Raw genomic sequence first — 57,671 nt, 5'->3', positions numbered from 1 at the left:
CGGACGAAGCTTTGTTCTACTAGAAGTAGCCAAGTTCATCCCCCGATTCTGCACGTGTAGGGCGAACCCGTTTATTGGCTGCGGTTTGCCACAGGTCAGGATTGAGCACGGGCGTGGCCACGGAATTTAGACCCAGTGCAAACAGGGCGCCAAGGTAACTGCCCACACCCACACCGGGATCGCCCTTTTCCAGCCGTGCCACTGTAGGCACAGACACCCCAATTCTGGATGCAAGTTGCGCTGCGGTAAGCCGCAGTAGCATGCGCTGCGCCCGAATTGCGTGCCCCCACATTTGAATATGTTCTTGCACAACCACGGGTGTGGCTTCGCTGGGGAAGGATTTTTTTGGCATTTCAAATACCTCATAGATGTTTATTTATATCATATAAAACAATATCTATGAAAATAAAAAAAGCAGCCCGAAGACTGCTTTCTTTTACATCACTGCTTGTAAGTTAAGTGAGAGATCACTCCCAGTTCAACGCACCGCCAGTCTGGTACTCAGTCACACGGCGCTCGAAGAAGTTGGTTTCTTTCTTCAAGTCCATCATTTCGCTCATCCAGGGGAATGGATTGGTTGCGCCTTCGTACAAGGTGCCCAAGCCAATCTGGTTGGAACGGCGGTTGCAAATAAACTTCATGTATTCCATAAACTGGGCTGAATTCAGGCCCAGCACGCCGCGTGGCATGGTGTCTACGGCATACGCGTGTTCAAGTTCAACAGCCTTGCGGAACATGGCCTTGATCTCTTCCTTGAATTCGGGTGTCCACAGGTGTGGGTTTTCCAGTTTCACGGTGTTGATCAAATCGATACCGAATGTGCAGTGTGCCGATTCATCGCGCAAAATGTACTGGAACTGCTCGGCAGCGCCAATCATTTTGTTCTGGCGACCCAGCGCCAGAATTTGCACAAAGCCCACGTAGAAGAACATGCCTTCCATGACGCACGCAAAGGCGATCAGGCTTTTCAGCAGCGTTTGGTCCGCTTCCAGCGTGCCGGTTTTGAATGAAGGGTCCGTCAACACATCAATGAACGGCAGCAGGAAATCGTCTTTGGCCTTGATGCAGGAAATTTCGTTGTACGCGTTGAAGGTTTCCGCTTCAGGAATGCCCAGGCTTTCCACAATGTATTGGTAGGCGTGGGTGTGAATGGCTTCATCAAACGCCTGGCGCAACAAAAACTGGCGGCATTCAGGCGCTGTAATGTGGCGGTAAGTACCCAGCACAATGTTGTTGGCGGCCAGTGAATCGGCCGTGACAAAAAAGCCCAGGTTACGCTTCACGATCAAGCGCTCGTCTTCAGTCAAACCGTTGGGGTCTTTCCAAAGCGCAATGTCGCGATCCATGTTGATTTCTTGCGGCATCCAGTGGTTGGCGCACTGGCTCAGGTACTTTTCCCAAGCCCACTTGTACTTGAAGGGCACCAACTGGTTTACGTCGGTGGTGCCATTAATTACACGCTTGTCGGCTGCGTTCACGCGGCCGGCTTTGGCACCTTCAACAGCAGGCACCGGGCGGGCAGCTTGCTGGTACAAGCCTTGGCTGGCAGCCGGGTTGGCCACTGCTGGCGCTGCAAAGCCAGAAGCCACAGAACCCATGGCTGGGGCCGCGGACTTTGCAGCTGTTGCTGTTTTGCCCATGGCAGTATCAAATTCATCGTCCCAAGACAGCATATGTTTTAACTCCTTAACCAATACACTGTATAAAGTCACAGTGCCATTATGTTCATTTTTATTTATTTGGGCAAGTCTTGGTAACCTGCCCAAATCGCTGGTCTAACTTATTGACATCTCATTGGCACGCTTCGCATTCGTCGAAGCCTGCGTCGCCTGGGCGCATGGTGCACGCCTTGCCTTCAATTTCTTGCTCAGGCAGGTTGGGCACCAAGCCGGTGGCCGGGGCCGAAGTAAACGCAGCGGAAGCACCACCTTCAGCATTCACGGAATTCAGCTCGCCACCAGCCAGGGTTGATTTCTCGGCGTGTGTGGCACCAATGGTGCGCAGGTAGTAGGTTGTTTTCAAACCGCGAATCCAGGCCAGTTTGTACGTGTCGTCCAAACGCTTGCCGCTTACGCCAGACATATAAATGTTCAGGCTTTGGCCTTGGTCAATCCATTTCTGGCGACGGGCTGCGGCTTCAACCAACCAGCGTGGGTCCATCTCGAACGCAGTGGCGTACAGGCGCTTCAGCTCTTCCGGAATGCGGTCAATCTTCATGACCGAACCATCGAAATACTTCAGGTCGGAAATCATCACTTCGTCCCAAATGCCCAGGCGCTTCAAATCGCGTACCAGATGTTCGTTCACGATGGTGAATTCACCGGAAAGGTTCGACTTCACATACAGGTTCTGGAAGGTGGGCTCAATGGAAGCCGCCACACCAATGATGTTGGAAATGGTTGCCGTAGGCGCAATGGCCACGCAGTTGGAGTTGCGCATGCCGTGCTGCTTGATGCGTGCACGCAGTGCGTCCCAGTCCATGCGGCTGGACGTATCTACTTCCACGTAACCACCACGCTCTTCTTCCAGCAGCTTCAGTGAATCCAAAGGCATGATGCCCTTGTCCCACAGCGAACCCTTGAAGGTGCTGTAGGCACCACGCTCGGCTGCCAACTCTGTCGATGCTTCGTAAGCGTAGTAGCAAATGGCTTCCATGCTTTCATCAGCAAATTCAACTGCATCGCGTGAAGCATAGGGCTTGCGCATCATGTGCAATGCATCTTGAAAGCCCATCATGCCCATGCCCACTGGGCGGTGGCGCAGGTTTGAATTGCGTGCCTTGGCCACAGCGTAGTAGTTGATGTCGATCACGTTGTCCAGCATGCGCATGGCCACGCCCACAGTTTTCTGCAGCTTGTCGTGGTCCAGCACCAGCTCGCCGTTGTCGGCGGGTTTCAGGTGGCGCGTCAGGTTCACAGAACCCAGGTTACACACTGCAATTTCGTTCTCGTTGGTGTTCAGTGTAATTTCTGTACACAGGTTCGACGAGTGAACCACGCCCACGTGTTGCTGGGGGCTGCGAATGTTGCAGGGGTCTTTGAACGTAATCCAGGGGTGGCCGGTTTCAAACAGCATGGAAAGAATTTTGCGCCACAGCTTGGCCGCTTCCACGGTTTTGAACAATTTCAAATCGCCACGCGCGGCTTTCTCTTCGTAACCCACATAGGCTTTCTCGAAGGCTTTGCCGTACAGGTCGTGCAGGTCGGGCGCATCAGAAGGGCTGAACAAGGTCCAGTTGCCACCTTCCATCACGCGCTTCATGAACAGGTCGGGAATCCAGTTCGCGGTATTCATGTCGTGCGTGCGGCGGCGGTCGTCGCCGGTGTTCTTGCGCAGCTCCAGGAATTCTTCGATGTCCAGGTGCCATGTTTCCAGGTAGGCACACACCGCGCCTTTGCGTTTGCCACCCTGGTTCACGGCCACGGCCGTGTCGTTCACCACTTTCAAAAATGGCACCACACCTTGTGATTTGCCGTTGGTGCCCTTGATGTGGCTGCCCAGTGCGCGCACGGGGGTCCAGTCGTTGCCCAGGCCACCCGCAAATTTGGAAAGCAATGCGTTTTCCTTGATGCCTTCGTAGATGTCGTCCAGATCGTCGCCAATGGTGGTGAGGTAGCAGGAAGACAACTGCGAACGAATGGTGCCGCTGTTGAACAGGGTTGGTGTAGAGCTCATGAAGTCGAATGTCGACAACACTTCATAGAATTCAATGGCGCGTGCTTCGCGGTCCACTTCATTCAGGGCCAGGCCCATGGCCACGCGCATGTAAAACGCCTGTGGCATTTCAATGCGGGCGCCTTCCACGTGCAGGAAATAACGGTCGTACAAAGTTTGCAGGCCGAGGTAATCAAACTGCAAGTCGCGTTCGTATTTCAGGGCTGCGCCCAACTTCTTCATGTCGAACTGGGCCAGGCGGTTGTCGAGCAAACCAGCGGCAATGCCCTTCTTGATGAACTGGGGGAAATATTCCGGGTACACCTGCGCCATTTCATCTTGCGCAATTTCACGGCCAATAATTTCACGGCGAATGGTGTGCAGCAACAGGCGGGAAGTGACCAGTGTGTAGCTGGGCTCGTTCTCGATCATGGCGCGTGAGGCCAAAACTGCCGACTTGAACACTTCGTCGATTTTCACGCCGTCATACAGGTTCTTCAGGGTTTCTTTCTGAAGGTGAGCAACGTCAATTTCATTCAAGCCAACGGCCGCGCTTTCGATCAGCGCTTTCAGCGCTTCTACATCGAGTGGGCGCTTGATGTCGCCGTCCATCACGTTCAGGGCATGCTGCTCGGCCTGCTCAACTTGTTTGGCAGCGCGTTCTTGTGCGCGGCGCTCGCGATACAACACGTAAGCGCGGGCCACTTCGGCTTCGCCAGAACGCATCAAGGCCAGTTCAACCTGGTCTTGAATGTCTTCAATGTGGAAAATGCCACCGGAGGGCTGGCGACGCACCAGTGCGTTCACTACGCTACCGGTCATCTGCTCAACCAGTTCGCGAATGCGGGCAGAAGCAGCACCTTGGCCACCGTTCACGGCCAGGAATGCCTTTGTCATGGCCACAGCAATTTTGCTGGGCTCGAAACCCACCACGGCACCATTTCGGCGAATAATTTTGTAGTTTGAATACGCGCTGTCGACCACGGGCGCTGCACCGGCAGGCTTGGAAGTGGACAAGGGCGCATCAGTTGCCAAACTGGTCGCCAAATCTGAGGTTCCATGGCTGGTTAGCATGCATCTTTCTCCTGGAATAAGCTTGTTCTTGAGGGTTTGTTTTTGTAGTGGGGTATAACCGGAAACCACTATATCTTGTGTTTTGTATGTGGCTTGGAACTAATTGTAGTGGTCGAAACACGATTTGGCAAACACTTTCTTATCCCGGACTTGTGCACAGGCTTATCCCCTGTGAACAAGTTGTGGACAAGGTTTGTATAACCGCAGCGCACCAAAAAAACGGCGCCTGATTTACTGTTCAAGCGCCGCTGATTTGAAGTTCGTAGGTATTTGATTTGCGTAGACCTTTCCAGTCGAAGAAGGGTCCGGGGTCGGTTTTTCGGGTGGGTGCTATTTCACTGTGCGCCATGGCATATTTCAGTGGATAACGTGCTTGCAACTCCAAAGCCAGACGCTTCAGGCTGGTGTACTGTTCCACCCTGAATGGGGTGTAAACGTCGCCCAACAATTCAATGCCGATTGAAAAATGATTGAAGTTGCAACGGTCCATGGCGGCAGAAATTCCTGCATGCCAGGCGCGTTTTTCGCACGACACAAATTGGGTAACTGAACCATCGCGGTCAATCAGGAAATGGGCGGAAACATGCAGGCCGATCAACTCGGCATAGGCGGGGTGCGAATGGCAATCCAGCCGGTTCAAAAACAGGTCTGTCACCGTTGAAGCACTGCGCCCCCGCTCGGGCAGGCTGATGCAGTGAATCACCAGGGTGTCGACCACCGTGCCCATGGGGCGGGCATCCTGATTGGGGCTTTGCAGGCGATGTACCCAGTCTTCTTCAATCCAGCCTTCATCCAACCACATGGCAACCCCTTCCAGTGCGAATGCACTTATGAATGCACGGATTAATGCACCTTCTCGCCCGCCGATTTGGCATGCTCCATGCCGCAATAAAAACGGCCCTGCATCATCACGCCTTCCGACATCGGGCTGTATGCACCGCAGTGCTGGCAAGGCAGTATCTCTTCCTGCGTTTTACGGCCAATATTGCCTTTTTGTTTAGCGTCAACCGACGGTTTTTCATCCAGTTGCTTGCGCTGCCAGCTTTTGAAAAGAATCCAGCCCACCAGCGCCAGACCCAGAAAAAACAGAATACGACCCATCAACCCGCCCTTTTCAAAATAAATTCCAGCACAAACTGGGTACCAAAATAAGCCAGCACCAACACGGCATAGCTGCCCAGGCACCAACGCAAAGCCACCTTGCCGCGCCAACCAAACACCACACGCCCGCCCAACAACACAGCGAATGAACACCATGAAATGATGGCAAACAGGGTTTTGTGATCAAACCGCCAACTGGTGCCGCTCCATTCTTCAGAAAACAAAAAACCGGTAATCAAGGTAAGCGACAGCAGCACGAAGCCTGCCCACAGCTGCCGAAACAGAATTGTTTCCATGGTGATCAGCGAGGGCAGTTGATCCAGCAGGCATTCCCGCAGCATGCGGTTTTCCTGTGTGCTGGCCACGGGCTGGTGCAGGGCTTTTTCTTGATACGCCATAACGATACCGTGCACCGCCGCAATGCCCAGCAAACTGTATGCAGCCAAGGCAATTAGCAGATGCAGCTGGAACAGATGGTCGCCCGCCATGCGAATGGTGGGATCATCGCCCATCCACAGGGGCAACACGAACACCACCGCGCACAAGGGAAACACAATCAGTTCCAGCAAGGGAACGCGGTTGAAGAAACTTTCCACAAAGGCCATTAGAGAGGCCAGCCAGGCCACACACATCAAGCCAATCACAAAACCGAAGTGCATGCCATCGGCTTGAAACAACAGAGTACCCAGCAGGTAGCCCGACACAATCAAGGCCAAGGCCACCAGCGCACGGTTCCACCCTGCGGGTGCAGACCATTTGCCGAAAACGTTCAGCGCCGCCAATCCACCAGAGGCGGACAGCAGGGGCACTGCGAGCGCGTACAATATTGTGTTGTTCATACCAACCAGTTTACTCGATTCAAAGCACGAGTCAGGGGCACCACACGATGTTTGAAAACCTCTCCGATCGCCTAAGCCGCGTTGTCAAAAATATCAAAGGCGAGGCCCGAATTACCGAGGCCAACACACAGGAAATGCTGCGCGAAGTTCGCCTTGCGCTTCTTGAGGCGGATGTGGCCCTGCCTGTGGTGAAGGAATTCATCAATCAGGTGAAAGAACAGGCGCTGGGCGAGGAAGTGTTGAACAGCCTGACCCCTGGCCAGGCCTTGGTGGGCATTGTTCACAAGCAGCTGATCAAGCTGATTGGCGAGAAAACCGAGGAAATCAACCTGGCGGCCCAGCCCCCGGTGGTGATTTTGATGGCGGGCTTGCAAGGTGCAGGTAAAACAACCACCACCGGTAAATTGGCCAAGTACCTGAAAGACAATCTGAAAAAGAAAGTACTAACGGTTTCTGCCGACGTGTACCGCCCTGCAGCGATCGAGCAGCTGAAAACCGTGAGCGCGCAAGCAGGCGCTGAATTTTTTCCTTCTGACATTACCCAAAAGCCAGTGGACATTGCGCTGGCTGCGCTGAACCACGCCAAACGCCAGTTCTTTGATGTGCTTATTCTGGACACGGCAGGCCGCTTGGGCATTGACGAAGTCATGATGAACGAAATCAAGGCCTTGCATGCGGCAGTGAACCCCACTGAAACCCTGTTCGTGATTGATGCCATGCTGGGCCAGGACGCCGCCAACACAGCGAAGGCGTTTAACGAGGCCCTGCCCCTGACCGGCGTGGTACTGACCAAGATGGACGGCGATGCGCGCGGTGGCGCCGCTCTTTCTGTTCGCCAAATTACGGGCAAACCCATCAAGTTCATGGGTGTGGGCGAAAAGCTGACCGGATTCGAGAAGTTTCACCCCGACCGCGTGGCAGGCCGAATTCTGGGCATGGGCGACATTGTTTCCTTGGTGGAAGAAGCCAAAAAAGGCATTGACCAGCAGGAAGCAGAAAAACTGGCCAAAAAACTGAAAAGCGGCAAAGCATTCGACTTGAACGACTTTCTGGCGCAAATCAGCCAAATGCGCAACATGGGCGGCCTGCAAGGTTTGATGGAAAAACTGCCCAGCCAGTTGATGAAAGGTGCCGGCGATGTAGACGCCACCGCCGCAGAAAAACAGATGAAGCGCACCGAAGCCATTATTTTTTCAATGACAATTCAAGAGCGCACCAAGCCAGATCTGCTGAAAGCATCGCGCAAACGCCGCATTGCCGCGGGTGCGGGTGTGCAGGTTCAGGAAGTGAACCGCTTGCTCAAGCAATTCGAGCAAATGCGCGACATGATGAAGAGCATGCAAAAAGGCGGGCTGGCCAAGATGATGAAAAAAATGGGCAGCATGGGTGGTGCTGGTGGCAAAGGCGGATTTCCGGGCATGTAATCGTTAGCCGGTCGTGGACACCGGCTTAGCCAATTCGGCAGTGGGCTTGCCTGTTTCGCACATTCAAGAAAACCGGCAACACTCCGCCAAACGGATCAAATCACCGTTTCTTCACATTCACATCATTCAACGCCGTGCGCGGCACAGGCTTCGGCGGCTCAGCGTAGCTGTAACCCCAATTGCGGTCCACCCTGTCGTACACCAAATTCGGGTAAGTCATTTTGCCAAGGCTGCCGTTGTAACGACCCAGCGCCCGGTCCAGATTGCCTTTTTCAATGTCCAGGTAATGCCTCAGGATCAGGCAGCCATAACGAATATTCACACGCGGCTCAAATAACTCCCGAGAACTTCCCCTGGACAACACATCGGTCCAGAACGGCATCACCTGCATCAGCCCAATCGCCCCAGCGTGGCTGACCGCATCGGCACGGAAGTTACTTTCCACCTCAATCAACGCGAAAATAATTTGGGGGTCAATGCCAATTCGCTGCGCTTCATAGCGAATAATTTTGATGAGTTCTGTGCGCTCGGCAAAATCGGGCACCCTGCGCGCCAAGCGGCGCGACATTTCCGCCATCCAGTCAATTCGATGCCCAAGCGATTCAAAAATTGGGCGTGGTGCCGCGGGGGCACTTAAGGCTGTGCGAAGCGCCAGGCGAACATGGTCCGCCATGGGTTCATATTGCTGGCTGGCCGAGGCTGGCGCAACAACAACCATCCAAGCCAATGCCATTACAACAGGCGCAATAACCCAGCGGGCACCATGTGCCAACCGGGCAAGGTGATTACAAACTGACTTGCCTGCTTGCAAGCTCAACACGCAACTGCTCAAAAATTTCCCCAACGTCGACATCGCGCTTTTCAACCTTGCCATCGCGAGACTGAAATTCCACTTTGCCCTCTTTCAGGCCACGGTCACCCAAGGTAACCCGCAGCGGCACACCAATCAATTCCCAGTCGGCAAACATCACGCCGGGCCGCTCGTCACGGTCGTCCAGCATCACATCCACACCCGCGTCTTTCAACTGCTGGTACAACTTGTCGGCCTGGAGCTTCACTTCATCGCTTTTCTTGTAGCCGATTGGGCACAACACCACTTCAAACGGCGCAATGCTGAGCGGCCAAACAATGCCGCGATCGTCGAAGTTTTGCTCAATGGCTGCCCCCAGAATACGGGTTACGCCAATGCCGTAACAACCCATTTCAATAACCGCGGGCTTGCCGTTTTCTTCCAGAAACTTTGCTTGCAACGCTTCTGAATACTTGGTGCCCAAATAAAACACATGCCCCACCTCAATACCCCGGCACAGGGCCAAAACGCCTTTGCCATCGGGCGAAGCATCGCCTTCCACCACGTTGCGAATGTCGGCCACTTCCGGCTCAGCCAAGTCGCGGCCCCAGTTCACGCCAGCATAGTGATAGTCTGCAATGTTTGCGCCACACACAAAATCACCCATGGCGGCTACGCTGCGGTCGCCCACCACACGCACATTCGCATTCGCATTCAAGCCCACAGGTCCCAGATAACCGGGCTTGGTACCAAAAGCGGCAACAATTTCCGCCTCGGTGGCCAAACGCAATTCCTGAACCCCCGCCAGTTTGCCCAGCTTGATGTCGTTTACTTCATGATCGCCGCGCACCAGCGCCAATATAATGTGTACCTTCTTGACCGGCTTGGTTTCATCTTTCTCAATGAACTCGTTGGCAAACACCACACTTTTCACGGTTGTAGCCAGTGGCAAGCCCAACTGGGCAGCCACAGCTTCGCACGTGGAATTGCCGGGCGTGTGAACCCTCTCCATGGTTTTGCTGGCGGCTGGGCGCTGGGCGGCGCACACGGCTTCAGCCAGCTCCACATTCGCGGCGTAATCGGAATCTGGACAATATGCAATGGCATCTTCGCCCGTGTCGGCGATTACATGGAATTCATGACTGCGGTTGCCGCCAATCGACCCCGTGTCGGCATTCACAGCACGGAAATTCAAACCCAGGCGGGTAAAAATTCGACGGTATGCGTCGTACATCACGTCGTAAGTTTTCAGCGCAGATTCCTGATTGCGATCGAAGGAATACGCATCTTTCATGACAAATTCACGGCCACGCATCACGCCAAATCGCGGGCGAATTTCATCGCGAAATTTGGTCTGAATCTGGTACAGGTTCAGCGGCAGTTGGCGATAGCTTTTCACTTCCTTGCGCACAACGTCGGTAATCACTTCCTCGTGCGTGGGGCCAATCACGTAATCGCGGTCGTGACGGTCTTTCATGCGCAGCAATTCAGGGCCGTACTTTTCCCAGCGGCCGCTTTCCTGCCACAACTCGGCTGGCTGCACAGCCGGCATCAGCAATTCCAAAGCACCCGCACGGTTCATTTCCTCGCGCACAATGTTTTCCACTTTGCGAATTGAGCGCAAACCCACGGGCATGTAGGTGTAAATGCCGCCAGCCAAACGCTTGATCATGCCGGCCCGCATCATCAGTTGATGGCTGATGACTTCCGCATCGGCTGGGGCTTCTTTCAGGGTATTCAAAAAAAACTGGGTGGCGCGCATTTGGAAAAAACTCGTGAGTAATGAATTGGTTAGAAATGAGATTGTACTTTTATCCGCCCGCAGCGCGGATACCCTAGGTGTACAAACGCAGGCTGGTGCTTATAATGACTGTGAATTGTAAAGAAATCTGCGGGGCGCGTATGCTTGATAAAGAAGGCTACCGTCCCAACGTCGGCATTATTTTGACCAATTCCCGAAAGCAGGTCTTTTGGGGTAAGCGAATTCGTGAACATTCCTGGCAATTTCCGCAGGGCGGAATTAAACATGGTGAATCGCCAGAACAAGCCATGTACCGGGAATTGCACGAAGAAGTTGGCTTGTTGCCAGAACATGTTGAAATTATAGGAAGAACCAGGAATTGGCTGCGGTACACTGTGCCCGATCACTGGATTCGACGGGAATGGCGGGGAAGCTACAAGGGCCAGAAACAAATCTGGTTTTTGCTGAAATTGGTTGGAAGGGATTGTGATGTCAGCCTGCGGGCCACTGAGCACCCTGAATTTGATGCCTGGCGTTGGAACGAGTATTGGGTTCCACTTGAAAACGTAATTGATTTCAAACGGGAAGTGTACAAACAAGCATTGGGAGAGTTGGCCAAGCTGCTGTTTTCCAGAAATGACCCCAGGCGAATGCCAAAGGGCGATAACTGGGAACCTGCAGTAAAAACCGAGGAAGCCCAAGAAAAACCTGAGTCGACATAAAAAAACGCGAACCAACCGGTTCGCGTTTTTTTATTTGCTGGCAACCCACATGCCTTTGGTTTCATCAAAAGTAAACCAAACAGGTGCATATGAACGGTAAGTCGCGTCCAATATTTCATCGGTAACCCAAACCCAAAGCTTCTGCGGCTCTTCCTCTTCCTTAACGCGTAAAACCGCGTTGAGCACAAAGTTTCGCCCTTCTCCCTGGAAGGTACACGTGTTCACGCCGTCAACCGCTTCCACACCAAACAACTGGGTCAGCGTGGCGTTCTCGGTATCAACTCGGGGTCTTAGAGAATGTTTGAAGCTGGTCAAATTCACTTTTGAACACAGCGACAAATCGCCATCAAACTTTCTAGCACTAGACTTAGGCGGCCATGCCTTAGCCACCCTCAATGCGTCGCAAATTAAATAATGCGAACGTGCTGAATAATTTGCGGAATTTTCTGCAATATCGCCTTCTTTGTGAAAATATTGCTCACAGTTGAACACCGTGCCTCCATTGGAAAACTCGAGCTTAGGCCTTGAAAGAGTCAACTCCGAAGACGTGTTTTGCAATTTCTCCACTACCCGATTGTCCAACCACAAGTAATTGCTTTGGGAATTCAAGCAGCCTGCGAGAATAATAGATGTCAATAACAGGAGAACTCTCAAAGCACCTTCTCCATCAAATCAGCTTCTTTATTTCTTCTCGTGGGGTATTCGTCCTCAAAATTGCGAAGAATTTTTACAGCGAGCTTCCAGTCTTGAGCCACGATTGACGCCCAAAACTTTGGCGCAGATCGTGCCAACTCCAGTCCGTGTTGAAACGACACCGAAGTAATTACTGTTTGAAATTCCGGTGTTAAATTCTCAAATCTCGTAGCGCCACTTGAAATCGCATCGTTGTATCGCTTGGCGAGTTGAGTCAGATAGTGGGTTTTAACCGCTTTATCAATCTGTAAGCATTCCGATATAGAAATACTCAAAGGGCTTTTCCCGAGCTTCTTGGCTGCGTCATGTTTCTTCAAACCAAGGTAAGGCGCCAGTTTATTGAGCAAAGTGCTTTGAATGCCAAGTTGACGTAGATCGTACTCATTTCTAGCCCCCAAATCGAAGCCTGTTGCAATCGTTACCCCACTTTTGCTTCTTTCCAGATCAGGAATATAACCGCCAGTTTTACAACCGCCTTCCAGTTTGGAAAGAAACGAATAATCAACTTCAAACGACATTAAAACGCTCCGGAAAAACATAGAGAGTAACGACGATCGAAAAGCGGAGCAAAAACAACTCTTTTGGGTTAATCACAGACAGGCTAGTACGCAAGAAGCGGCTTCAACACCCCCAGCACTTTTGCCGCGTCTTCCAAATGTGGATAGTGCCCCAAACCAGCCAAACGAATGGTTTGTTTGCCCGGCACCAATGCTTCAAAACGCTGCACCATGTGTTCGCCAGAAATGGGGTCTTCAACACCGTCAATCAGCGTGAACGGCATGTCAGCTTTCTGCAAAGCTTGCACCCAGCGGTCGCGGTTTTCTTGCCTTTCGCGCATGTACTGAATCAACAGGTGCATACACAGGTTGCCCTTTTTGTGCGCCATCAGCGTCCAAGCCGCATCAATGTCGGCATCGCTTAAACCAGCAGAGCAAACACTGCGCAGGCTGGCGGCCAGCTTTTCTTTTTTCATAAAACGGGCAAACAAAAAACCCAGCGGGCTTAGCAGCAATTTTTGAACCAGAATGGCGCGGTGGGTTTCGGGAAACAAGCCGCCATTGAACATCACCACACGCTTCAAGCGAAAACCCGACTTTCCTTCGGCGTGGCGCGCCAGCAGCTCTTGCCCCACGGTGTCCCCCACATCGTGGGTGATCATGGTGCATTCATCAATGCCTTTGCTTTTCAGCAGCGCCTCGGCAATGTCGGCTTGATTAAAAATGGAATGTTGCCAGGTGCGGGGCTTGTCGGAATAGCCATAACCCAGCATGTCGAATGCAATCAGGCGGTGGGTTTCGGTCAGATCGGGCCACAGCAAATGAAAATCGTAACTGGCGGTGGGAAAACCGTGGATCAGCAACAGCACCGGCTTGTTGGGTGCCGCAGTATCTTGAACAAAGATGGAATGACCTTTCCAGTCAAAAAACTGCCCGCTGCTTTTCCACATCGACAGTTCCATCCGCGCTCTCCAATTCGTGTTAAGCCAATACCACCATGTTGTCGCGGTGAATCAGCTCGGGTTCATCCAGATAACCAAGGATGGACTCTATCGCGCTGGTGGGTTGCTTGGCAATTTTTTTAACCTCGGCTGCGGCATAGTTCACCAAGCCGCGCGCCACTTCCTCGCCTTCGGGGCTTACGCAGGCCACTACGTCGCCACGCTGAAAGTTGCCTTGGCAACCTGTCACGCCAATTGGCAACAAGCTACCTTTTCGCTTGCGCAGTGCGTCGGCCGCGCCAGCATCCAGTAACAGTGAGCCTTTCAATTTCAAGTGGTCGGCCATCCACTGCTTGCGCGCTGCCAAACGACCCAAAGGGGCCTTCAGGTAAGTGCCAACCGACTCGCCCTTCATCAGGCGAACCAGCACATTGGGTTCGTGACCACTGGCAATTACAGTTACTGCACCGCTGCGTGCTGCACGCTTGGCCGCCAGAATTTTGGTGATCATGCCGCCAGTGCCCACGCTGCTGCCCGCACCGCCCGCCATTTTTTCAAGTTCCGGGTTGCCTGCCATGTCTTCAACAATGAACTTTGCATCGGGGTTCTTGCGGGGGTCGGCGCTGTACAAGCCCACTTGGTCGGTCAAAATAACCAGCGTGTCAGCTTCAACCAGGTTGGTAACCAGCGCGCCCAAAGTGTCGTTGTCGCCGAAACGAATTTCGTCGGTGACCACGGTGTCGTTTTCATTAATAATTGGCACTACTTTGTGACCCAGCAGTGAATACAGGGTAGAACGGGCATTCAGGTAGCGTTCACGGTCGGCCAAATCTGCGTGGGTCAGCAACACCTGCGCGCACACCAGACCATGTTCGGCAAAGCCGATTTCGTAGGCGTGCACCAGGCCCATTTGCCCCACCGCGGCAGCGGCCTGCAGCTCGTGGATTTCGCGTGGGCGCTTGGCCCACTTCAGGCGCTTCATGCCTTCGGCAATTGCGCCCGATGACACTAGCACCACCTCGCAACCTTGATTTGCCAGCTCGGCAATTTGGGCCGCCCAGGCTCGAATGGACGCCATGTCCACACCCTCGCCATTCTTGGTAACAAGGGAGCTGCCTACTTTGACCACCACACGTTGATTTGCCAGAGATTTCCCTGCCACGGAATTTACTCCTGATCGTCGCCAGTTTCTTGGGGATTGATGAGTGTACCCGTGCTTTCTCGGAAACGCGCATCGGGCTCGGGCGGAAATTCCACCTGCATCTGCTGCACCAGGTTCTCGTACACCGAACGCATCAGGTTGGCGGTGTTCTCGCCAGTCAAGCTTGAAATGGGGTGCACCTGGCCTTGCCAGCCGGTTTTTTCGCGGTAACGGGTCACGAAATCGTCGATTTTTGCCTTGCGGTCTTCTTCGGCAATCATGTCGATCTTGTTCAACACCAGCCAGCGGGGTTTGGCCCACAGGTCTTCATCGTATTTGCGCAGCTCTTCCACAATGGCCGCTGCTTCGTACACCGGGTCTACGTTCTCGTCAAAAGGAGCCAAATCCACCAGATGCAACAACACCCGTGTGCGGCTGAGGTGTTTCAAGAACTGGTGGCCCAGGCCCGCGCCTTCGGCGGCACCTTCAATCAAACCCGGTACGTCGGCAATCACAAAGCTTTGTGCGTGCCCAATACGCACCACACCCAGGTTGGGGTGCAGGGTTGTAAACGGATAATCTGCAATTTTCGGGCGGGCATTCGACACCGCCGCAATCAAGGTTGATTTGCCTGCGTTGGGCATGCCCAGCAAACCGACATCGGCCAACACTTTCAATTCAAGCTTGTAGCGGGCTGAATCGCCGTCTTTGCCCTTGGTGAACTGGCGCGGGGCGCGGTTCACACTGCTTTTGAAGTGAATGTTGCCCAAACCGCCATCACCACCTTGGGCAATCAGCACGCGCTGGCCATGTTCGGTCAAGTCGGCCACAACCAGGCCGGTTTCAGCATTCACAATGGTGGTGCCCACGGGCATTTTCAACACAATGTCGAGGCCAGCCGCACCATAGCAATCCGAGCCACGGCCATTTTCGCCGCCTTTGGCGCGGTGTTGCTTGGAAAAACGGTAATCGATCAGGGTGTTCAGGTTGCGATCGGCCTCGGCGAACACGCTGCCGCCCTTGCCACCATCGCCACCATCGGGGCCACCCTTGGGAATGAATTTTTCGCGACGAAAGCTGCCCGAGCCATTGCCGCCCTTGCCTGCAAACACTTCAATTGTTGCTTCGTCGATGAATTTCATGCTTGATCCTGCTGACTTTGCCTGTTTACTTTTAAAAATGAATGTACCTGGCCAAAAACGAAAATAGCCCTGCAATGCAGGGCTATTGGACCAAGCACGGTGTGCGGTGCAAACGAAGGGGAATTAACCCTCGCTGACCACGCTCACAGTTTTGCGACGCAGTGCGCCTTTCACTGAGAACTGCACCTGACCATCGGTCAGTGCGAACAATGTGTGATCTTTGCCCATGCCGACGTTGTCGCCAGCATGAAAACGTGTGCCGCGTTGGCGAATGATAATGCCGCCGGCGTTGATTGCCTGGCCGCCAAACACCTTCACACCCAGTCGCTTGGCTTCTGAGTCACGTCCGTTGCGCGTAGAGCCGCCGCCTTTCTTACTTGCCATGAGTCATTCTCCTCTATCAAGCGTTGATGGCTTGGATCTGGATTTGAGTGTAGTTCTGGCGATGGCCTTGACGCTTTTGATAGTGCTTGCGACGACGCATCTTGAAGATCTTCACTTTGTCGTGACGACCGTGTGCCAAAACAACTGCCATGACCGAAGCCCCTTGAACCAGTGGAGTACCCACTTTAACCGTGTCACCGCTACCTACGGCAAGCACTTCGTTCAGAGAGATTTCTTGGCCAATGTCAGCAGGTATCTGTTCTACTTTAAGTTTTTCACCAGCAGCAACCTTGTATTGCTTGCCGCCGGTTTTTATGACCGCGTACATAGTTGACCCCTAAACCTTAATCTTACTTTCAATGAAATGAATCCGAAAAAATTCGGATAGCCCGCAATTATGCTCGGAAAGTGCAATGTTGTCAAAGCCTTGTGGGCAAAGTGCGTACATTCTGTAAACCCATTGCGGCTTTTCCCAAACACCCTCAAGTACAATATGCGCAACTTAAATCATCCTCACATCCAGTGAACCCATGCCCAGCCCCGTGCCCAGTGTGAAAAATGTGTTGTCGCCCATTGCCGTCGACATGCAGCAGCTTGATCAAGTTATCCGCGCCAGCCTGCATTCCGAGGTCAGCCTGATCAACCAGATCAGCGATTACATCATCAATGCCGGTGGCAAGCGTTTGCGCCCGGCATTGGTCATTCTCACGGCCCGCGCACTGGGCGCCAAGCCACTGCAATTGCAGCAAGCCATTGAATTGGCAGCAATTGTTGAATTCATCCACACGGCCACTTTGTTGCACGATGATGTGGTCGATGAATCAGACATGCGCCGTGGCCGCCTTACCGCGAATGCGGAATATGGCAATTCCGCAGCCGTGCTGGTGGGCGACTTTCTCTATTCCCGTTCTTTTCAGATGATGGTGAAAATTGGCCTGATGGATGTAATGGATGTGCTGTCCGAGGCCACCAACACCATTGCCGAAGGCGAAGTGCTGCAATTATTGAACTGCAAAGACCCCGACGTCACCGAGGCCCGCTACATGCAGGTGATCGACTTCAAAACGGCCAAGCTGTTCGAAGCATCATGCCGCCTGGCGGGCATTGTGACTGGCCAGAACAGGGACACAATCGCCAACCTGGGCCGCTTCGGCGCAGAAGTGGGCAGTGCGTTCCAATTGATTGACGATGTGCTGGACTACGCCGGTGAAAGTGCTGCATTAGGTAAAAACGTGGGGGACGACCTTCGCGAAGGCAAACCCACCCTGCCCCTGATTCACGCCATGCAGCATGCCGAGCCACAAGTACAAGCTCAAATTCGGGATGCAATTGCAAACGGTGGCACGCAAGATGTAAACGCCATTATGGCCAGCATTGAACAAACGGGTTCACTGAACTACACCCGCACCAAAGCGATCGATTTGGCAGCTTGCGCAAAAAAGCGCTTGCTTGATCTGCGCGACACGCCTTACAAGGACGCACTTGCCACCCTGTGTGATGTCGCCGTGACACGCAACAGCTAAAAGCCCAAACCGGAAAAACATCCGCCTAGGTGATTGATAAGTACATACTGAATACGCATAGTTAGGCAATAGAGCAATTGAGCCAACCGTTCACCTTGAAGGACATGATCTATGAGCATCAGCAGTGTAGTTGTCAAAAGCTCGGGGCTTGTGCGGGCACTGACCGCCAAGGGAATTCTCGACGCCAATCAATTGGACCAGCTCACAGCCGAAGAAGCTCAAGGCCGGTCTGTTGCCGAGTGGATAGTCAACAACGGCATTGTGAGCGCCGACTTGCTGGCCAGCACCGTGGCACAGCATTTTGGCTACCCATTGCTGGATTTAAGCCAGTTCGACGAAGCCCGCGACGGTCTGGACAACGACCTGATTCAGGCCGAAAAAGGTCTGGAAGCCCTTGTGTTATCCCGGCGGCACGGCGCGCTTAGCGTGGCACTGGCCGACCCTACCGACCTGAGCACCATTCAACAATTGAAATTTCGCACCCAACTGCAGGTTGAGCCGGTGGTTGTGGAGTATGACAAGCTGTTGAGCCGCATTGAGAGAAATGACCCATCTCAAGGCATGGACGACGGTCTGCTTACCGAAGTGGCCTCAGAATCCATCGACGGCAACGGCGAGGAAACTTCGCCCGATGTAGACGACGCCCCGATTGTCCGATTCGTACAACGAATTTTGAGCGATGCATTGAAGAAAGGCGCGTCAGACATTCATTTCGAACCCTACGAGAAAAGCTACCGCGTTCGATTTCGCATTGATGGCGTGCTACAGGAAACTTCGCAGCCACCGCTGGCAGCCAGGGCCAAAATTGCAGCCCGCATCAAGATCATGAGCCGCTTGAACACCACTGAAACCCGGATACCTCAGGATGGCCGCATTCGCTTGACGCTGGGTGCTGACGAGCGAAAAATCGATTTCCGCGTCAGCACCCTGCCCACGCTGTTCGGCGAAAAAATCGTGATGCGACTCCTCGATTCAAGCAAATCGCTTCTGAAACTGGAACAACTTGGCTTTGAAAACGCGCAACGCGACGCAGTTGAAAAAGCGCTGGCAAAACCTCACGGCATGATTTTGGTCACCGGCCCCACCGGCAGTGGCAAAACAGTGTCGCTGTACACCTTTTTGCAAATGCTGAACAACGATTCGATCAACATCAGCACAGTAGAAGACCCCGCCGAAATTAACCTGCCCGGCATCAACCAGGTCAACATCAACGAACGCATCGGCTTGACCTTCGCAAAAGCACTGCGTGCTTTGCTGCGCCAGGATCCGGATGTGATCATGGTTGGCGAAATTCGCGATCTGGAAACCGCCGACATCTCCATCAAGGCTTCACAGACGGGCCACAAGGTGCTGTCCACGCTGCACACCAACGATGCTGTGTCGTCTATCATCCGCTTGAAAAACATGGGCGTGGAAACCTTCAACATCGCGTCGTCGGTCAGCCTGATCATTGCGCAACGTTTGGTTCGCAAATTGTGCAACTGCAAATCACCCCACCCGCAAGGCCTGCCTGCTTTGGCCACGGCAGGCCTGATGAACAAGGTCCCCCAAGAGGATTGGACACCCTTCTGTGCGGTGGGCTGCGAGGCATGCAATGGGACAGGATACTCAGGTCGCACAGGAATTTATGAAGTACTGCCAGTATCAGAGGCCATGCAGGAATTGATTGTTTCGGGGGCTTCGGCCCTGGACATGGAACGGCTTGCCCGGCAAGAGGGCATTGCCAGCATGAGTGAATCCGGCCTTGCGAAAATTCGCTTGGGCATTACCAGCATTGAGGAAATTCTGAGCGCGACAAAAGCCGATTAATTCGAGTGACGAGCGCGCGCAATGAATGCAAACCTGAGACAAAAAGCACCAGCCAGTGATCAGTTGTTCCTGTGGACCGAGCGATCCAAAGGGATTGGTCGCAAAGCGCGCTCCGGAGAAATTCGAGCAAAATCAATAGACCATGCCCGCTACCAGCTTAGTCGGCAAGGGGTGAAGGCTGCGTCACTAAAAAAAGCAAAATCTCGTATCGGCGCGAGAATCAATTTGGCTGCGGTCAGCGCTTTTGTGCGTCAATTGGCTGTGATGATCCAGTCTGGCGTGCCCTTGGGCCAAAGCCTTGGTCTGATTGCTGGCGGCATGACCAGTAAGTCCAAACAGCCGATGCAAACCGTGGTTCGAGCCATTCGCGCTGACATTGAAAGTGGTCTGAAATTGAGCGATGCCATGCGCAAACACCCTCGCTGTTTTGACGCCCTGTTCTGCAACACGCTTGCAGCCGGGGAAAGCGCCGGCGAACTGGATACGGCACTGAACCGGCTGGCCATACACCTGGAAAAAACACTGCGCATTCGCCAAAAGGTACGCAAGGCAATGGTCTACCCCTGCATCGTGGTGTTGGTTGCCGTGGCTGTCACTGTGGGCATGCTACTGTTTGTACTGCCCGCATTCAAGTCGATTTACGCGCAGTTTGAAGCCGAGTTACCGATGCTCACCACGATCCTGCTTTCCGCATCCGACTTTCTGCAACAACACGGTTTGATGCTTCTCGGCATGTTGGCCCTCGGGGTCTACTGCCTTGTTCAAACATACCGTCGAAACCAGAAGATCCGAAACGCGCTGGACGTGTTTCTTTTACGCACACCTTTTGTGGGCGACCTGATCAAAACCGCGGTGTATGCGCGGTGGACGCGCACGTTTGCAACACTGAGTTCGTCCGGCGTACCCATCACTTCGGCACTGGAGTCTGTCGCAAGCGTTGCACAAATTCGGAGCTTTCAAGACGCCACGCTGGAAATTCGCCAAGCCGTCGCATCGGGTGCCCGGGTATCGGACAGCATGGAGCAAACCAGAATTTTTCCTCCTGAAGCGGTGCAGATGATACGAATCGGGGAGGAATCTGGACGAATGGACGCTATGCTTGAGCGGTTGGCAAACCAGTATGAAATCAATCTGGATGACAAAGTGGACACATTGTCCACCGTCATGGAACCACTGATCATGTGCATCATTGGTGTGCTGGTGGGTGTGCTAATTGTTGGCATGTACATGCCGATTTTCAACATCGGAGGCATTGTTTGACCACATTGAATTCACTAAACCCCACACAATGGCTTTTGTTTTGTGTTGTGCTGGGGCTTTGCATCGGTTCTTTGCTGAACGTGGTGGCATACCGCCTGCCCATCATGATGCAAAGAAGCTGGGATGCGGACTTGGCCGAAGCCCAGGGGCGTGAGCCAGAGGAACACCCGCGGTTCAATCTGTTCCTACCCGCCTCACACTGCCCAGCCTGCAAAAACCCGCTGAAGCTTTGGCACAACATTCCGGTTCTGTCGTATGCATTGCTGCGCGGCAAATGCGGGCATTGCTCAAGCAAGGTGTCCGTGCGTTACCCGATGGTTGAATTGCTTTGCGCTGGTTTGTTCGCAGCCCTTGCCTGGTTCAATCCGCCCGGTTCCACCGCACTTGCACTGATGGCTTTTGTCGCCAGCCTGCTGGTGTTGGCGCTGATTGACCTCGACACTTACCTGCTGCCAGACAGCATCACCCTGCCCCTGCTGTGGGCTGGCCTGCTGCTCAACCTGTTTGCACAGTACGTGCCGCTGGAAAGTGCGGTGTCAGGCGCAGCCTTGGGTTATCTGGTGTTGTGGCTTATTTACCAGCTTTTCAAGTTGGTCACAGGAAAAGAAGGCATGGGTTACGGCGACTTCAAACTGTTGGCCGCAATTGGCGCATGGTTGGGGGTTACATCACTGTTCAGCATTGTGCTGTTTGCTTCGGTCTCCGGCATTGTATTCGGGCTTGCCATTCAAACAATTCGAGGCAAGAAAAGAACAGATGCGTTCCCCTTCGGCCCCTGTTTGGTAATGGGTGCATTTGCATGGATGGCAGGGTTTGACCTGGCCAAGTGGATGTAACCGCGGTATGCACAGCGCCTTTCGAAAACCCACACAATTGGTTGTCGGCCTGACGGGCGGAATTGGTTCAGGCAAAACAGCGGTGTCCAATCGACTTCAGGAATTGGGGGCCACCGTGATCGACACAGATGAAATTGCCCACAGCCTGACCCACGCTGGTGGCCGGGCCATTCCAAACATACGGCGTGCTTTTGGTGCGGACGCCATTTTGCCCGATGGCAGCATGAATCGCGACCACATGCGTACCTTGGTTTTCAAAGACCCTAAACAACGCATCATTCTTGAAAAGATTCTGCATCCAAAAATTCGTGAGGTGGTCCAGCAACGGCTTGAGCAGGGTGCCCCGCACTACTTTCTGATCGTGGTGCCATTGCTGTTTGAAAAGGGTGGCTGGGGTGAATTGATGGACCAGGTGATTGTGGTGGATTGCCCCGTGGATCAACAGGTGGCCCGGGTGATACAACGCAATGGTTGGCCCGAAGTCCAGGTTCGGGCAGTGATTGGCAATCAGGCCGATCGGGAGGTTCGCCTGGCGGGTGCCGATCACGTGATCGAGAATACGGGCAGCCTGCCCGAACTGATTGAAAAAATAGACTTTCTGCATCAAAAATTGATAAAAAATGCGTAAAAAGGGCCTAGCTATTTGCAAGAAAACCACAGGTGCGCCACAATCACGCATGATGTTCCTTTTAATTGCGATGGATCGGTGACTCAAGTTATAGACGGACAACAGACCACCAGTCAGGTCACTCAAATCACCACTTACGAGTTTCCACTCAACGAGAGAATTCGTACGCTGTTGCGCCTCGAGGACTTGTTCGCCAAGTTCGGCTTTTTCACGTCACAAGATCATCGGCTGGACCATCACACAGCATTGCTCACCTTGTTTGAAATTATCGAAGTGGGGTCGCGCGCCGACCTGAAAAGCGATCTTCTTCAAGAACTGGACAGGCAACGCGCCTCACTGGTCCAGTTTCGCGGACACCCCGGCGTAGACCGCAACATGCTGGAAGAAACACTGGCCAGCATTGATTCCACCGCCACGCAACTGAATCAGTGTAGCGGGCGCTTGGGCTATCACCTGCGCGACAATGAATTCCTGATGATTATTCGCAGCCGTTGCACCATTCCCGGCGGCGTGTGTGAATTTGATTTGCCCGGTTATCACCGGTGGCAGTCACGTCCCCCGCAAGCGCGCCGGGCAGACATTGAGACGTGGTTCGAACCCATGCGCCCATTGGCCAAAGCAATTGGACTGGTTTTGAAAATTTTGCGCCACAGCGGCGAGATGAGCAGGGTTACAGCCGAACAGGGCAACTACACCCAACAAATGAGCGGCAAAACATTTCAGCTGCTTCGGGTTGATTTGCAAAGCGACCTGGAAGTGGTGCCGGAGTTCAGTGCCAACAAATACATGCTGTGGATTCGCTTCAATATTCCCAATGCCAACGGGGTGAGCAAAAACAATCCGTACCTCGAACCCATTGAATTCAAAATCAGGCTTTGTAATCTGTAAAAACAGGTTTCATGCCTTGAACCGGCTCAGCATGGCCACACCATGTGCCCCATGCAACCGGGCTTCCCGAAGGTCATCACAGCCCAACCCACCGATGGCATACACCGGCAAACGTGCTTGCAGCGCCATGCCCTGAAACCTTTCCCAACCCATTGCAGCATGCCCCGGATGTGAAGCGGTGTCCTTGACCGCGCCCAACACCGCGTAATCAAGCCCACGTTCAAACGCCACCGCCAAACTGCTTGCGCTGTGAATGGAAGCACCAACACACAACAATTCCTTGAACTGACCGGACAACAAATGCGCCTCAGTCAAATGCAGAGGGCATGGAAGCTCCTCCAGATGGCCCTGCAAATTCAACCATGTCGATGAATTCAGCAACATGGTTTGCCCGGTCTCCTGGCACAAGGCATAGCAATGCTCAAATGCGCGAAGCAAAGTCTCGCCTTTCAGGTTTTTCTCCCGAAACTGAACATATATCCGGGACTCGATGCGTCTCAAGGCTTGCTCCAGACGATCGGCGCATGCATCGAAACCCGTTTCGTAGTTGCTCAGGGCCATCAAAGCGGGCTGAGCAAGTTTGGGCAACAGGGGCTCGGTGGCAGGCAAGATCGGGGAAAGGTCTGAACTGCCCAGGCTTGCCCAGGTGAAAGCCTGCTGCTCCAGCGGCTTGGGTATGCCTTCAAAGGCCCACACACGGTACAAGTGCAAGCGCACATTGGCATGCTCGTAGTCGTGCTCAATACGGAACCAGGGACCACCTTCGGTGGCGGTAATGTCCAGCTCTTCTTTCAGTTCGCGAACCAGTGCCTGCCACACCGTTTCATCGGGTTCCACCTTGCCGCCTGGAAATTCCCAGTAACCAGCATAGGGCTTTCCCTCGGGGCGACAGCCCCACAGCACCTGCCCCGCGGGGTTGAACACCACGGCAACCGCCACATCAATTCGGGGTTTCAAGCTGGCGCTCACAGACCCATCATTCACAAGTGTTTGGAGCCAGCCCAGTGCTTGGCAAACTGGTAAGCCAAGCGGCCACTTCGGCTGCCCCGCTCAATGGTCCAGCGCAAAGCAATGTGGCGCGCCTCGTCGTTGTAAGGCATGTTGAAATGCTCCAGCCACACCTGCACGGCAGCCAGGTATTCGTCCTGATTGAATGCGTGAAAGGACACCCACACACCAAAGCGGTCGGACAGGGACACTTTTTCTTCAATGCCCTCGGCCGGACGAATTTCGCCGTTGTCCATGTGCTGGGTTTGAAGGTTGTCTTTCATCATTTGCGGCAGCAAGTGGCGGCGATTGGATGTGGCGTAAATCAGTACATTGTCCGACGTTCCAGCAATTGAACCATCGAGTACGCTTTTCAGCGCTTTGTAACCGGGCTCGCCTTCCTCGAATGACAGGTCATCGCAGAACACAATGAAACGTTCAGGCCGACCGTTGACCAAATCGACCACGTCTTGCAAAAACAGTAAATCAGATTTATCCACTTCGATCAGGCGCAAACCCTGTGGCGCATAACGGCTCAACATGGCACGCACAAGGCTGGATTTGCCCGTGCCACGTGCACCGGTCAGCAACACATTGTTGGCAGGCAAACCTTTCACAAACTGGTGAGTGTTCTGGTCTACCTTCTCAAGCTGGGGACCAATGTTCTTGAGCACCGCCGCGTCCAGAGACTCGACAGTTTTTACCGGCTCCAGGCGCAACTGCCCTGCACGGTGATGCAAGCGAAACGCCGTGGACGCATTCCAGTTGGTGGGCGCCTTCATGACACCCTGCTCAAGAGCCTGCGCAATGCGGCCAAGCTGCTCCAGAATTGCTTTGCTTTGATCGTGCTGCGTGCTCATTGAGGAATTGCCCGTGCGTTAGCTGCGGTAGTCCGCATTGATGGTGACGTATTCGTGCGAGAAATCGGTGGTCCACACCGTGGTGCTTGCAGTGCCACGGCCTAGTTGAACGCGCACGGTAATTTCGGCATCGTTCATCACGGCCTGACCTTGTTCTTCGCGGTAATCCGGGTGGCGGCCGCCGTTTTGTGCGACGTACACATCGCCCAGGTACAGTTGAATTTTGGTCTGATCCAGATCATCTATACCTGCGTAACCCACCGCCGCCAGAATACGACCCAGGTTGGGGTCAGACGCAAAAAAAGCGGTTTTCACCAAAGGCGAATGGCCAATGGCGTAGGCCACTTTCAGCGCTTCTTCTTCGGTGCCCGCTTGCTCTACTTTCAGGGTGATGAATTTGGTGGCGCCCTCGCCGTCGCGAACAATCGCTTGCGCCAGCTTGATGGATTCCGCTTTCAAGGCGTCGAACACGGCAGCAGCCTCGGGCTCGTTGCCGGTTTGAATGTTCACAGCATTGCTTTTGCCTGTGGCAATGACCACAAAACTGTCGTTGGTCGATGTATCGCCATCAATCGTGATTCGGTTAAACGAGGCATCGGCTATGGCTGTGGTCCATTTTTCCAGTACGGGCTGGGCAATGGCAGCGTCGGTGGCCAGGTAACCCAGCATGGTCGCCATATTGGGGCGAATCATGCCAGCACCTTTGGAAACCCCGGTGATGGCAATTTCTCCAGCACCCACTTTCAGCTTGCGGCTGCTGGCCTTGGGCAGGGTGTCGGTGGTCATGATTGCGGTGGCGGCATCCAACCAATCGGCTTTGCACAAACCCGCCACGGCTTGGTCAATGCCCAAAAGCAGACGATCCATGGGCAGGTTTTCAAGAATAACGCCCGTTGAAAACACCAGCACCTGCTCGGGCTGCAAGCCCAACAATTCAGCCACTTTTGCAGTGGTGGCGCGCGCATCGGCCAAACCACGTTCGCCAGTGCCCGCATTGGCGCAACCCGTGTTCACCACCAAAGCACGAATGCCCTTGCCCGCCTTCAAATGAGCCTGGCACACCTGCACGGGTGCTGCGCAAAAACGGTTTTTCGTGAACACCCCAGCCACGCTGCTGCCTTCTGCCACACGCACCACCAGTACATCTTTTCGGTTGGGCTTGCGAATCTGGGCCATGGCATAACCCATGTCCAGCCCGGCAACGGGGAACAGTGATTCAGCGGCAGGTACATTCAAATTCACGGGCATGGCGGTCGGCTCCTTGGCGCGTTGATTTCAATACAATCAGGAAATTTTTCCGTGGCACTGCTTGTACTTTCGGCCTGAACCACACGGGCAAGGGTCGTTGCGGCCCACTTTTTCACTGACCCGGCGTGGCACATTCGCAGGCGCGGCAGCGTCCTGTTCGGCGCCAGCCGAAGCTTCATCGTTGCCCATGGCGTCGGGGTGCTGATACTGAACTTTGTCCAAGTGGGACGAGGCTTGTTGCTCCAACTGCTGCTCGGCCTGCTCGACCTGCTCGGCAGATTGAACGCGCACGGTGAGCAGCACCTTGGCCACTTCGTCGCGCACCCTGTTCAGCAAGGCACCAAACAATTCAAACGCCTCGCGCTTGTATTCCTGCTTGGGGTTTTTCTGGGCATAACCGCGCAAGTGAATGCCTTGGCGCAGGTAATCCAGTGCAGCCAGGTGTTCACGCCAATGGGTGTCGATGCTTTGCAGCAGCAGGGTTTTCTCGAACTTGGCAAAGGAATCCGCACCCACCAATTGCACCTTGGCGTTGTAGATCTCGTCTGCAATTTGAAGGATGCGTTTCAGGAAGTCTTCATCCGAGCTTTTGGCGTCTTCTTCCAGCCATTTGCGCAAAGGAGCTTCCAGTTGGTACTCGTTCATCAGAACTGTTTCCAACCCCTCCATGTCCCATTGCTCTTCCACAGACTCTTCGGGAATGTACTCGCGGAACACCGCTTCCAAGGCACCGTGACGCAGGTTGCCAATGGTTTCGCGAATTTCTGCAGATTCCAGAATTTCATTGCGCTGCGCATAGATGATTTTGCGCTGCTCATTAGACACATCGTCGTATTCCAGCAATTGCTTGCGAATGTCGAAGTTGCGGCCTTCCACCTTGCGTTGGGCTGACTCGATTGAGCGGGACACAATGCCGGCTTCAATCGCCTCGCCCTCTGGCAGCTTCAGGCGCTCCATGATGGCGCGCACGCGATCGCCCGCAAAAATGCGCAGCAACTGGTCTTCCATTGACAGGTAGAAGCGCGATGAACCTGCATCGCCCTGGCGACCCGCACGACCGCGCAGCTGGTTATCGATGCGTCTGCTTTCATGGCGCTCGCAACCAATAATGTGCAAACCTCCCGCAGCCAGCACGGTTGCGTTGCGCAACTTCCATTCGGCGCGCGCTTTCTCGATCAAGGCAGGCTTGGCCGCTTCATCAATTTCGGCGTCGTTTTCAATGCCCGCCAGCTCACGTTCCAGGTTGCCGCCCAACACAATGTCGGTACCCCGACCAGCCATATTGGTGGCAATGGTAATTGCCTTTGGTCGCCCGGCCTGGGCCACAATTTCTGCTTCGCGTTCGTGCTGCTTGGCGTTGAGCACATTGTGCGGCAGCTTTTCCTTGTCCAGAAAGCTGGCAATCAGTTCGGAATTCTCGATGGAGGTGGTGCCCACCAACACAGGCTGCCCGCGTTCGTAGCAGTCACGAATGTCTTCAAGAATTGCGTTGTATTTCTCGCGTGCGCTTTTGTAGATTTTGTCTTGTGAGTCTTTGCGCTGAATGGGGCGGTGCGTTGGGATCAGCACTGTCTCCAGACCGTAAATGGACTGGAATTCGAACGCCTCCGTGTCGGCAGTACCCGTCATGCCAGACAACTTCCGGTACATGCGGAAATAGTTCTGGAATGTGATCGAGGCCAGCGTTTGGTTCTCGGCCTGAATACGCACGCCTTCCTTGGCCTCCACGGCCTGATGCAGACCATCGGACCAGCGGCGACCCGGCATCAGGCGGCCCGTGAATTCGTCCACGATGACCACGTCACCGTTTTGAACGACGTAGTGCTGGTCTTTGTGGAACAGGTTGTGGGCGCGCAGGGCTGCCATCACGTGGTGCATCAGGGAAATATTGGCTGCGTCGTACAGGCTGGCACCTTCCGGCAACAAGCCCATGTCGCTTAGAATCTGCTCGGCCTTTTCATGGCCGGCTTCGCTCATCTGGATTTGATGACCTTTTTCGTCCACATAAAAGTCACCGGGAATTTCCTCTTCTCCGGGCTTTTGCTCTTGCTCCATCCGCACCAGTTGCTTGGGCAGGCCATCGAGCTTGCGATACATCTCGGTGTGGTCGTCGGCCTGTCCGGAAATGATCAAGGGCGTACGTGCCTCGTCAATCAAAATCGAATCCACTTCGTCAACAATCGCGTAATTCAGACCGCGCTGAACGCGCTCGCCCACGCTGTAAACCATGTTGTCGCGCAGGTAGTCAAAGCCGAATTCGTTGTTGGTGCCGTAGGTGATGTCGGAAGCGTAAGCCGCCTGCTTCTGGTCATGCGGCATGCGCGAAAGGTTACACCCCACGCTCAAGCCCAGAAAACCGTACAGTTTGCCCATCCAGGCAGCATCCCGGGAAGCCAGGTAATCGTTCACGGTAATCACATGAACGCCTTTGCCTTCCAGCGCGTTCAGGTAGGCTGGCAACGTTGCCACCAAGGTTTTACCCTCACCGGTTCGCATTTCCGAAATTTTGCCTTGGTGCAGGGCCATGCCGCCGATCAGCTGCACATCAAAGTGACGCATGCCAAACACCCGCACACTGACCTCCCGGACCACGGCGAAGGCCTCGGGCAGCAGATCGTCCAGCGCTTCACCCTTGGCAAGGCGCTCTTTGAATTCAACGGTTTTGGCGCGCAAGGCGTCATCAGTCAATGCCTGAATGCTGGGTTCAAGCGCGTTGATCTGGTTTACGGTTTTTCGATAGGTCTTTAGCAGCCGGTCATTGCGGCTGCCAAAAAGCTTTTTCAGAGTGTCTGTGATCATAGTGTCGGCTGGTTCGACCCTTTTGGGGGCCTGAAAGTCAATCGACCGGGGTTTGGGTCCGGTCGATTCCAAAAACAGCCTAGAAGTTTAGCACGCGAAGCCTAGTCCAGCGGGGGCGCAGCGCTTTCCGAGAATAAGCCGTTCAGCGCCGCAACAGTTGAGGGGCCTGGCCGGGGAAGTCCGTTCTTTTCAAGAAACTTGTTGGGGTTCTGGGGCACGCCGTTTACACGAACCTCGAAGTGAAGGTGTGGGCCTGTGGAGCGGCCCGTGCTGCCGACCAGCGCAATTTTCTGACCCAGACGCACAATGTCACCCGGTTTTACCAACAGCTTGGATGCATGCGCGTAGCGGGTGGTGGTTTTGTTGTTGTGCTCAATTTCCACCATATTGCCATAACCGGGGTGCCACTTTGAATCAATCACCACGCCAGCGGCTGCCGACAAAATGGGGGTTCCGTTGGGGGCAATGAAATCGATGCCTTCGTGCGTAGAACGACGCCCGGTGAACGGATCAATCCGCATACCGAAATTGCTGACGGCAATCGTGTCCGTCAGTGGGGATTCATTGGGAATACTGAGAAACTTGACCCGTGCGCTTTGTAAATCGCTGTCAATAATGCTGAACACATCGGCCTGGCGCTCTATTTGGGTAGACACCGAGAAAATCGCATTCTTGACTTCCCTGAAATTCAACGATTTTTCATCTTTTTGCTGCAAACCACCTTGCCCCAGTTGCTCGGTCAAGGTCACTTTTGTGTCCATTCCATTGGACTTGAGCAAGCGCACACTGACTGCATCCAGGCGGGCCAGTTGTGCACGCATTTCCGCGAGACGGATTGCCATGGCGTCCAGTGGGCTGCCGGTTTCGGCGACATTGTGATGTCTGGCCAACTGCTTGGCGTATACAATATCCTGAACGACTGGAATTTCTTCACCGTAGCGCGCGGCCAGGTAAAGACCCGTCGCGGTGAATGAAGCAGCAACCAGAACCAGTAACGCAGCAAATAATGCGATGTGGCTGGCCTTGATACTTAAGACAGTGGTGCGGGAAAAAGGGCCCCGCATAAGAATTAATTGCATGTATAACCTCCTCAATCCGCGTAGCGAACCGAATTCACCCGTTTTTTTACGGGTTTTAGTGAGAACACAAGGTGAAACCCAAGCATTCCGCATTATCTCCCTTGGCTAGCTTGATGCAGGAACCACAAACAAGCTCCTTGATCACCCAAGCTGCGCAATCACGCCGCCTGGAGAAGATCATCCACAGCTGGCCATCCTTACGTGGCGTCACATTCAGCGTGGGACCAATCAAAAAAGACAAACTAAAAATTTTCGTGTCGACCCCGGCGGCGCTGACGCGCCTGAGGCAATCTTTACCCAGCCTGATTCAACATCTGCAGGGGTCGGGCATGAATATAAACGATATTCAGCTACAAATACAAACCAACCCCTTGATTTCAAAACAACTGGAGCGTCGCCCCAAAAAGGCTGTTTTCTCGGATGCAGCAAAAAAAGCCTGGTTGGACCTGGAAAACCGGCTTGAGGATTCGCCCCTGAAAGAAGCCACCCAAGCCTTGAACAAACATCACCAAATCAAGTAGATTCCAGCAAATCCCTGGATCGCTACAGGTTTAATACTATTTTACGATTGCACTGTTACGCAACCGCCCAATCGGCCCGAAATACAGTAGGCGTTTCCCTGACACTTTCAAAAGTAACAATTTCGTACGCAGTTGAATCATTGATTAAAGACCGAATCAACTGGTTATTAAGGCCATGGCCTGACCGGTAGGCCTGATATTCCCCAATGATGGGGTGGCCAATTACGTACAGGTCGCCAATCGCGTCCAGCACCTTGTGTTTTACAAATTCATCGTCATAACGCAAGCCATCTGAATTGAGGATGCGGTATTCATCCATCACGATGGCATTGTCCAGATTCCCCCCCAAAGCCAAACCCAGATTGCGCAAGGTCTCCACGTCTTGGGTGAAACCGAAGGTACGGGCCCGAGCGATGTCGCGGGTAAAGGAAGTATGGGAAAAGTCGATTTCCACCATCTGCCCGGTTTTGTCGATGGCAGGGTGCCCAAAATCAATTTCAAACTTCAGGCGAAAGCCATCAAAAGGTCTCAGGCTGGCGTACTTCAGGCTGACACCCTCACCCTCGCGCACCTCAATCGCTTTCTTGATGCGAATAAATTTCTTCAAGGCGGACTGCTCAACCAAACCAGCCTGCTGGATCAAAAACACAAAAGAAATCGCGCTGCCGTCCATGATGGGCACTTCAACGGCGGTCAAATCGATGTAGGCATTGTCTACGCCCAAACCGCACAGTGCTGACATCAAGTGCTCAATGGTGGACACCTTGGCACCGTCTTTCTCCAGTGTAGAGGCCATGCGCGTGTCACCAATCGCCAACGCGTTTACCGGGAAGTCCACCGGCTCAGGCAAATCGACGCGCCTGAACACAATCCCGGTGTCAGGAGGTGCAGGGCGAAGCGTCATAGTCACTCGCTTGCCGGAATGCAAGCCAATGCCAGTGGCGCTTAACACTTGTTTTAGGGTTCTCTGTTTCAATCAACTTTCCTTGAATTGTCATCGAAGTGTAACCACCCGGACTGTTCAACCCAAGATTTTTCGTGGAGGTCAAACTCCAATAAGGGTCAAAAACGGGTAAAAATGTCGCAAAATTGCAAAATTTACCCGTCTTTTACAGTTAATTCTTAAATCTGGGACAATAATTTCTCAGCCGTGCTGTTCTCAAACACGCCCGGTGCTTCCACATTCAACTGCGTCACAATGCCGTTTTTAACCAGCATTGAATAGCGATTGGAACGCACGCCCATGCCTCGGGCAGTCAGGTCCAGTTCCATACCCATCTTCTTGGTGAATTCGGCAGAGCCGTCGGCCATCATGCGAACCTTGCCTTCGGCACCCAAGGACTTGCCCCACATGCCCATGACAAACGCATCGTTCACGGAAATACACCAGATTTCATCCACGCCCTTGGTTTTGAATTCATTGAAATGATCAATAAAACCAGGCACATGTTTTGCGGAACAGGTCGGGGTATACGCGCCAGGCAGGGCCAGAATTGCAACGGTTTTGCCGGCCAGTTCCTTTTCCACCTCAAACTTGTTGGGGCCCAGTGAACAGCCTTCGGTTTCCTCATGAAAAAACTCGAACAAGGTTGCGTTGGGTAGCTTGTCACCAATCTGAATTGTCATTTTCACTTCTCCGATAAAACCTTAAAAATACACCAACACAAGCGCCCCTGACAGGTCGCGAATTCACAGTCTTCGGCAAAACTGCAAACATCACCCGCAAGCCGCCAAGGGTGTTGATAGGACACTCAGCCCCCGAAATCGTTCTCGGAAGATGAGTCGCTTGTGTCTTGCTTCATGTCAGAAGCAATTAATCCGCTTGACGACGCAAAAACGCGGGAATGTCAAACCGGTCCATGCCACTGTCCTGCAATGCTTGAACGCGTGACGCTGCGTTGTCGCGTGGATTGCGGAATACCGCTGGAATGGCATAGTCCGTTTCACCGTGTTGTCCGCCCACTGCATCGAATGTACCGGTGCGCGCCATGGGTTGATACTGTTCAGCTTGCACCAAGGTGGGTTTGGCGGCCTTGCGGCCCAAGCCTGTGGCCACCACGGTTACCCGCAAGTCGTCGCCCATGGTTTCGTCGTAGGCCGTACCGAAAATCACGGTGGCGTCTTCGGCCGCGTAAGCGCGGATAATGTTCATCACTTCCTTGGTTTCCTTCAGCTTCAGGCTCTTGCTTGAAGTGATGTTGACCAGCACGCCGCGGGCACCTGACAAATCAACACCTTCCAGCAGCGGCGATGCGATCGCTTGCTCGGCCGCTTCGCGCGCGCGCTCGGGGCCGTTGGCTGTGGCTGTGCCCATCATGGCTTTGCCCACTTCCGACATGATTGTTTTCACGTCTTCGAAGTCGACGTTCACATTGCCTTCTACATTGATGATTTCAGCAATACCGGCACAGGCGTTGTGCAACACATCATCGGCTGCAATGAAGCAGTCTTCTTGTGTGGCATCGTCGCCTACCACTTCCAGCAACTTTTCGTTCAACACGATGATCAGCGAATTTACTTTGCTGGACAGTTTCTCCAGGCCTTCTTCAGCCGCCTTACAACGCTTGGTGCCTTCAAATTCGAAAGGCTTGGTTACCACGGCAACGGTCAGAATGCCAAGCTCCTGGGCCACTTCAGCCACCACAGGTGCAGCACCTGTGCCTGTGCCGCCACCCATGCCTGCAGTAATGAACACCATATGCGCGCCACGCAGTGCGTCGCGAATGCGGTCACGGTCTTCTTCAGCAGCCTGACGGCCTGCTTCAGGTTTGGCACCCGCGCCCAAGCCGGTTTTACCCAGTTGAATGAGCACGTTCGCTTTGGTTTTTGCCAAGGCCTGTGCGTCGGTGTTGGCGCAAATGAATTCAACGTTTTGCACGCCTTGCGCAATCATGTGAGCAACCGCGTTACCGCCCGCGCCGCCTACACCTACAACTTTAATGACAGTCCCTTGGGTTTCTGTCTCGAGAATTTCAAATGACATGGTGTTGCCTCCTATCTGGCAAAAAGTTACATCGCCGAAAAAAACTTGATTTAAAAACTACAATTAAAAATTACCCAAAAACCACTCTTTCATTTTCTGCATGGTTTGCTTCAAACCACCGCCCTGTGAAGCCACCCGGCGACCGCGCAAGTGCTGTGCACGTGCCTCGTGCAGCAAGCCCATCGCAGTGGCAAATCGGGGGGTGCGAACCATGTCCGCCAAACCACCGGTGTAATCGGGCACGCCGATGCGCACAGGCTTCATGAAAATATCTTCGCCAAGTTCTGCAATGCCCGGCATCAAACTGGTGCCGCCCGTCAGCACCACGCCAGACGACAACAATTCTTCGTAACCGGATTCACGCAACACTTGCTGCACCATCAGGAACAACTCTTCAAGGCGAGGTTCAATAACGGCCGCCAGTGCCTGTTTGGACAAAGTGCGTGGATCGCGTTCGCCAATCCCGGGCACATCAATTTTTGCGTGTGGATCGGCCAGCACTTGTTTGGCCACGCCATGGCGAATCTTGATTTCTTCTGCATCAGGGGTGGGGGTGCGCAAGGCCATGGCAATGTCGTTGGTGATTTGATCACCCGCAATTGGAATGACCGCGGTGTGGCGAATTGCGCCTCCAGTGAACACGGCAATGTCGGTGGTACCACCGCCAATGTCGATCAGAACCACTCCCAATTCTTTTTCATCTTCAGTCAACACGGCCATACTGGAGGCCAGTGGTTGCAACATCAGGTCTTGTACTTCAAGGCCACAACGGCGCACACACTTCACAATGTTTTGTGCAGCAGATACTGCACCGGTCACAATGTGTACTCTGGTTTCCAGACGCACACCGCTCATTCCCAATGGTTCGCGCACATCTTCCTGGCCATCCACAATGAATTCCTGTGGCAACACATGCAGAATTTGCTGGTCGGTCGGAATGTTCACTGCCTTCGCTGTTTCAATGACGCGGGCCACATCGGCCTGCGTTACTTCGCGTTCCTTGATGGCCACCATGCCCGAGGAATTGAAGCTGCGAATGTGGCTGCCTGCAATGCCGGTCAGCACGGTTTTGATTTTGCAATCGGCCATCAATTCGGCTTCTTCCAAAGCCTGTTGGATGGAATGCACGGTGGACTCAATGTTGACCACCACCCCTTTTTTCAATCCCCGCGACTCATGTTGTGCCACGCCAATGACCTCGAAGCGGCCGTCTGGCAGCAACTCCGCGACCATGGCCACAACTTTCGCAGTGCCAATATCCAGCCCAACAATCAAATCTTTCGGCTCTTTGTTCATGGTGCCCAGTTTCAATATTTCAAATTCAGTTCAATTTCACGCTTGAAGCACTGGCAGGTTTTGACACCGCCAAACGCTCGCCCTTTACTGCCACACCCCGCGGATAGCGCAGATCAATTCGTTGAACTGCTGCCATCACCTGGCTTGTGATTTTTGGATAAACCGCCAGCAGTCGATCCATCTTTTGTTCAATGCTGAAATTCTCTTGTTCCCGACCCAGCTCAATCGTGATACCGGTGTCCGTTTCAATTGACCAGGCGTATCGATCAGACAGCTTCACACGTGAAGGCCACATGCCCAGTGTTTTCAATTTCTCGATGCTCGACACATACATTTTCGACACCAGCAATTCACTGCCAGCCGGTCCACTCAGCACCGCCAGCTGCTGGTCTTCTGCCACTTCGGCCAGGTTGGCGGAAAACACTTCACCGAAGGTGTTTACCAAGCGTGTGTCACCCCACAAGGCCAAGGGTGTGTGCCCTTGAATATTGATTTTCAAGCCGCTGGGCCAGGTGCGCTGCACCACCGCCTTGCGAACCCAGGGCTGCGCCTCGACCTGTTCACGCACCCGCTGCAAATCGGCAGAAAAAAATGTGCCTTCAATCTTTGGCAACACATTGGCTTTGAAACCGATCAAATTCACGCGATCAACATCACCCACCAACTCAACACGCTTGAGCTCAAACACCGGGCGCTGGATCAGCCACTGCACGCACGCATAGCCCAACAGCACCAAAGCCAGCGCTGAGAACAGCCCGGCAATAATGCTCATCAACTTGTCGTCGTTCCAGATGGCGCCCAACATTTAGCGTGTGCCCTCCACATTCAAACCCGATGCTTTTAAACGTGCACTGGCGGCAATCTGCATCACCAGGTCGTCGTATTCCACGCCACTTGCTCGCGCACTCATGGGCACCAACGAATGGTCGGTCATGCCCGGCGATGTATTCATTTCCAGTAGCCAAGGTTTGCCGCCTTCATCCACCAACACATCGGCACGCCCCCAGCCTGCGCAACCCAGCACTTGGTAAGCCTTTACACACAGCGCCTGCACTTCTGCTTCAAAGGCGGCGTCCAGACCGCTTGGGCAGAAGTATTTGGTTTCGTTGCCAATGTATTTGTTGTGGTAATCGTAGTTGCCATCGGGTGCCTGAATGCGGATCACTGGCAGCGCATGTGCGCCAGCGCCCTCGCCCATCACCGGCACCGTTAGTTCCTGCCCGCTGACAAACTTTTCCGCCAATACATTGGGGTCGTACTTGTAAGCCAGGTCAAAAGCGCCTTGCAGTTGGTCTGCAGTTTTTACTTTGGTCAAACCCAAGGTCGATCCTTCCTGCGCGGGTTTCACAATCAGGGGCAAACCCAAACGCTGCACCACCTCATTCACATTGAAGCCAGGCTCAAGGCGAACATAGTCGGGTGTGGCCAACCCCTGGCTTATCCACGCAGCTTTGGTCAAAATTTTGTCCATGGCCAAGGCCGATGCCGTTACACCGCTGCCGGTGTAGGGAATATCCAACCACTCCAACACACCCTGAATGGTGCCGTCTTCACCGAAGCGGCCGTGCAGGGAAATCACGGCGCGGTCAAAGCCACCCTGCGCCAGTTCAACCATGCTGCGTTCAGCGGGGTCAAAGCCATGTGCATCCACACCATTGCGCTTCAATGCGGCCAGCACCATGCTGCCCGATTTCAATGACACCTCGCGTTCGGCAGAACGCCCACCAAACAGCACCACCACTTTGCCCAGACTTTTTGGATCAATGCGAGCGTTCATGGCTGTGCTCCTTGCGCACTTGCAACCAAACGGCCGGGTAAAGCGCCTATCGAGCCGGCACCCATGGTAATCACCAAATCGCCGTCGCGGGCGATGTTCAAAATCGTACTTTCCATCTCGTTCATGTCTTCTACAAAAACAGGTTCGGTGCGCCCGGCCACGCGCACGGCACGGGCCAGTGATCTTCCATCTGCGGCAACAATGGGTGCTTCGCCAGCGGAATACACTTCGGACAAAATCACCAGGTCGGGCGTGCCCAGCACTTTCACAAAATCTTCGAAACAATCGCGGGTGCGGGTGTAGCGGTGCGGCTGAAAGGCCAACACCAACCGTTTGTCGGGGTATGCGCCCCGCGCGGCCGCGAGTGTAGCAGCCATTTCAACAGGGTGATGACCATAGTCATCGACCACCAGAAAGTGGCCTCCCTCTTTGGCGGCCACTTCGCCGTAATGCTGAAAGCGGCGGCCCACACCATGGAATTTCTCAAGTGCCTTGACAATTGCATCGTCTGCCACGCCAAGTTCAGTGGCCACCGCGATGGCGGCCAATGAATTGCGCACGTTGTGGTCGCCGGGCAGATTCAGGGTGATGTCCAGCGGTGCTTCATCTTCACGCAGCACGGTGAACTTCATTTGCCCTTGGCACGCCTGAACATTCACGGCGCGAATTTGCGCTTGTTCCGACAATCCGTAAGTAACAATGGTCTTGGAAACAAACGGCATGATTTCACGCACGCAGGGATCGTCTACACACACCGCAGCAACGCCATAAAAAGGCAGGCGCTGCGTGAACTCGACAAAGGCCTGCTTCAATCGTGCGAAATCATGGCCGTAGGTTTCCATGTGGTCGGCATCAATGTTCGTGATCACGGCGATCACTGGCATCAGGTTCAAAAACGAGGCGTCCGATTCATCGGCCTCAACGACCATGAATTCGCCTGTGCCCAGCTTGGCATTGGCCCCAGCAGAATTCAGGCGACCACCGATCACAAACGTGGGGTCAAGCTTGCCTTCTGCCAAAATGCTGGCGACTAAACTGGTGGTGGTGGTTTTGCCATGCGTGCCAGCCACTGCGATGCCCTGCTTCAAACGCATGAGCTCAGCCAGCATGACCGCACGTGGTACTACTGGCACCCTGGCCGTGCGCGCAGCCAGCACCTCGGGGTTGCTGCCGCCAACTGCAGTAGACGTAACCACCGCATCGGCACCTGCAATGTTTGAACGTTCATGCCCTGTGAATACCGTGGCCCCCAATTTGGCCAAACGTTGGGTTACCGCGGAATCGGACAGATCAGACCCGCTGACCTTGTACCCCAGGTTGATCAATACCTCGGCGATTCCGCTCATGCCGGAACCACCGATACCAACAAAGTGCACGTGTTTGACTTTGTGTTTCATGCCTTCGCAACCTGTTCAATGTGATCCGCCACTTCCTGCGTGGCTTGTGGTTTGGCCAACGCCCTTGCACGCACCGCTTGTGCCAGGCAGGCATCCCTGTTCATGTTTTGCAGCCAATTGGCCAGCCATGCAACATCCAGTTCGTTTTGCTGACGCAACCAGGCTGCGTTTTCCTTGACCAAAAATTCCGCGTTGTGGGTTTGGTGGTCATCTACTGCATGGGGAAACGGCACAAACAGCGCCGCCACACCAATGGCTGCCACTTCAGCCACAGTCATCGCCCCTGCCCGGCAAATCACCAGATCGGCTTGCGCCATCGCGCCGGCCACATCATCAATAAACGCCACTTGCTGGGCATGCACACCCGCTTTCTCGTAGTTGTCGCGCAACACCGGCAAATTTTTCTCGCCGGCTTGATGAACCACCTCGGGGCGCTGCGCCTTATCCAGTTGGCTCAGCGCCTTGGGCACTACATCGTTCAACGCCTGTGCCCCCAGGCTTCCGCCCAGCACCAGTAACTTCAATGGCCCTGTTCTGCCAACAAAACGATCAGCGGGTTCTGCCTGGCTGTAAATCATTTCCCGAACCGGATTGCCCACCCAACTTGAATTCGGCAAGGCATACGGAAACGCAACCAGGTTTCTGTTGGCCAGCTTCGCCAGCACCTTGTTTGTCAACCCGGCGATCGAGTTCTGTTCATGCACCACCAATGGGATGTTCAGCAGGCTTGCCATCATGCCCAAAGGAAAAGCCACATAACCGCCCATGCCCAGTACCACTGCCGGTTTGCTGCGGCGAAGAATCTGAATGGATGTCCAGAACGCGCGCAGCAACTTGATGGGCATGAACACTTGTTGCAACAAGCCTTTTCCGCGAAACCCGGAGAACACCAAGGTGTTCAACTCAATGCCATTGGCTGGCACCAGGCGACCTTCCATCGCTTCAGGGTTGCCAGCCCACTGCACTTGCCAACCACGCGCTTTCAGTTCGGAAGCCACACTCAGCCCCGGGAAAATATGGCCACCAGTTCCTCCGGCAACAATCAATGCGAGTCGCTGGGCGTTGCTCATGCAGCACCTCCACGCATCATGGTTCTGTTTTCAAAATCAATTCGCACCACCAGGGCCAGCGCTGCACAGGTCACCAAAATTGCGGAGCCTCCATAGCTCATCAAGGGCAGGGTCAAGCCTTTGGTGGGAAGCACGCCCAGATTCACACCCATATTGATGAAACACTGCACCGCAATCCAGATGCCCACACCCTTGGCCACCAGACCAGAAAAGGTTCGTTCCAGCGCAATCGCTTGCGAACCCACAGCAAAGCATCGCTTCACAATGAATGCAAACAACAGGATCACAACAGTGATTCCCACAAAGCCAAGCTCTTCGCCAATAACGGCCAGTAAAAAGTCGGTGTGTGCTTCCGGCAGGTAATGCAGCTTTTCCACGCTGCCACCCAAACCAACGCCCAGCACCTCGCCCCGACCAAATGCAATCAGCGAATGCGAAAGCTGATAAGCCTTGTTCAAGGCGTTGTCGCCTTCCCAAGGATCAAGGTAGGCAAGCAAACGAGCCCTGCGGTAATCACTGAACGCAATCAACAGGGCAAATGCGGCGCTCAGTGCAAACAACACGCCAAAGAACACGCGTGCGTTGATGCCACCCAAAAACAGGATGCCGAACACAACCGTGACGATCACGATGAATGCACCCATGTCAGGTTCAAGCAGCAACAACATGCCCACCAAAAACATGGCCATGAACATTGGGAACAACACCTTGCCAAAACGCTGCATGTAGGCTTGCTTGCGCACGGTGTAGTCGGCAGCGTAAATAATCGCGCACATCTTCATCAACTCAGACGGTTGAATGTTCAACACATACAGCGAAAGCCAGCGACGCGCACCGTTGACTTCTTTGCCTATGCCGGGAATCAACACAAGAATCAACAATGCGATACAGCAAATAAACACAAGGGGTGCCAGTTCCTGCCATGTTTTCATGGGAATCTGGAACACACAGAACGCTGCCGCAAATGCCACAACAATAGACACGGCATGGCGCACCAAAAAGTGGGTGGTTTGGTAGTTGGCGTATTTGACTGAATCCGGCAAGGCCACCGTGGCGGAATACACCATGACCAAGCCCAGAAACAACAAGGCCAGCACAGCCCAGATAAAACCCTGATCAATGGATTGCGCCACCGTGCTGGTGCGTTTTACGCTATACATGGACGACGACAAACCACTGCCCGCCGATGTCGCTGGAATCAGACTTTTGAACTGCATGTTGCTCTGGTTTTTTTTGGTCCACTTTCCTAGCATGGCTGCCCCCTTTCGGCCGCCAGGGCACGAACGGCATCCACAAACACATCTGCGCGGTGCACATAGTTTTTAAACATGTCCAGGCTTGCGCAGGCAGGGCTTAACAACACGCAATCGCCGGCGATTGCCTTGCTTGCCGCCACACCCACCGCCTGCGCCAGGCTGTCTGCTTTCACGCAAGGAACATCAGTGGCCTGAAGCGTTGTCATGAGAGTATTGGCATCTTTGCCGATCAGCACCACACATTTGCAATAATTGGCAACGGGTTCAATCAAGGGTGAGAAATCCTGCCCTTTGCCGTCCCCGCCTGCAATCAGCACGGTGGGTTTGGCCAGACCGTTCAGGGCCGCGACAGTGGCACCCACATTGGTGCCTTTGCTGTCGTCAAAATAATCAACGCCATCTATTTGAACCACGTGCTGAACCCGGTGCGGCTCGCCCTGATAACTGCGAAGGCCATGCAACAATTTCGCCATGGGCATTCCCAGGCCCTGACAAATGGCCAACGCCGCCAGCGCATTGGACGCATTGTGCAAGCCCACCACCTGCAAAGCCTCAATTGGCATCAACAGTTTCTGGCTCAACTCAAATTCTTCCTGCTTTCTGCGCCGCGGAGAAACAGCAGCCTCCTGATCGCCAACCAGTTGGGTCAGCCACAACATGCCGCCCTCACGCACCAAACCAAAATCATTGACATTCACTGGTGCGCTGATGCCAAACGTCAACACATTTGCACCAGCGGGCAATGGTGCCCCGGCCACCAGGGCATCGTCGCGGTTCAACACGCACACGGCATTCCCGGAGAAAACCCGAAACTTGTCCTGCGCGTACTCTTGCAAGTCAGGATGCCAATCCAGATGGTCCTGCGTAATGTTCAACACCGTGGATGCATCAAACTTCAGACGCTTGGTCCAGTGCAGCTGAAAACTGGAAAGCTCAAGTACCCACACATCGGGCAAATCGCCTGCATCAAGTTGTTCCCGCAGTGCCTCCATGGCCGCCGGACTTATATTGCCTGCCGCCACAACATTCTTGCCTGCAAACTGGGCCAGGCATTGCACCATCCGCGTGGTGGTGGTTTTTCCGTTCGTACCGGTAATGCCAACTACTTGCGGCTGATAACCCCTATCCCGGGCCAGGTCGCTTAACGCATCGGCAAACAGATCCAGCTCAGAATCCACTTCGGTGCCATGCTGCGCAGCCTGATTCAACACCGCGACCATCAAGGGGTGCGAAGGCGGCAAACCAGGCGACACCACAACGCGCTGGAAGTCCCAATGCAGGTCGCTTACCGAGTTCACCAGACGGACATCGGGCTGAACCGCCAGCAGTTCATTCAAACCGGGAGGCGTTTCGCGTGTGTCAATCACCGTCAAACTGGCACCCTGCGCAAGCGCCCAGCGCGCGCAGGCCAAGCCCGACTCGCCGAGCCCGACTTGCAACACCGATTGATCACGAAGCGAATTCATCATTAAATTAGTTTCAACGCAGTTTCAAAGTAGACAAACCAATCAACACCAAAATCATGGTGATGATCCAGAAACGGACCACCACCTGGGTTTCTTTCCAGCCACTCAATTCATAGTGGTGATGCAAGGGGGCCATGCGAAAAACCCGCTTGCCACCGCTGTATTTGAAGTACAGCACCTGGATCATCACCGACAGTGTTTCGGCCACGAACACACCGCCCATGATGAACAGCACCACTTCCTGCCGAACAATCACGGCCACTGTACCCAGCGCGCCGCCCAGGGCCAATGCACCCACGTCACCCATGAACACCTGAGCGGGGTATGCATTGAACCAGAGGAAGGCCAGACCAGCCCCCGCAATGGCAGCAAGAAAAACAGCCAGTTCGCCTGCCCCTGGTATGTAGGGCAGCAACAGGTACTTGGAATACACTGCATTGCCTGCCACATACGCAAAAATCGCCAGTGCAGAAGCCACCATCACTGTGGGCATGATGGCCAATCCGTCCAGCCCATCGGTCAGGTTCACCGCGTTGCTGGTGCCCACAATCACGAAATAGGTCAAGGCAATGAAGCCCCACACACCCAAGGGGTAACTGATGGACTTGAAAAACGGAACAATCAAGTCTGCGTTGTTGGGCAGGTGCATTGAAAACCCGCTTTCAACCCACTGTACGAAAATATCCAGCACCTCTTGTCCGCTTTGTGCGGACACGGCAAACGCCAGATAAAACGCACAAATCAAACCCACCACGCTTTGCCAAAAATATTTCCACTTGGCCGACAAACCCTTGGGATTGCGATACACCACCTTGCGGTAATCATCAACCCAGCCTATCCAGCCAAAACCGAAGGTGACCAGCATCACCACCCACACGAAGCGGTTCGACAAGTCGGCCCACAACAAGGTTGAAATACCGATACCGATCAGCACCAGTGCGCCACCCATGGTGGGCGTCCCAGCCTTGGCCAAATGGGTTTGGGGGCCATCGTCCCGAACCGACTGGCCAATTTTGTACTGGGTCAGCTTGCGGATCACCATGGGGCCTGCAACCAAGCCCACCAGCAAAGCCGTTGCGCAGGCCAGCACAGCACGCAAGGTCAGGTAATTGAATACGCCGAAAGCGCGAATGTCTTGTGCCAGCCACTGCGTAAGTTCAAGAAGCATGTGTTGCTCCCCCTTGGTGGTGTTGAACAATTGCCTGAACCACGCGCTCCATTTTCATGAAGCGGGATCCTTTGACCAACACTGACCATTGGCCTTGCTTTGTTGTGTTCATGGTGTCGTCTATTAATGTGTCAATATTTTTGAAATGCTGCGCACCTTGTCCAAAGGCAAAAACGGTGTGCTCTGTGGCCTCACCAAGTGCGTACAGCAACTTCACACCCGCCTGCCTGGCAAACAGCCCAACCTCGGCATGGTATTCATCAGACTGATCACCTACTTCGCCCATGTCGCCCAGCACCAGCAAGGTATTGCCCTGCTGCGCAGCCAACACTTTGCTGGCCGCATTCACTGAGTCGGGATTGGCGTTGTAACTGTCGTTGATCAACAGAAGCGAAGGCGTATGCAAAGCGATTTGCAAGCGTCCGCTGACTGGCTGAAAACGTTCCAGCCCAGTTTGGATGGACTGCACCGAACAACCTGCTGCATGTGCTGCCGCAGCGGCACCGGCTGCGTTGGCGTAATTGTGTTCGCCCAAAAAAGCCGGCTTTAATTCAATGGCAGCGCCAGGCGTTTTCAATGTAGCGCTACCCATGTATTGCGCCTGCGCCACTGGAACCATTTCAAAATCTGCATCAGGTCCAAAACGCAATGCGCGCTGGCCCGTTGACTGGACTTGCCAATACGGCTCAAATTCAACAGATGCGGGGTAAACCGCCACCCCATCAGCGGGCAAGTGGGCAAAGGCGCTGCCATTTTCCTGCGCCACCGCCAGCACTGTTTTCATGAACTCCTGGTGCTCGCGTTGCGCGTTGGTCAACAACACCACATCGGGCTTCACCAAGCCGGCCAGGTAATCAATTTCCCCCAAGTGATTCATGCCCATTTCAATCACGGCCACCCGGTGAATATCGCGCAGCCTGAACAGTGTTTGGGGCACGCCAATGTCGTTGTTCAAATTGCCAGCGGTCACCAACACCTTGTCGTCACCAAAGTGCGTTTTGCAAATGCTGCCCAGCATTTCCTTGCTGGTGGTTTTGCCGTTGCTTCCAACCACAGCCAATACTTTTAAATCAAAACGCGCGCGCCAGGCCCTGGCCAACACACCCAGTGCAAGGCGCGTGTCCCTGACCACAAACTGCGCAACGGGAACGTTCAGAGTCCGGTCGGTCACCAATGCGGTGGCACCGGCATTGCAAACCTGTTCAGCGAAATCGTGTGCATCGAACCTCTCGCCGATCAGGCACACAAATAGATCGCCCTTGCTCACCTGCCGACTGTCTGTTTGAACCAAGCGAACATCGCCATGGGTCACGGGTGCAACCTGAACCAGTTCCGCAGCCAAGGCTTTCGCGACATCGTGCAAGGGCCAGTTCATATCAAGCATGCGCACCTCGCCTGGCCAGAAAAGACTGTGCACACTGCGCATCTGAATGTGGAATCACTTGGGCTCCAATGGTTTGCGTGTCTTCGTGTCCTTTGCCGGCCAACAACACCACATCCCGATCCTCAGCGCTGCAAACTGCAATTTCAATGGCCGTTACGCGATCCACTTCAATTCGTACTTTCTCGGCCAGGTGCGCATCAACCCCCGAACGAATTTCATCCACAATGGCTTGAGGTGGTTCGCTTCGGGGGTTGTCCGAGGTAATCAACACCACATCCGCATGTTCTGCAGCAATCGCACCCATCAGCGGGCGCTTGCTGCGATCACGGTCACCGCCACAACCAAACACAACCCACAACTTGCCCTTTCGTTTTTCTGCCAAGGGTCGAAGTGTTTGCAATGCCTTTTCCAGGGCATCGGGGGTATGCGCGTAATCAACAATCACTGCGGGTTGATCGCCAATTGGCTGCATGCGGCCCGGTGGCGGCGTCACGCTCGAAAGCGCGGGCAGTATGTTGCGCGCCTCATGCCCCAACTGTTTCAGCACAGCGAAAACCAGCGCCAGGTTGTCGGCATTGAAATCGCCAATGACAGCAGTTTCAAATTGTGTCAGCACATCGTCAACTTTCAGTTGTATCCGCTGACCATTTTCAAGATGGGCCACATCAAGCAATTGGCAACCTGCGCCATGTGAACGACCCACCGAGACACATTCAACATTGCGGCTTTTTAGCAAAGCCTGAAATTCCAACCCGAAGGCATCATCCACATTCACCACAGCCGATCGCAAGGTGGGCCAACTGGCCAGTATCAGCTTGGACCGGGCGTAGGCCGCCATGTCACCGTGATAATCCAAGTGGTCTTGAGACAAATTGGTGTACGCGGCCACGTCAATGCTGACACAAGCCAGCCGGCGTTGTTCCAGGCCAATGGACGAGGCCTCAAGGCACACAGTGTCAAACTGCCCCTGGCGCAATTCATGCAGAATTTTATGCACGCCGACCACATCTGGCGTGGTCAAGCCAGTGTGCGCCTTCAGGTCGTCGGGCGCACCATAACCCAGGGTGCCAATTACCGCCGCTTTTTTACCCAGTGCGTTCAAGGCTTGCGCCAACCAGCGTGTCACCGTGGTTTTTCCGTTCGTGCCAGTCACGGCAATCACGGTCATTGCATCGCTGGGTGTTTCGTAATAACCAAATGCAAGCTCGGCCAACATGGTTTTCAGATTCAGCACGGGCACGACACTTGCGCTTTGATAGGCGCGCAAGTCATCGTAATCCACCAGCACCAGGCCACAGCGTTGTTCGCGCAACAAATCATCGGCCAGCTTTCTGGGATCAAACTTCTCACCGGGCACAGCGAGAAACACATCTTGCGGCCCGGTCAGGCGTCGGTGATCGGTCACCAAACCGGAACAATCCGCATAAAAACCGCGCTCGTGCAATTCTGCCAACACTTCCGTCACTGAATGCAGATAGGCGCTGATCATAGGCGGCTCCCTGCGGGTGCAGACACATACTTGCGCAACTGCTCCGTGGACTCAATGCTATCGGGCTGCACATTCAAGCGGGTCAACACACTTTTTGTGATCACCGAGAAAACAGGGGCTGCCACCAGGCCGCCATAGTACAAACCATTTTTTGGTTCATCCACCATGATCGCCACGATCACGCGTGGATCAGAAACCGGTGCCAAACCCACATACGACGACACATATTTATTGATGTACTTGCCAGCTTCCTGCTTGTGCGCGGTGCCGGTTTTTCCAGCAACACGGTAGCCTTGAACCTGTGCCTTTGGTGCAGTTCCCTCGGGTCCTGAAGCCAACTCAAGCATATTCAGCATGCTGTCTGCCACCTTGGCACTGACCACCTGGTGCGAAACAACCGGATCCAGCGGCCCGCGCTTGATCAGCGATGCTGGAACGAATCGCCCTTTGTTTGCAAAGATGGTGTAGGACTGCGCCAACTGGATCAATGAGACTGAGATTCCGTGCCCATACGACATGGTAGCTTGCTCAATCGGCCGCCATTTTTTCCACGGACGAACACGGCCAGCAACAGACCCAGGAAATGCGATGGACGGGGTTTGACCAAAGCCAAGCAGGTTAAAGAAGTCCCACAGGTCTTTGCGCTCCAGATCCAGAACAATTTTGGATGTGCCCACGTTGCTGGATTTTTGAATGATTTCTTCGACTGTCATGACACCATGCGGCTTGGTGTCATGAATGGTGGCAGGGCCAATGGACAAACGGCCATTGCCGGTGTCAATTTTTGTGCTGGCCTTTACCTTGCCTTGCTCCATCGCCAAAGCCACGCCAAATGGCTTTAAGGTTGAACCGGGTTCAAACATGTCCGTAAACACACGGTTGCGCAGCTTCTCGCCATGCAATTGACCGCGGTTGTTGGGGTCGTACGTGGGAATGTTGGCCATGGCCAGCAATTCACCTGTTTTCGCATCCAGCACCACTGCAGCAGCGCCCTTCGCCTTGTGAAATTCCACTGCTTTTTTCAATTCCGACAACACGATGTACTGCACATCGGCATCGACAGACAACACCAGGTCATGCCCATTGACCGGGGGGCGCAGCTCACGAATGTCTTCAATCACATTGCCCAAGCGGTCGCGAATCACATTGCGCTCACCATCCTCACCGGTCAGTCGTTCATTGAAGGCCAGCTCAACACCCTCCTGGCCTTTGTCTTCAATGCTGGTGAAGCCCACCAAATGCGCCATGGTCTCGCCTTGCGGATAGTAGCGCTTACTCTCGGTCACAAACCCCAGCCCCGGAATTTTCAGCGCTTTGGCCTTGGCTGCAACATCGGAATCCACCTGCCGATCCAGGTACACAAAGGCACGCTTGCTGTCAGTGCGCATTTGCTTGATCATTCGCTCAGGCTTCAAGCCCAGCACTGCCGCCAACTTGCGTAAATCGTCGTCTTTGGCGTCCACAATCCGGCGCCCGTCGTACCACACGGCCTGCGCAGGCACACTTTGGGCCAGCACCACCATATTCCTGTCCAGCAAACTGCCACGGCTTGCCTGCAAGGGCAATGTACGCTCCAGCCGCTTGGCGCCCTGTTCCTGCAAAAAGTCGTTGGAAATTATTTGGAGGTAAGCAGCGCGGGCAATCAAGCCACCGAAAGCCAGAAAGATGCACACCAAAACAAAACGCGACCGCCAGGCTGGCAATCGCATTTCCAACAATTCTGATCCACCAAACCGAACGGCTTTACTCACGCTGAAAGCCTCCGTCCAAGGGCATGAACACCACCGACCCCGGGGCCGGTGGGCTCATGTCAAGTTTCGTTCGGGCCACCTCATCAACCCGCTCACCTTTGGCCAATGTCACCTGCTGCAGCTGCAAGCGGGTAAATGCCACTTCGATCTGCTGCTCGGCCTGTTGCTCCTGCCCAAGCGCAACGAACAAAGTGCGCGCTTCATGCTGTTGCTCAACCACCAACATGGCACAGAAAATAACCAAGGCCAACAGCAAGATATTCAAGCGCCCCATGCACCCTCCTCCCTGCCTTGCAACTCAGCCAGTTTTTCAGCGACCCGCAACACGGATGAACGAGAGCGCGGGTTCAATTCGCACTCGTCCTTGCCGGGCTTGATCCGCTCCAGCTTTTTCATCAATGGCGTGGGTTCGGGCAAGGGCAGCTTGCGCAAGCGCGCATCCTGCTGCGACTTCGGATTGGCCAGCTTTTCAATGAACTGCTTGGTGATTCTGTCTTCAAGTGAATGGAAACTGATCACCGCCAGTCGCCCCCCCACTTTCAAGCGCTTGAACGCTGCCGTTAAACCTTGTTCGAGCTGCGCAAGCTCCTGGTTGACGTGAATCCGTAAAGCCTGAAAGGTGCGCGTTGCAGGGTCTTGGCCCGGCTCCCTCGTGCGAACTGCCCCTGCCACGATCTGGGCAAGGTCGAGTGTTGTAGTGATCGGCCGCTGCGTGCGGCGAGCAACAATCGCTGTTGCAATCTGAACAGCAAACCGTTCTTCCCCATAATTTTTTATCACCTCTTTGATTTCCCGGACATCTGCCCGGGCAAGAAAATCGGCCGCTGACTGTCCAGCCTGCGGATCCATGCGCATGTCCAAAGGACCATCCCTGCGGAAACTGAAACCCCGCTCAGCCTGATCGATTTGGGGTGAAGAAACACCGATGTCCATCAGCACGCCATCCACCTGATCAATACCCAGCGAATCGAGCGCTGACTCAAGTTCAGCAAAAGCGCTGCGAACACCTTGAAAACGGGGATCCTTGATTTCGCTCATGGCCTGCACCGCCTGCGGATCGCGGTCCAGCGCAACAAGGCGCCCTTGGGCAGACAAGCCGGCAAGCAATGCGCGGCTGTGGCCGCCGCGACCAAATGTGCAGTCCAGATAGACCCCGTCGGGTTTGTGCAACAGGGCGTCAACCGTGGGCTGAAGAAGCACGGGGATGTGTTCATTGATACTCACCTTCAGAAACTGAATTCGTTCAGTGATTCAGGCATGCCAGCAGCAATCGCCTTTTCCTCTTCCACCTTCAACAGCGTGGAATCCCAGATCTCGAAATGACTGCCCATGCCCAGCAACATGACTTCCTTGCTCAGCGATGCAGCTTCACGCAATTCTGGCGAAACCAGAATACGGCCCGCAGAATCAATTTCAACATCGGTTGCAAAACCGAGAAAAATTCGCTGCCAGGGACGGGCAGACATGGGCCAAGCGGCAATTTTCTCGCGATGCTGTTCCCAAGTGGGGCGAGGAAACATCAGCAAACAGCCGTTGGGATGTTTCGTAAGCGTCAAGGCCCCCTCGCACTGCGTTTGCAGCGCATCACGATGCTTCTGCGGCACATTCATGCGCCCCTTTGCATCCATCGATAAGGAAGAACTACCTTGATACACGTGAATTAATTTCCCACAAAATCACACAAATCCCCACGAATCACCACTTTACGCATTATGAAATAAGTGGTCAAGCAATTCCCGCGAGAAAAGGCTTTACAACCAAGGACTTAGAGAGACTTCCGAGAAAACAATATGGAAAAACAATTGAAAAAATAAGGATGTAAAGACAACACTGAAAGTAATGTCTTAAGAAAAACCGCCGGAAGTTAAATCGAATTGGGGAATGCGGAAAGCGCGCCTGTAAGCCGGATTCTGTTCAATGGCCTTGCGGCCAAAGTGACAATCATTCCTCTAGGCTGAAGATTACTCTTCAGCTCAAGCCACCTACCCGCGCGCACGGGGAGCGCCGTTGGCGCCTAAGCGCCTGCGCGCCTATTTGGTGTTGCTCCAAGTGGGGTTTACCTAGCCAGCCTTGTCGCCAAGTCTGCGGGGGTCTCTTACACCTCCGGTTCGCCCTTGCCTGTGAAAGTTTCCTTTCCATCGGCGGTGTGTTTTCTGTTGCACTTTCCGTCGCCTTCGGTCTTGTTGCCAAAACCTTATAACGCCTGGTCGTTAACCAGCACCGCGCTCACTGGAGTCCGGACTTTCCTCTCCCTGAAATTCAGGCAGCGACTGTCCGGCGCACTTTCCGCTGCACAGTGTAGACCCATCCCACACAAATGCCAATCTTTCATGCGATGAAGCATTGCTTCTTGTTGGCTTCGCACGATACACCGATGTGTCACTGTAGAAACCCGAAGCGTTCGATTCATCGAACCACCCCGGCACACCCATCACCGGCATCGGGCTGAAATTACCGGAATCCCGAATCTCGTCAACCAGCTTGAGCAGCAAGACCTGCAACTCATTCGCCCCCAAATCAACACGGGGCACCAGCACCGGAATTACCTTTGCACACAGGCCTTTGTGCGGCCGATGCATGGAATCAAGCAGGCCATGCCCCACAATCAACACCCGCGCACGCCCAGCCCAAACGGAACGGTTTTTCGCAAACAATGCTTGCCAGTCGTGATTCAACAAGGCCGACAACAGAGCAGCATCTGTGGTCAACAGCACGGCACCACTTTCATCAAACAGGGTAAGGGCATCGCGAAACCGGCTTCGACCGTTCGACGACTGCGCGATCAAACGTTGTGAGTCCACAATGTGATGTGTATTGATTTGCTGCTTGGCTTGGGGAAAGTACAACCACACCAAGCCGTTGTACCAGTCGTGCGCAAGGTCGCGCGTGGGTATTTCACCAGCATGCACCCGGCGCTCGTAGTCAAGCGCACCAAGCGTGTCGCTTGAAGCAGCGAATTCGGGCATAAGCAAACCAGCGTTTGAACACGCCCGATTCAATCGATGCGCAACCCCACCAGCGGCCAGGCCCGCGGGTTCAAACCGCGCGGAATCCCCACCGTAGGGCCAAAGCCAGGGCAGCTGCATGCCAGTCAAACCAGGCGAGTTACAGTCCAGTCCAACGTCTCGCCAGCGCGAAGCGGCACAATGCCGCTCTCGGTAACGAAGGGCAAGTGCGTGGGCACATCGAACTTCTTGCGCTGCATGACGAAAGTACCTTCATTGACCGGCAAGCCATAAAAAGCCGGGCCATTCAAACTGCAAAACTGTTCAAACAACACCGCATCATTCAATGCGCCAACCTGCTCAAATGCCTCTGCGTACATCGCCATTGCATAGGGTGCGGAATAACACCCCGCGCAACCACACGACATTTCCTTCAAGTGTTTGGCGTGGGGTGCACTGTCTGTGCCCAAAAAGAATTGCGGCAAGCCACTGGTGGCCGCCGTCAACAAAGCCTTGCGATGCACTTCCCTTTTCAGCACCGGCAAACAATACCAATGGGGTTGCAAGCCACCCTTGAACAAGGCATTGCGGTTGTACAGCAAATGCTGGGGCGTAATGGTGGCGGCCAGCAGCAAACGGCCCTGCGAATCCCGGCCTGAATTTTCGGTTACAAAAGTTGCAGCCTGCTCCGTCGTGATGTGTTCAAACACCACGCGCAGATTCGGAAACTGCTTGCGCAGCGGCTTCATCACTGTTTCAACAAACGCGGCTTCGCGATCGAACACATCCACATCCGTGTCTGTCACTTCACCATGCACCAACAAAGGCACGCCATGTTCCTCCATGGCGTGCAGCACAGCGCCGCACTGCCCCAGCAAATCAGATACGCCAGCATCCGAATTGGTGGTTGCACCCGCCGGGTACAACTTCACAGCCTTTACCACGCCACTGCGGGCCGCCTTTTCAATTTCCTGCGGGTTGGTAGTGCCAGTCAGGTAAAGCACCATCAGGGGTTCAAACTGCCGCATCACCGCCTGTTCTTCCGCTGTGTAATTGCCGGTTGCGCAGGCCTTCTCAATTGCGGCAAGAATTCGGCCGCGATACGCCACAGCCTGATCCACCGTGGTGACGGGCGGCTTCAAGTTCGGCATAACAATTGCTCGGCGAAAATTAAGCGCCGTTGCCGCAACCACACACGCCAAAGCCTCACCATCGCGAAGGTGCAAATGCCAATCATCGGGAGGTGAAATTTGAATGGTCTGAATCATGGGAGGCGGCGCAAAGTTAAAGAAAGTGAGACTTATTTTACCCCACTTGTCTTGCATGGACCTCTCAAGGCTTGCCGATCAGAATTATCCTCAAGTCATTCACATTCGTCATTGTTGGTCCGGTCATCAACAGGCGATCCAGACGCTTGAAATAGTCGTAACTGGTGTGTTGGTCCAGGTGCAACTGCGGCGCCAATTTGGCACTTTTGCACAACTGACGGTCACCGGGCAACATCAATGCACCAGCATGCCCACCAATTCCATCAATGCCGTCCGTGTCAGCAGCAAGGGCAGCCACGTCCACATCGGCATTCAGGTCACGCAGATAAAACGCAAGTGCCAACAAAAATTCAGAATTACGCCCGCCCCTGGCCTGGCGCATCTGTGTTTCATTCAAGGTCACCGTGCATTCGCCACCACTGACAATGGCCAAAGGCGCAGCAGGCCAGCCCCCCTGCCCCATGGCCGCCTGCCGCGCGATTGCGGCATGCACCTGCGCCACATCCCGGGCCTCGCCTTCAAGCGTATCGCCCAGGTTCAAAACCTTGTAGCCTTTGCCCTCAAGGTGTTGCGTCACCGCATTGAGCGACTTCAAATTACTGGCCAGTAAATGCGTTTTCACCTTCCTGAACACCAATGAACTGCGTTTGGGCGTGTCCGCAACCTCGCCGCGTACCCCTTTCTCCAAATGGCGAGAAATCGAATGCGGCACCTGCACCGCCCAGCGACGCAACACCTCCACGGCATCGTGGAACGTGCTTTCATCCGGACTGAACGGCCCTGAGGCGATTGACGAGGGATCATCCCCGGGCACATCAGAAATCAGCAACTGAAAAACCGGTGCGCGACAAACCTGCGCCAACTGCCCGCCCAGGGTCAGGGTGACATGCTTTCGCACAGTATTCATTTCATCAATAGGTGCGCCGCACGACAACAAAGCGCGATTCAACTGCTGCAAATCCACAAAAGGAATGTCTCGAACCGGCACGCTCAACAGGCTCGACCCCCCCCCCGAAACCAGGGCAATCACCGCGTCACTTGAAGGCACCTCAGAAATGGACTTGTACAAGCGGCGCGCCGCACGTTGTCCATCTTCGTCTGGCACCGGGTGTGCCGCCTGAACCACTTCAATCGTCGAGGTTTTTACGTCATGGCCACGCCGGGTCACCACAAAACCCTGCAACGCCTCTTTGCCGTTTACCGCGACCTCAAGGGCCTTGGCCATCGAAGCGGCCGCCTTCCCGGCCCCAAACACCCAAACCCGCTCGCGTTCCGGTGCCATTTGCTCCAGCCAAGAGGCAATGTGCGAATCCCAGGCACCCTGAATGGCCTGGTCAGGTTGAGCGGCCTGCACACCGGTGTTAAAAACCTGTGTCAGCAAGTCTTTGTAAAAATCTTCCATCGCAGACATGAAAAGTCTCTTAAAATAAAAATCAGTCAATCAACCATTTATGTATTAAACCATGTGTCAACTGCTCGGCATGAACTGCAACACACCGACCGACATCCAATTCTCATTTGAGGGTTTTGCCAAGCGTGGCGGCCTCACCGATGAACATGCTGACGGTTGGGGCATCGCCTTTTTCGAAGGCTCTGCAGCCCGGTGTTTCATCGACCACCGCCCCGCCGCCGACTCCCCCGTGGCCGAGCTGATTCGCAACTACCCCATCCGTTCCTACAACGTCATCTCACACATTCGCAAAGCCACTGTAGGGCAAGTCAAACTACAAAACTGCCATCCGTTCATTCGGGAACTGTGGGGACAAGCATGGGTTTTCGCACACAACGGCGACCTCAAAAACTTCAACCCCACACTGCAAGGCGACTTTCTTCCAATTGGGGAAACTGACAGCGAACAGGCATTCTGCCTATTGCTGCAAACCCTTAAAAACAAATTTGGGTACCGCACTCGATCCAATCGACCCAGCGTGCAGGAAATCGATGAAGTATTGCGCCCCGTGTGTGCGCAGATAGCGGAACATGGAACATTCAACATGCTGCTGTCCAACGGACAGGCCATGTTCACCCACTGCTCCACCAAACTGGAATACATTGTGCGTGCGCATCCATTCAAGAATGCCCACCTGGTCGATTGCGATATTCAAGTCGATTTCGGCGCGGTGACCACCCAGAACGATCGGGTGGCGGTTATCGCAACAACCGCCCTGACCCATGACGAAGTGTGGACCCCCTATGAACCACACTCATTTTTGGTGTTTGAAGACGGCCTCCCGGTGCTGAAAAACGGCCAGTTATTAAAAGCCTGAGCACCCAAGATCGATCTGGCTGAAATCTCCCGAGCGAATGGCTTGCAGCAAACCATCACGCTCGGCCGCTGGCTTGGCACCCAGCGCATCAACCGCCTTGTAAAAATCAGGAAAGTTTGATTCGCAGTGAACAAACAAGGCCTTGAAGGCCGGCACGTGCCGGGTATACAGACCCGACACACCCAACTTGGCATTGTTCAAATCATCTGCCATGAAACGGTCGTATCCAGCCCAACCACCCCAACTTGCCTTTAAACCGGAATATTCCGTCCGCAATAGCGCCAACCGCTCGGCCTTGGCCTGCAAAACCGTCCCGCTTTCTACCAATGCCGGGTCAGAGTAAATAGCTCTCAAATCATCTTGCGCCCGCGCCAACATCAATCGAAAAGCCGCCCTGCGTCCATCAAACACCTCGTACGGCGCACGCAACGGTGCATTCCCCTCTTGGTTCAACCATTCATTTACCCCCAGTTCCTCGACGGCCGTCGCAAAACTTTCGTTGAACATGGTGTCATCTGCGATGTAAATCACCTGATGCGCCAATTCATGAAAAATCAGCCTGGCCAACTCGCCGGCAGGGAAGTAAACGAAGGTGCTCAACACCGGATCCGGAGTAAAACCCAATGTTGAATACGCCGGCACACCCAACACCGCCACGTCCAACCCCTCACTGCGCAAAGAATTTCCCAACTTGACCGCGTCCTCCTCTTTGTAAAACCCCTTGTAGGAAATACAGCCGGTGAACGGAAAACACCAGGTATTCAAGGTCAGGCTGTCTGGCTGCGCCGCCACCACATTCCACACCACGTAGGGACGATTCAAGTCTGCATAAGACCTGTAACTGCGATTGTCCGGCAGACCAAGCCGGGTCACAGAGAACGCTCGAATTTGCTGAACATATTTCAGCTGCGTACGCAACTTTGCAGGCGTGTCGGGCGTTGCCAGCACGGCATCAATGGGCTTGGCTGAAGCCAACACTTTCAAATGCCCGGTGGTGGCCTGCCAGAAATAAGCTCCTGTACTGCACGCCCCCAAAAAGCCAGCAAACAACACCGCCAAAGCCACCAGCACACTTCTACGCACAACCCACCCCAACCAAATTGTGAAATGACAACGCACCATACTAAAGCACAGCGATTGCAACGCGGCAGAAAACCTGCGATTCTTGAAACTTGTACCAATCAGTGAAGTATGTTGTGACTCCAAGCAAAATTGAACTCTGGGTGAACACCCGCAGAGACATCCACGCCCACCCGGAACTGCGCTATCAGGAAAACCGCACGGCCAACATCGTCGCCACGCGACTGCGCGAATTGGGCTATCAGGTCGAAACAGGCGTGGGCGAAACGGGTGTGGTTGGCATGCTCAATGGCAAGCTGGGCACAGGTAAATCGATTGGCCTGAGGGCTGACATGGATGCACTGCCCATTCAAGAACGCAATGAATTTCCGCATGCATCAAAGCACCCCGGGAAAATGCATGCATGCGGCCACGATGGCCATGTCGCCATGCTGTTGGGTGCTGCGCAAGAATTCGCCGAGAACAACAATTTTGAAGGCAGTGTGGTGCTGATATTCCAGCCCGCCGAGGAAGGGGGCGCCGGCGCACGGCGCATGATCGAAGACGGCTTGTTTGAACGTTACCCCGTTGATGCCGTATTTGCCATGCACAACTGGCCAGGCCTGCGTGAAGGCGAGTTTGCCGCGCATGTTGGTCCTGTGATGGCTTCCAGCAACGAATTCTCAATCGAAATTCATGCAAAGGGTGCGCACGCCGCCATGCCCGATCTGGGAATTGATCCGGTGGTCGTTGCCGCGCAACTGATCATCGCATTTCAAACCATCATCAGCCGCACATGCAGACCCGTGGATCCCGCGGTGCTTTCAGTGACTCAAATTAACGCGGGTGAGGCCAACAACGTCATTCCCGATCGAGCTACCCTGCAAGGCACAGTAAGAACATTCAGCATTGAAACACTGGACCTGATCGAAAGCCATATGCGAAAACTGAGCAGTGATCTGTGCGCCGCTTTCGGCGCATCAGCAACATTTCAGTTTGAACGAAAATACCCCCCCACCATCAATACTGCCGACATGGCTGCCTTGGCCAGGTTCGCCCTGGAAAAACTGCCAGAAGTAGACAGCGTCCACACCAACTTGCCGCCCACCATGGGCGCAGAAGACTTTGCCTTCATGTTGCAACACAAACCCGGCGCGTACCTGTGGATTGGAAACGGCGACGGTGGTCACCGCACGCACGGCCACGGGATTGGCCCCTGCACGCTACACAACCCCAGTTACGACTTCAACGACAAGATATTGCCTTTGGGCGTCAAAGCATGGATCGCCATCGCACAGGAATTTCTGGGCAAAAAATAATTATTTAACGGTGTACGCCAGCAAGGCCTCGTAGTCGTGTTGCTTGGGCCGCCGTCCCATGACAATCAGCTCGCCTCGCTCTGGAAGCATGGTCAAGGCATGCAGAATCCCATCTTTGCTCATGGGATTCCACTTTTTACCCTGAACCACCATCAACTCCTCAAATTGCGCGCTTTCCAGCTTGAAGCTTTGCAGTTGCCGGCTTAACCGCCCCTGAACAGGGGCTTGTACTACGCGGAACACACTTGCGGGCTGGTCAAAAGTTTTCACCAGCGGTTGCCCCGTGTGTTGGCGCTGAAAGTGAAGTATGTCTGCAGGCTTAAACCCAATTGCAGCCGCATAAACCGCATCCTCAGGCATCTTGGCAAAAAGGCTGGCACTGACACCAAAACGTTTTTGAAACCCAAGTTCATCCGAATGATCGAAATGGCTGAGCACAGCCAACTCAGGCGGCATCAAAAAGAACAAATCAGTTTGTTCACTTTGAAAGCCTTGCGGACCAACATAACCGGAACCCCAGGTTGCATCGATCACCCGCCATTGCGCATCAATTTTTACTGCATTCCAAACGTGATTGACAGACAAGTCTAGCCGCGTTGATCCAGCATTGGCCTTGACAGTGCCATACACCGTTTTCACTTCGAATCCGGCACGTGCCAGCAAACGATGAACCACATCGGCATACACCGCACAACTGCCCCCCCCATGCTGGTAAAGCGCATCCAGACTGTGTTTGCGTGGATCGCCTATTCTGGAGGCCAAACGGGAATCGTGCCGAAAATGACGTGTGACCCACCGGTAAACCAACCAGGCTTTTTCGTGCTCATTGCTGGCCAGCTTCAAAATAGCATCCAAACGGTCATCAACATTCAAGCCAGGTTTTGAAATAACCCTAAGCAAATGTTTTTCGAGATACTGGGTACGGGACTCCGCTGTAGCCAGAAGAGTAGGGGGCAAAATTATCAACGCCAACAAGACAACAAGACGAACCTTGAACCATGCTAGGCTAGACGCACCATTTAAACTACTAAACATTCATGCGGCTTTAAACGAAAGAGAGGCAGCAAGAATAACGGATTACTACAAATCTGCAGATCTGACTTACGAACCCGAAACAAAAGGGTCCGTTCTGGAAATAAGAAAAGTATTTGTAGAAATAAAAAACCCCGCCTCTTTTTGAGAGCGGGGTTTTTAT

General features: G+C 54.0%; 52 protein-coding genes, 1 other RNA gene and 2 pseudogenes (1 of these 55 running past the window's edge). 11 read left to right on the top strand and 44 right to left on the bottom strand.

Translation table 11 applies throughout. The annotated features are described in order from the left end of the window. The 7 genes from V7028_RS06675 to V7028_RS06645 form a co-directional block, all read right to left on the bottom strand. A protein-coding gene (locus tag V7028_RS06675) for a type II toxin-antitoxin system HipA family toxin (protein WP_334119310.1) crosses the window boundary here: on the bottom strand, positions 1-33 show its 5' portion. 1,254 nt of this gene lie to the left of the window's left edge; only the first 33 of its 1,287 coding nucleotides appear in the window; its start codon is at positions 31-33; its stop codon lies off the left edge, out of view. Beyond that, the gene (locus V7028_RS06670) at positions 20-352 is read right to left on the bottom strand and encodes a helix-turn-helix domain-containing protein (RefSeq protein ID WP_334119309.1); all 333 of its coding nucleotides are present in this window, start codon (positions 350-352) and stop codon (positions 20-22) included. The genes V7028_RS06675 and V7028_RS06670 overlap by 14 nt, the downstream gene beginning before the upstream one ends. Before the next feature lie 115 nt (positions 353-467). Then, entirely contained in the window at positions 468-1,673 is a 1,206-nt protein-coding gene (locus V7028_RS06665; RefSeq protein WP_334119308.1) for a ribonucleotide-diphosphate reductase subunit beta, read from the bottom strand. Positions 1,674-1,791: 118 nt separating this feature from the next. Further along, positions 1,792-4,728, bottom strand: coding sequence for a ribonucleoside-diphosphate reductase subunit alpha (locus V7028_RS06660; protein WP_334119307.1), 2,937 nt, complete (start codon positions 4,726-4,728; stop codon positions 1,792-1,794). Between the two features lie 238 nt (positions 4,729-4,966). After that, positions 4,967-5,530 (bottom strand): 1,6-anhydro-N-acetylmuramyl-L-alanine amidase AmpD, encoded by a 564-nt coding sequence (gene ampD / locus V7028_RS06655; protein ID WP_334119306.1) that lies wholly within the window; start codon positions 5,528-5,530, stop codon positions 4,967-4,969. A 41-nt stretch (positions 5,531-5,571) separates the two neighbouring features. Then, a complete protein-coding gene (locus V7028_RS06650; protein WP_334119305.1) occupies positions 5,572-5,829 on the bottom strand; it encodes a PP0621 family protein in 258 nt (85 codons plus the stop codon). Beyond that, positions 5,829-6,668 (bottom strand): cytochrome C assembly family protein, encoded by an 840-nt coding sequence (locus V7028_RS06645; RefSeq protein WP_334119304.1) that lies wholly within the window; start codon positions 6,666-6,668, stop codon positions 5,829-5,831. Before V7028_RS06645 ends, V7028_RS06650 begins: the two co-directional genes overlap by 1 nt. Positions 6,669-6,715: 47 nt before the next feature. Here V7028_RS06645 and ffh point away from each other — a divergent pair, with 47 nt between their 5' ends. Further along, the gene (ffh, locus tag V7028_RS06640) at positions 6,716-8,092 is read left to right on the top strand and encodes a signal recognition particle protein (protein ID WP_334119303.1); all 1,377 of its coding nucleotides are present in this window, start codon (positions 6,716-6,718) and stop codon (positions 8,090-8,092) included. 100 nt (positions 8,093-8,192) lie between these two features. Here the strand turns inward: ffh and V7028_RS06635 are convergent, their stop codons facing one another. Together V7028_RS06635 and V7028_RS06630 are read right to left on the bottom strand one after the other, a co-directional pair. After that, entirely contained in the window at positions 8,193-8,909 is a 717-nt protein-coding gene (locus tag V7028_RS06635; protein WP_334119302.1) for a lytic transglycosylase domain-containing protein, read from the bottom strand. Beyond that, complete coding sequence (locus tag V7028_RS06630) at positions 8,878-10,644, bottom strand: proline--tRNA ligase (protein ID WP_334119301.1); 1,767 nt, start codon at positions 10,642-10,644, stop codon at positions 8,878-8,880. The genes V7028_RS06635 and V7028_RS06630 overlap by 32 nt, the downstream gene beginning before the upstream one ends. Positions 10,645-10,784: 140 nt before the next feature. On the opposite strand from V7028_RS06630, the pseudogene V7028_RS06625 reads away from it, so the two are divergent. After that, positions 10,785-11,244: pseudogene (locus V7028_RS06625) on the top strand (RNA pyrophosphohydrolase); the annotation flags it as partial. Positions 11,245-11,375: 131 nt separating this feature from the next. Here V7028_RS06625 and V7028_RS06620 read toward each other — a convergent pair. The 7 genes from V7028_RS06620 to rplU all read right to left on the bottom strand — a co-directional run bounded on the left by V7028_RS06620 (position 11,376) and on the right by rplU (position 16,471). After that, positions 11,376-11,912 carry a hypothetical protein gene (locus tag V7028_RS06620; RefSeq protein ID WP_334119299.1) on the bottom strand — a complete coding sequence of 179 codons (537 nt, stop codon included), beginning with the start codon at positions 11,910-11,912 and terminating at the stop codon, positions 11,376-11,378. 83 nt (positions 11,913-11,995) lie between these two features. Then, complete coding sequence (locus tag V7028_RS06615; RefSeq protein ID WP_334119298.1) at positions 11,996-12,556, bottom strand: pesticin C-terminus-like muramidase; 561 nt, start codon at positions 12,554-12,556, stop codon at positions 11,996-11,998. A gap of 83 nt (positions 12,557-12,639) precedes the next feature. Further along, complete coding sequence (locus V7028_RS06610; protein ID WP_334119297.1) at positions 12,640-13,497, bottom strand: alpha/beta fold hydrolase; 858 nt, start codon at positions 13,495-13,497, stop codon at positions 12,640-12,642. Between the two features lie 19 nt (positions 13,498-13,516). Further along, on the bottom strand, positions 13,517-14,638 hold the full coding sequence (proB, locus tag V7028_RS06605) for a glutamate 5-kinase (RefSeq protein ID WP_334119296.1): 1,122 nt from the start codon (positions 14,636-14,638) through the stop codon (positions 13,517-13,519). Positions 14,639-14,643: 5 nt separating this feature from the next. Continuing rightward, a complete protein-coding gene (gene obgE, locus V7028_RS06600; RefSeq protein WP_334119295.1) occupies positions 14,644-15,759 on the bottom strand; it encodes a GTPase ObgE in 1,116 nt (371 codons plus the stop codon). A 123-nt stretch (positions 15,760-15,882) separates the two neighbouring features. Continuing rightward, positions 15,883-16,143, bottom strand: a complete 261-nt coding sequence (gene rpmA / locus V7028_RS06595; protein WP_105027263.1) for a 50S ribosomal protein L27 — start codon at positions 16,141-16,143, stop codon at positions 15,883-15,885. Between the two features lie 16 nt (positions 16,144-16,159). Then, positions 16,160-16,471: a 50S ribosomal protein L21 gene (rplU, locus tag V7028_RS06590; protein WP_334119294.1), complete on the bottom strand. Its 312-nt coding sequence runs from the start codon at positions 16,469-16,471 to the stop codon at positions 16,160-16,162. Between the two features lie 202 nt (positions 16,472-16,673). Between rplU and V7028_RS06585 the strand changes: the two genes are divergently transcribed. From V7028_RS06585 to zapD, 6 genes are all read left to right on the top strand, one after another. Next, complete coding sequence (locus V7028_RS06585; protein ID WP_334119293.1) at positions 16,674-17,666, top strand: polyprenyl synthetase family protein; 993 nt, start codon at positions 16,674-16,676, stop codon at positions 17,664-17,666. 111 nt (positions 17,667-17,777) lie between these two features. Further along, complete coding sequence (gene pilB, locus V7028_RS06580) at positions 17,778-19,475, top strand: type IV-A pilus assembly ATPase PilB (RefSeq protein ID WP_334119292.1); 1,698 nt, start codon at positions 17,778-17,780, stop codon at positions 19,473-19,475. A gap of 21 nt (positions 19,476-19,496) precedes the next feature. Then, the gene (locus V7028_RS06575; protein WP_334119291.1) at positions 19,497-20,735 is read left to right on the top strand and encodes a type II secretion system F family protein; all 1,239 of its coding nucleotides are present in this window, start codon (positions 19,497-19,499) and stop codon (positions 20,733-20,735) included. Next, positions 20,732-21,571: a prepilin peptidase gene (locus V7028_RS06570; RefSeq protein WP_334119290.1), complete on the top strand. Its 840-nt coding sequence runs from the start codon at positions 20,732-20,734 to the stop codon at positions 21,569-21,571. Before V7028_RS06575 ends, V7028_RS06570 begins: the two co-directional genes overlap by 4 nt. A 7-nt stretch (positions 21,572-21,578) precedes the next feature. Then, the gene (gene coaE, locus V7028_RS06565; RefSeq protein ID WP_334119289.1) at positions 21,579-22,199 is read left to right on the top strand and encodes a dephospho-CoA kinase; all 621 of its coding nucleotides are present in this window, start codon (positions 21,579-21,581) and stop codon (positions 22,197-22,199) included. Positions 22,200-22,325: 126 nt separating this feature from the next. Continuing rightward, complete coding sequence (zapD, locus tag V7028_RS06560; RefSeq protein ID WP_442918703.1) at positions 22,326-23,087, top strand: cell division protein ZapD; 762 nt, start codon at positions 22,326-22,328, stop codon at positions 23,085-23,087. Positions 23,088-23,096: 9 nt separating this feature from the next. Here zapD and V7028_RS06555 read toward each other — a convergent pair whose 3' ends face one another. The 5 genes from V7028_RS06555 to V7028_RS06535 form a co-directional block, all read right to left on the bottom strand. After that, on the bottom strand, positions 23,097-24,056 hold the full coding sequence (locus V7028_RS06555) for a Nudix family hydrolase (protein ID WP_334119287.1): 960 nt from the start codon (positions 24,054-24,056) through the stop codon (positions 23,097-23,099). 11 nt (positions 24,057-24,067) lie between these two features. Beyond that, positions 24,068-24,934: an ATP-binding protein gene (locus V7028_RS06550; protein ID WP_334119286.1), complete on the bottom strand. Its 867-nt coding sequence runs from the start codon at positions 24,932-24,934 to the stop codon at positions 24,068-24,070. 18 nt (positions 24,935-24,952) lie between these two features. Then, the gene (gene argJ / locus V7028_RS06545; RefSeq protein ID WP_334119285.1) at positions 24,953-26,182 is read right to left on the bottom strand and encodes a bifunctional glutamate N-acetyltransferase/amino-acid acetyltransferase ArgJ; all 1,230 of its coding nucleotides are present in this window, start codon (positions 26,180-26,182) and stop codon (positions 24,953-24,955) included. Between the two features lie 36 nt (positions 26,183-26,218). Beyond that, complete coding sequence (gene secA, locus V7028_RS06540; protein ID WP_334119284.1) at positions 26,219-28,981, bottom strand: preprotein translocase subunit SecA; 2,763 nt, start codon at positions 28,979-28,981, stop codon at positions 26,219-26,221. Positions 28,982-29,082: 101 nt separating this feature from the next. Next, positions 29,083-30,060 (bottom strand): M23 family metallopeptidase, encoded by a 978-nt coding sequence (locus tag V7028_RS06535; RefSeq protein ID WP_334119283.1) that lies wholly within the window; start codon positions 30,058-30,060, stop codon positions 29,083-29,085. A 329-nt stretch (positions 30,061-30,389) separates the two neighbouring features. Between V7028_RS06535 and V7028_RS06530 the strand changes: the two genes are divergently transcribed. Continuing rightward, entirely contained in the window at positions 30,390-30,581 is a 192-nt protein-coding gene (locus V7028_RS06530) for a hypothetical protein (RefSeq protein ID WP_334119282.1), read from the top strand. Between the two features lie 55 nt (positions 30,582-30,636). Here V7028_RS06530 and lpxC read toward each other — a convergent pair whose 3' ends face one another. From lpxC to V7028_RS06430, 21 genes and pseudogenes are all read right to left on the bottom strand, one after another. Beyond that, positions 30,637-31,557, bottom strand: a complete 921-nt coding sequence (gene lpxC, locus V7028_RS06525; RefSeq protein ID WP_334119281.1) for a UDP-3-O-acyl-N-acetylglucosamine deacetylase — start codon at positions 31,555-31,557, stop codon at positions 30,637-30,639. Between the two features lie 146 nt (positions 31,558-31,703). Next, a complete protein-coding gene (locus V7028_RS06520; RefSeq protein ID WP_334119280.1) occupies positions 31,704-32,207 on the bottom strand; it encodes a peroxiredoxin in 504 nt (167 codons plus the stop codon). Positions 32,208-32,394: 187 nt separating this feature from the next. Further along, on the bottom strand, positions 32,395-33,564 hold the full coding sequence (gene ftsZ, locus V7028_RS06515) for a cell division protein FtsZ (RefSeq protein ID WP_305562562.1): 1,170 nt from the start codon (positions 33,562-33,564) through the stop codon (positions 32,395-32,397). A gap of 63 nt (positions 33,565-33,627) precedes the next feature. After that, positions 33,628-34,860 (bottom strand): cell division protein FtsA, encoded by a 1,233-nt coding sequence (gene ftsA / locus V7028_RS06510; RefSeq protein WP_305562560.1) that lies wholly within the window; start codon positions 34,858-34,860, stop codon positions 33,628-33,630. 25 nt (positions 34,861-34,885) lie between these two features. Beyond that, entirely contained in the window at positions 34,886-35,665 is a 780-nt protein-coding gene (locus V7028_RS06505) for a cell division protein FtsQ/DivIB (protein ID WP_334119279.1), read from the bottom strand. Continuing rightward, the gene (locus tag V7028_RS06500) at positions 35,666-36,637 is read right to left on the bottom strand and encodes a D-alanine--D-alanine ligase (protein WP_334119278.1); all 972 of its coding nucleotides are present in this window, start codon (positions 36,635-36,637) and stop codon (positions 35,666-35,668) included. After that, positions 36,634-38,034 (bottom strand): UDP-N-acetylmuramate--L-alanine ligase, encoded by a 1,401-nt coding sequence (murC, locus tag V7028_RS06495; protein WP_334119277.1) that lies wholly within the window; start codon positions 38,032-38,034, stop codon positions 36,634-36,636. Before murC ends, V7028_RS06500 begins: the two co-directional genes overlap by 4 nt. Next, positions 38,031-39,104, bottom strand: a complete 1,074-nt coding sequence (murG, locus tag V7028_RS06490; RefSeq protein ID WP_334119276.1) for an undecaprenyldiphospho-muramoylpentapeptide beta-N-acetylglucosaminyltransferase — start codon at positions 39,102-39,104, stop codon at positions 38,031-38,033. Before murG ends, murC begins: the two co-directional genes overlap by 4 nt. Then, positions 39,101-40,321, bottom strand: a complete 1,221-nt coding sequence (gene ftsW / locus V7028_RS06485; RefSeq protein ID WP_442918702.1) for a putative lipid II flippase FtsW — start codon at positions 40,319-40,321, stop codon at positions 39,101-39,103. Before ftsW ends, murG begins: the two co-directional genes overlap by 4 nt. Before the next feature lie 29 nt (positions 40,322-40,350). Beyond that, positions 40,351-41,829 (bottom strand): UDP-N-acetylmuramoyl-L-alanine--D-glutamate ligase, encoded by a 1,479-nt coding sequence (gene murD, locus V7028_RS06480; RefSeq protein WP_334119274.1) that lies wholly within the window; start codon positions 41,827-41,829, stop codon positions 40,351-40,353. Between the two features lie 10 nt (positions 41,830-41,839). Further along, positions 41,840-42,994 (bottom strand): phospho-N-acetylmuramoyl-pentapeptide-transferase, encoded by a 1,155-nt coding sequence (gene mraY, locus V7028_RS06475; protein WP_334119273.1) that lies wholly within the window; start codon positions 42,992-42,994, stop codon positions 41,840-41,842. After that, positions 42,984-44,378 carry a UDP-N-acetylmuramoyl-tripeptide--D-alanyl-D-alanine ligase gene (locus tag V7028_RS06470; protein WP_334119272.1) on the bottom strand — a complete coding sequence of 465 codons (1,395 nt, stop codon included), beginning with the start codon at positions 44,376-44,378 and terminating at the stop codon, positions 42,984-42,986. Before V7028_RS06470 ends, mraY begins: the two co-directional genes overlap by 11 nt. Continuing rightward, positions 44,371-45,867 carry a UDP-N-acetylmuramoyl-L-alanyl-D-glutamate--2,6-diaminopimelate ligase gene (locus V7028_RS06465; RefSeq protein ID WP_334119271.1) on the bottom strand — a complete coding sequence of 499 codons (1,497 nt, stop codon included), beginning with the start codon at positions 45,865-45,867 and terminating at the stop codon, positions 44,371-44,373. The genes V7028_RS06470 and V7028_RS06465 overlap by 8 nt, the downstream gene beginning before the upstream one ends. After that, positions 45,864-47,576 (bottom strand): peptidoglycan D,D-transpeptidase FtsI family protein, encoded by a 1,713-nt coding sequence (locus V7028_RS06460; RefSeq protein WP_334119346.1) that lies wholly within the window; start codon positions 47,574-47,576, stop codon positions 45,864-45,866. Before V7028_RS06460 ends, V7028_RS06465 begins: the two co-directional genes overlap by 4 nt. Positions 47,577-47,610: 34 nt before the next feature. Continuing rightward, positions 47,611-47,892 carry a cell division protein FtsL gene (ftsL, locus tag V7028_RS06455; protein ID WP_334119270.1) on the bottom strand — a complete coding sequence of 94 codons (282 nt, stop codon included), beginning with the start codon at positions 47,890-47,892 and terminating at the stop codon, positions 47,611-47,613. Next, positions 47,880-48,842 carry a 16S rRNA (cytosine(1402)-N(4))-methyltransferase RsmH gene (rsmH, locus tag V7028_RS06450; RefSeq protein ID WP_334119269.1) on the bottom strand — a complete coding sequence of 321 codons (963 nt, stop codon included), beginning with the start codon at positions 48,840-48,842 and terminating at the stop codon, positions 47,880-47,882. The genes ftsL and rsmH overlap by 13 nt, the downstream gene beginning before the upstream one ends. Before the next feature lie 2 nt (positions 48,843-48,844). Next, positions 48,845-49,273, bottom strand: a complete 429-nt coding sequence (mraZ, locus tag V7028_RS06445; protein WP_334119268.1) for a division/cell wall cluster transcriptional repressor MraZ — start codon at positions 49,271-49,273, stop codon at positions 48,845-48,847. A 228-nt stretch (positions 49,274-49,501) separates the two neighbouring features. Then, positions 49,502-49,904: RNase P RNA component class A (gene rnpB / locus V7028_RS06440), an RNA gene on the bottom strand. 83 nt (positions 49,905-49,987) lie between these two features. Beyond that, positions 49,988-50,584: pseudogene (locus V7028_RS15305) on the bottom strand (DUF3025 domain-containing protein); the annotation flags it as partial. Positions 50,585-50,709: 125 nt separating this feature from the next. Beyond that, a complete protein-coding gene (gene pyrC / locus V7028_RS06435; RefSeq protein WP_334119267.1) occupies positions 50,710-51,831 on the bottom strand; it encodes a dihydroorotase in 1,122 nt (373 codons plus the stop codon). Positions 51,832-51,895: 64 nt separating this feature from the next. Next, the gene (locus V7028_RS06430) at positions 51,896-53,242 is read right to left on the bottom strand and encodes a glycerate kinase type-2 family protein (protein WP_334119266.1); all 1,347 of its coding nucleotides are present in this window, start codon (positions 53,240-53,242) and stop codon (positions 51,896-51,898) included. Between the two features lie 52 nt (positions 53,243-53,294). Between V7028_RS06430 and V7028_RS06425 the strand changes: the two genes are divergently transcribed. Continuing rightward, positions 53,295-54,098, top strand: a complete 804-nt coding sequence (locus tag V7028_RS06425; protein WP_334119265.1) for a class II glutamine amidotransferase — start codon at positions 53,295-53,297, stop codon at positions 54,096-54,098. Here the strand turns inward: V7028_RS06425 and V7028_RS06420 are convergent. Next, positions 54,087-55,181 carry an aminopeptidase gene (locus V7028_RS06420; RefSeq protein WP_334119264.1) on the bottom strand — a complete coding sequence of 365 codons (1,095 nt, stop codon included), beginning with the start codon at positions 55,179-55,181 and terminating at the stop codon, positions 54,087-54,089. The two genes, V7028_RS06425 and V7028_RS06420, sit on opposite strands and share 12 nt — an antisense overlap. A gap of 113 nt (positions 55,182-55,294) precedes the next feature. Between V7028_RS06420 and V7028_RS06415 the strand changes: the two genes are divergently transcribed. Next, the gene (locus tag V7028_RS06415) at positions 55,295-56,476 is read left to right on the top strand and encodes a M20 aminoacylase family protein (protein WP_334119263.1); all 1,182 of its coding nucleotides are present in this window, start codon (positions 55,295-55,297) and stop codon (positions 56,474-56,476) included. On the opposite strand, the gene V7028_RS06410 is transcribed toward V7028_RS06415, so the two are convergent. Beyond that, positions 56,477-57,349: a transglutaminase domain-containing protein gene (locus tag V7028_RS06410; protein ID WP_334119262.1), complete on the bottom strand. Its 873-nt coding sequence runs from the start codon at positions 57,347-57,349 to the stop codon at positions 56,477-56,479. It abuts the gene before it with no gap. Between the last annotated feature and the right edge of the window lie 322 nt (positions 57,350-57,671).

Origin of the sequence: Limnobacter sp. (genome assembly GCF_036846585.1) — a bacterium.
Lineage (GTDB): Bacteria > Pseudomonadota > Gammaproteobacteria > Burkholderiales > Burkholderiaceae_B > Limnobacter.
The sequence above is the reverse complement of the archived record's forward strand: the minus strand, read 5'-3'. Positions and strand labels throughout refer to the sequence as shown.

Excerpts from the sequence above, each read along its gene's own strand:
- V7028_RS06430 (WP_334119266.1), bottom strand. The coding sequence starts at position 53,242 with ATGTCTGCGATGGAAGATTTTTACAAAGACTTGCTGACACAGGTTTTT.
- V7028_RS06520 (WP_334119280.1), bottom strand. The coding sequence starts at position 32,207 with ATGACAATTCAGATTGGTGACAAGCTACCCAACGCAACCTTGTTCGAG.
- murG (WP_334119276.1), bottom strand. The coding sequence starts at position 39,104 with ATGAGCAACGCCCAGCGACTCGCATTGATTGTTGCCGGAGGAACTGGT.
- ffh (WP_334119303.1), top strand. The coding sequence starts at position 6,716 with ATGTTTGAAAACCTCTCCGATCGCCTAAGCCGCGTTGTCAAAAATATC.
- V7028_RS06500 (WP_334119278.1), bottom strand. The coding sequence starts at position 36,637 with ATGAACGCTCGCATTGATCCAAAAAGTCTGGGCAAAGTGGTGGTGCTG.
- V7028_RS06630 (WP_334119301.1), bottom strand. The coding sequence starts at position 10,644 with ATGCGCGCCACCCAGTTTTTTTTGAATACCCTGAAAGAAGCCCCAGCC.
- V7028_RS06470 (WP_334119272.1), bottom strand. The coding sequence starts at position 44,378 with ATGCTTGATATGAACTGGCCCTTGCACGATGTCGCGAAAGCCTTGGCT.
- V7028_RS06465 (WP_334119271.1), bottom strand. The coding sequence starts at position 45,867 with ATGATCAGCGCCTATCTGCATTCAGTGACGGAAGTGTTGGCAGAATTG.
- V7028_RS06645 (WP_334119304.1), bottom strand. The coding sequence starts at position 6,668 with ATGAACAACACAATATTGTACGCGCTCGCAGTGCCCCTGCTGTCCGCC.
- V7028_RS06460 (WP_334119346.1), bottom strand. The coding sequence starts at position 47,576 with ATGCGATTGCCAGCCTGGCGGTCGCGTTTTGTTTTGGTGTGCATCTTT.
- murC (WP_334119277.1), bottom strand. The coding sequence starts at position 38,034 with ATGAAACACAAAGTCAAACACGTGCACTTTGTTGGTATCGGTGGTTCC.
- V7028_RS06535 (WP_334119283.1), bottom strand. The coding sequence starts at position 30,060 with ATGCAATTAATTCTTATGCGGGGCCCTTTTTCCCGCACCACTGTCTTA.
- murD (WP_334119274.1), bottom strand. The coding sequence starts at position 41,829 with ATGATGAATTCGCTTCGTGATCAATCGGTGTTGCAAGTCGGGCTCGGC.
- rpmA (WP_105027263.1), bottom strand. The coding sequence starts at position 16,143 with ATGGCAAGTAAGAAAGGCGGCGGCTCTACGCGCAACGGACGTGACTCA.
- ftsL (WP_334119270.1), bottom strand. The coding sequence starts at position 47,892 with ATGGGGCGCTTGAATATCTTGCTGTTGGCCTTGGTTATTTTCTGTGCC.
- coaE (WP_334119289.1), top strand. The coding sequence starts at position 21,579 with ATGCACAGCGCCTTTCGAAAACCCACACAATTGGTTGTCGGCCTGACG.
- pyrC (WP_334119267.1), bottom strand. The coding sequence starts at position 51,831 with ATGATTCAGACCATTCAAATTTCACCTCCCGATGATTGGCATTTGCAC.
- V7028_RS06505 (WP_334119279.1), bottom strand. The coding sequence starts at position 35,665 with ATGTTGGGCGCCATCTGGAACGACGACAAGTTGATGAGCATTATTGCC.
- argJ (WP_334119285.1), bottom strand. The coding sequence starts at position 26,182 with ATGCCCGTGAATTTGAATGTACCTGCCGCTGAATCACTGTTCCCCGTT.
- V7028_RS06665 (WP_334119308.1), bottom strand. The coding sequence starts at position 1,673 with ATGCTGTCTTGGGACGATGAATTTGATACTGCCATGGGCAAAACAGCA.
- V7028_RS06670 (WP_334119309.1), bottom strand. The coding sequence starts at position 352 with ATGCCAAAAAAATCCTTCCCCAGCGAAGCCACACCCGTGGTTGTGCAA.
- ftsW (WP_442918702.1), bottom strand. The coding sequence starts at position 40,321 with ATGCAGTTCAAAAGTCTGATTCCAGCGACATCGGCGGGCAGTGGTTTG.
- ftsZ (WP_305562562.1), bottom strand. The coding sequence starts at position 33,564 with ATGTCATTTGAAATTCTCGAGACAGAAACCCAAGGGACTGTCATTAAA.
- V7028_RS06550 (WP_334119286.1), bottom strand. The coding sequence starts at position 24,934 with ATGAGCACGCAGCACGATCAAAGCAAAGCAATTCTGGAGCAGCTTGGC.
- V7028_RS06650 (WP_334119305.1), bottom strand. The coding sequence starts at position 5,829 with ATGGGTCGTATTCTGTTTTTTCTGGGTCTGGCGCTGGTGGGCTGGATT.
- secA (WP_334119284.1), bottom strand. The coding sequence starts at position 28,981 with ATGATCACAGACACTCTGAAAAAGCTTTTTGGCAGCCGCAATGACCGG.
- pilB (WP_334119292.1), top strand. The coding sequence starts at position 17,778 with ATGAGCATCAGCAGTGTAGTTGTCAAAAGCTCGGGGCTTGTGCGGGCA.
- ftsA (WP_305562560.1), bottom strand. The coding sequence starts at position 34,860 with ATGAACAAAGAGCCGAAAGATTTGATTGTTGGGCTGGATATTGGCACT.
- V7028_RS06425 (WP_334119265.1), top strand. The coding sequence starts at position 53,295 with ATGTGTCAACTGCTCGGCATGAACTGCAACACACCGACCGACATCCAA.
- ampD (WP_334119306.1), bottom strand. The coding sequence starts at position 5,530 with ATGTGGTTGGATGAAGGCTGGATTGAAGAAGACTGGGTACATCGCCTG.
- V7028_RS06610 (WP_334119297.1), bottom strand. The coding sequence starts at position 13,497 with ATGGAACTGTCGATGTGGAAAAGCAGCGGGCAGTTTTTTGACTGGAAA.
- V7028_RS06660 (WP_334119307.1), bottom strand. The coding sequence starts at position 4,728 with ATGCTAACCAGCCATGGAACCTCAGATTTGGCGACCAGTTTGGCAACT.
- rplU (WP_334119294.1), bottom strand. The coding sequence starts at position 16,471 with ATGTACGCGGTCATAAAAACCGGCGGCAAGCAATACAAGGTTGCTGCT.
- V7028_RS06585 (WP_334119293.1), top strand. The coding sequence starts at position 16,674 with ATGCCCAGCCCCGTGCCCAGTGTGAAAAATGTGTTGTCGCCCATTGCC.
- V7028_RS06575 (WP_334119291.1), top strand. The coding sequence starts at position 19,497 with ATGAATGCAAACCTGAGACAAAAAGCACCAGCCAGTGATCAGTTGTTC.
- mraY (WP_334119273.1), bottom strand. The coding sequence starts at position 42,994 with ATGCTTCTTGAACTTACGCAGTGGCTGGCACAAGACATTCGCGCTTTC.
- V7028_RS06530 (WP_334119282.1), top strand. The coding sequence starts at position 30,390 with ATGAATATAAACGATATTCAGCTACAAATACAAACCAACCCCTTGATT.
- V7028_RS06615 (WP_334119298.1), bottom strand. The coding sequence starts at position 12,556 with ATGTCGTTTGAAGTTGATTATTCGTTTCTTTCCAAACTGGAAGGCGGT.
- obgE (WP_334119295.1), bottom strand. The coding sequence starts at position 15,759 with ATGAAATTCATCGACGAAGCAACAATTGAAGTGTTTGCAGGCAAGGGC.